Raw genomic sequence first — 57,671 nt, 5'->3', positions numbered from 1 at the left:
CGCGTTCGCGCGATTATGGATCGTTTGAAAATGCCCGAAGGTGAACCGATTGAAGCTGGTATCGTAAGTCGTTCAATTGAATCCGCGCAGCGTAAAGTTGAGGCACGTAACTTTGATATTCGTAAGCAATTGCTTGAATACGATGATGTAGCGAATGATCAACGTAAAGTGATTTACCAGCAACGTAATGAATTGCTGGAAGCGCATGATATGTCAGAAATGATTGCGTCCTTGCGTGATGGCATGTTCCACGATTTGGTACGTCAATATGTTCCTGCTGAAACAGTTGAAGAGCAATGGGATTTACCCGGCTTGCAGGCAGTGTTAGCGGCAGAATGGTCTTTGAATCTTGATTTAGTCAGCTTGTTAGAAACAGAAAAGAATTTGACTGATGAGGATATCTTAGAAAAAGTCGTAGCGGCTGCAAAAGCGGAATATGACGCTAAGTTGGAATTGGTTGGTAAAGACGCGTTCGCTGGATTTGAGCGCAGCGTGATGTTGCAAAGTATTGATAATCACTGGCGTGAACATTTGGCTGCTTTGGACCATTTGCGTCAAGGTATTCACTTGCGTGGTTACGCGCAAAAGAATCCTAAGCAAGAATATAAGCGCGAAGCGTTTGAATTGTTTGGTCAAATGTTGGATATGATCAAAAACGAAGTGGTGCGTATTGTTGTAACTGTTCGTATTCAATCTCGTGAAGAAATTGAAGCAGCTGAGCAGCAAATGGCGCAGTCTCAAATCGAGAATGTACATTACCAACATGCTGAATTTGATGCGAATGCTTCTCCCGAAGAAATGCTAGCACCAGCACCTGTCGCTGCAGATGAAAATGTGCCGATGGTTGATCATGGGTTCAAGATTGGGCGCAATGATCCTTGTCCATGTGGCAGCGGTAAGAAATATAAGCAATGCCACGGAAAATTGGTTTAAGACGAATTTTTTTAGCTGTATTGTGAAACAAAAAAGACGGGATTTCCCGTCTTTTTTTGTTTTCTTGAATTTGAATCTCAGTATGCTGAAAATGAAGGAGGCTTGGCATCTTGCTAGATTATTCGGTGGGGTTACAGATGCGTGTTGACGACGTAAGTCAGCAGTCCTTGAAAAGCCCGATGATGAAATTTTTGCGATGATTAAATACGTGTTGCTATTAGCTAAGCGTGTTTTTGAGCTTGATTAACTGCGCTTCCAAAGCATCAAAATCAGCGCTTTGGTAATCGCTAAACATCACTCTGCCTTGATTAACAATTTCAGGGAAAGATCTTTTGAATTCCGTGTCACCAGCGGGTGTCAATTTGACAAACAATTGACGTCGGTCTTCGCCACGCTCTCGCTGAACCAAACCTTTGCTTTCCAAGCGATCGAGTACGCCGGTCAGTGTTCCTTTGGTGATCAGAGTTTTCTCGCCTAATTCTTTGCAAGTCATTCCCTTGGTATTACCTAAGGTGGCGATAATATCAAATTGAGATTCGGTCAGACCTAGAGCCTTGACGCGTTTGGCTGAGGATTTCTCAAATAATTGCATGCACTCTGCCAAGAGACGAATGCTGCGTAAGTAACGTTTATCCATGATGATTGAGAAGATATGAAAGGCTGATTGGCTAGTGAAGCTGATTCAGCCTTCCAAGAGAGAAGTTTGTTGGACTTCGTCGGGCCTAGTCAGAATTAATTTGACTTAACAGCCTCAACTTGAATTGCCAACTTCACATCTGGAGAAAAACCCCAGTTGATTGCGTAGTTCATGCCGAAATCGCTACGCTTGAATTCTGCGCTCGCATCTGCACCGCAGATTTCTTTTTTCGTCATCGCATCTTGAATGCATTTGAATTTGTTGACGGTCAAATTGACTGGCTTAGTAACACCCAACATCGTCAACTCGCCTTCGACAGCAACCAAGGTGTCGCCATTGAATTTCATTGATTTGCCAACATAAGTGATGGTTGGGAACTGTGGCACGTTGAACATATCTTTATTTTTCGCATGTTCGTTCATTTTTGCATGACCAAAATCGATTGAGTTTGCATCGATCGTGATGTTCATGGTGCCAGTTTTGGCTGCACGATCTAAAGTAATCGTACCTTCTGTTTTTGTAAATTTACCGCGCCAGAAAGAAATACCTTTGTGATCCGCTTCAAAGCTAGGATAAGTGTGGGAAGAATCGATTTTGTATGTCTGTGCGAAACTTGGCGCTGCAACTGCAAACAAAGCGACTGCTAAGAAATGATCTAATTTCATGGTATTGCTCCTATAAATTAAGGGTTGGTGACTACTTTAAATTTGATGATGACTTCATCAGCGACCATACTGGTGTCTTTCCATTCACCTTCGCCGATATTAAATTGCAAGCGTTTGATGGGTAAGTTGCCTTCAAAACTAAGCGCCTTACCTTCACTCTTCACTTGCAATGGAAAACGTACCGCTTGGGTTTTACCTTTGATAGTTAAATTGCCGCTCACTTCGAGTTTGCCTGCACCCAAATTTTTCATTGAGGTTGAGACAAAATTCGCTTTGGCAAATTGCACGGCGTTAAACCATTCTTTCTTCAATACTTCTTGGTTGTACTCTGGGGCTGGTAGGTCGACACTATTCAAATCGATCTCTACTTTGGCAGAAGACAATTCAGGTTTTGCTGCGTTGTAATCAATTTGTGCCTGAAATTTTTTAAACCGTGCTTGAACTGGTACCTCCATTTGCTTAAACACAAAATGAACGGTGCTTTTACCTGCGTCAAGATTGAGATTCGCGGCCAGTAGTAGCGTAGAACTACAGAGTGCGGTGATAGCCAAAACAGATGCGCTAATCTTTTTTAGTGGGCGGGAGATCATGTTGATTCCTTGTTTGATTTGGTTGGTAACATGCGTTGTAAGACGCCATCTTTGTTGATGAATTGATGTTTGAGTGCAGCACCGATATGCAATAAGACGATCGCAAACAGACATTTCGTGAGGATTTCATGTGCTTCTTTTAAGCTGTCTTTCCATTCTGGATTGGGTGTAATTAATGCGGGCAATTCAAACAAACCTAAGTACACGACTGGAAAACCAGCTGCATACGAATACAAGTAGCCCGATAGAGGCACCGCAAACATCAAAAAGTACAAGCCAATATGCGCTGCATTCGCTGCTTGTTTCTCCCATGCTTGCATGCTATCGGGATAGCTAGGAGCGCCTTTGATTAACCGAACCAGCAGGCGTAAAGCGACGAATCCTAAAATCGTTACTCCCAGCCACTTATGCCAAGAATACAGCTTGAGCTTGGTGGGGCTAATCCTAAGATCAACCATGTAAGAGCCGAGAATAAATGCAGCGATGATCAATATTGCGATCAACCAATGCATGACAATGCTAATTGTTGGGTAGCGTTGCATACGAATTCCTAAATGTAAATTAGTTCGAAGTAGGACTAATATAGCAAAGAAAAAGAAAGTTTGCTTGATTTGATCAAAAAAAGATCAATTTCAGAGGAGACTTATTTAAGGTGGGGGAGTTTAGGAAGAAGATAGCTGGAAGTTTTAATGTGTTTCCAACTATCTTTTTTGATTTAATTTAAGTTGTATTCATTGAGTTCGCCTTTATCAACGAACTCTAACAAATTCAACTTAGATTGCAGCCGCCAATTTTGCCGCAATACCAGTGTAATTTGCTGGTGTCATTGCTAGTAATTGCTCTTTCGCTTCTTGCGGGATGTTTAAGCCGACAATAAATTCACGCAAGGCTTCTTTTGAGATTCCTTTGCCGCGCGTGAGTTCTTTCAGTTGTTCGTATGGATTTTCGATACCGTAACGACGCATGACTGTTTGCACAGGCTCAGCTAAGACTTCCCATGTGTTATCCAGATCTTCTGCCAAGCGAACTTGGTTGGTTTCTAATTTATTTAAACCACGCACACAGCTATCGTAGGCTAACAAAGTGTAACCGAGCGCAACGCCAATATTGCGTAAGACTGTTGAATCAGTCAGATCGCGCTGCCAGCGTGAGATTGGCAATTTTTCGGACAAGTGTTTGAGAAGCGCATTTGCGAGACCGAGGTTACCTTCGGAGTTTTCAAAATCAATAGGATTGACTTTATGCGGCATGGTTGAAGAGCCAATTTCTCCGGCTTTGGTTTTTTGCTTGAAGTAGCCAACAGAAATGTAACCCCAGATATCACGGTTTAAATCGAGCAAAATTGTATTTGCGCGAGCGAATGCGTCAAACATTTCTGCCATGTAATCGTGCGGTTCAATTTGAATCGTGTATGGGTTGTAGCTTAAGCCTAGACGATTTTCGATAACGTCTTTAGAAAAACTTTCCCAGTCATGTGAAGGATAGGCAGATAAGTGCGCATTGTAATTACCAACAGCACCATTCATTTTTCCTAATATTTCAACTTGAGCGATACGTTGCGCCGCACGTTGCAAACGCGCGACCACGTTTGCCATCTCTTTACCTAAGGTCGTTGGGCTTGCTGTTTGTCCATGTGTTCGCGAAAGCATGGGCACCTTGGCATTTTCGTGAGCGATTTCCTTCAAACGATCAATCAGCTTATGTAATGCTGGCAGCATGACGTTATCGCGCGCTGTTTTGAGCATCATGCCGTGTGAGGTATTGTTGATATCTTCAGAGGTGCATGCAAAATGAATAAATTCGGCAGCTGCCTTGAGTTCCGCCGTGATTTCAGGCGCAATCTGTAAATCACGCTTTGGTAGGTGATCGTAGCTAGCAGGTAAAGCTAAACCAACGGATTCTTTGAGCCAGTATTCCACTGCCTTAACGTCGTGATTAGTGACAGCTTCGATGGCTTTAATGCGCGCCGCATCTTCTTCTGAAAAATTGTTTGCGATTTGATTCAGTAATGCATTTGCTGCTTCTGAGAATGGTTTGATTTCAGCAAAACCCGCCAAAGACAAAGCTTGTAACCAAGAAATCTCCACTTTTACGCGGTGATGCATAAAACCAGCTTCTGATAAGGTAGAACGCAATGCATCAACTTTTGATGCGTAGCGTCCATCAAGGGGAGACAGGGCGGATAGAGTGGAGAGTGACATAGAATGACCAGAAAAGTAAGAACGAAGTAAAAAAACTTAGTAGCGAAGGTGCAAACGCACAGTAGAGGTGCCACAAATTATGTCGCGAATAGTTCCAGTTGAAATCAAGGGTAATAAGGAAGTCGCAATTAAATGCAAGGAAAGCGCGCTGAATTTGTTTTAATCTCTACCAAATAGCGAAATCAAAGGCCGTCATTTTAACATGGCCTATCGCTATTTCAGCATTTCACAATTGTTGAAGATCTGTTGGCAACAGTTGGTGTCTAGCTATTGAAGTGCGCAATGCTATAATTTCACCAAGTCAACATCTAGCGATGGTAAATTACATTGCTAATCGGTAATTCTAATTAATGTAACTTAATCTATTTTTCTTTTCAAAGTCTATGAAACTAATCGGCTCCCTTGCAAGTCCGTACGTGAGAAAAGTCCGCATCGTGATGGCGGAAAAGAAGTTGGATTATGCGTTGATACTCGAAAACGTATGGGCAAATGACACGACCATTCAGCAGTCAAATCCGCTCGGCAAAGTACCTTGTCTTTTGATGGAAGATGGTGGTGCGATGTTTGATTCACGCGTGATTGTTGAGTATCTTGATACCTTAACGCCAGTCGGCAAACTTATCCCCGCTCACGGCCGCGAACGTGCTGAAGTGAAAAATTGGGAAGCCTTGGCCGATGGTATTTTGGATGCCGCAGTATTAGTGCGCGTTGAACGCACCATGCGCGCGCCGGAAATCCAGAGCGAGGCATGGGTAAATCGGCAGATGGATAAAGTAAATGCCGGCTTAAAATCAATGTCACTTGGTTTAGGTGAATCAGCGTTTTGCGTAGGCAATCATTTAACTTTGGCAGATATTAGTGTCGCTTGTTGTTTAGGTTGGTTAAGTTTTCGCTTTCCATCAATTGCATGGCGTGACGAATATCCTAATCTGGCCAAGTTATTTGATAAATTATCTGAACGCCCTTCATTTAAAGATACGCTGCCAGAGTAATTGACTTTTTGACGCACAGATCTTGCCAATTCATTTGGCGTAAAAAAAGCATGTCATAAGGCATGCTTTTTTATGGTCAAAATCTGATATTTGGCTTAGCCACGTAGCGAGAAGTTAATACTTGCTGTCGCTAGTACCGTGGTCGCTTTACCATCTTCAAGATAAGGCTTAAACAGGGCACGTAGCAAGGCAATTTTTGCTGATTCATCTAGGCGCGCAAAGCCTGATGATTTCACAATCTCGACTTTTTCTGCACGGCCTTTGTCATTTACCAGTACTTGCATGACGACGCGACCTTCTTCGCCCATACGTCTTGCCATTGGCGGATAATCAGCTTGTGGCGCGTGAATATACTCAACCGCGCTCACATGCTTAGGTCCAGCTGGCTCCGATTTAGCGATGACGTTGGTTTGTGGTGCTGGGCTTGGAGGAGTTGGTGCGATAGTCTCGGCGGTTACTGGTGTCGCAGTGATCGCATTTTCAGTCACTTGTTGAACAGCGATTTGCGTTACAACAGGTGGCACTGTATTTGTCGGAGTTACTGCCTTTTCAATCTTCTTTGGTGGCGCAACTGGTTTTGGAAGTGCGCTAGGTACCATCATGACGATCGTTTCTTTTGGCGCGCTTTGGAAATGTTTTACTGGATTCAAAATAATCAAACTAAACACTAACACGTGGGATAATACAATGAAGCTACCCGTTGCGAAACGACGTGGAAGTTGTGGGGACTGCAGCGTATTCATATGCTCTGCCTTGCCAAATTAAGTTTAATAATCTAAATAAGAATAATTCGTATTTAGATTATGTATCAAAATCGAGGCCTGTGCAAGAAATTTGTGCAGTGCAGGATCATAAAGTTTGTGCTGGCTCAATAAATCAAAGCTTAGTGTCTTCGATTTAATGTGGCGGTGGAAATTCTCGGGAAGATTTTAGATTGTAGGAAGCTTGCGGTGGAGGCATTGATGCTGATTGTGATCTAGCTTTGATCTAGTCTGTGATCTCAATAGACCACGCACAGCATCAAGATACTCTTTTAATTATTGATTGCAGCACCCATAGGCTCACCAAGTCGAACAGCGCCAGCAGCTTGCCAATCCTGATTGAATTGCATACTACCTTTGCCGAACAGCATCACGACCGTTGAGCCGAGTAAAAATCGTCCCATTTCTTCACCTTTCTTTAGGTGAATATGCTGATCTGCATAATGCCATTCGCGCACATTTTTGCTGCGAGGTGGATTCACAATTCCATGCCAAGCAGTTTGCATGCTACCCACAATGGTTGCACCAACTAATACCAGTACAAATTCACCATAGGCAGAATCAAATACACAAACCACGCGTTCATTACGAGCGAATAAACCTGGGACGCCGCGCGCGGTGGTTGGATTGACCGAAAACAGTTCGCCGGGCACATAAATCATACGTGTTAAGCGACCGTCACATGGCATGTGAATGCGGTGGTAATCTCGGGGACTCAAGTAAATATTGGCAAACTGGCCGTCATGATATTTTTCGGCGAGACTGGCATCACCGCCAACTAGGGCGGTGGTAGAAAAATAATGCCCTTTTGCTTGAAAAATCTGCCCTGCGGCAATGTTGCCAAATTCGCTGATGGCGCCATCTACTGGGCACACATATTTTGCCGACGAGATGGGACGAGCATCAGTACGTAAAGGGCGTGTAAAAAACTCATTAAAACTAGCATAGCTTGCGGTATCAGGATTGGCCGCTTCTTGCATATTGACATTGTATTTCTTAACAAACCAATTGATTAATCGCGTTGTCCGCTTGCCACCACGATCATTCGCAACCAGTCCAGCGAAGGCAGTTAATAAATATTTAGGTAAAAAATATTGCGGGAGGACAGCTAAACGATCGGACACGGCAAACTCGTCAGTTAAATAAGGATTTGCGATTATAGCGGGTCATATTGAATAAACCGAAGTTTTCGTTTCTGGAATGGATAAATGACGCTGCGAATTTGGTGGTGCAAGAGCTCAATCTTGGGTATCGATAGCCAAAACGTTTGTGCTAGCATGTCATCACAATTTCATCTGATGTGCGCACTATGTTATTACTGGGACTTAGGCATAAGCTAAGAGGTATTTAGAAATAATCTATTGGATTTGAATGATTCATAGTGATAAGCTTCGTCCCAGTTGTGAAATTAAACCAAATTCGTTGATGTATGTATCGTTAAGACTTGAAAAAACATGCATCGGCAATAAATGTAAGACTCATCTCAATTTATCAGGAGAAATCAATGAAAACAGTTGGACAAAAACTCGATGCATTCAGCGTACCAGCAGCTAAGCCAGGTTTTAATCATCATGAAGAAAATGGTGTATCCGCTTTTGAAACTATCACTGAAGCGTCTTTCCCAGGTAAATGGAAAGTTATTTATTTCTATCCAAAAGATTTTACATTCGTCTGCCCAACTGAAATCGTTGAATTTGCTAAATTGGCAAACGACTTCTCCGACCGCGATGCAGTATTGATGGGTGGTTCTACCGATAACGAATTCTGCAAATTGGCATGGCGCCGTGAGCACAAAGATTTGGACAAATTGAATCACTATGCATTCGGTGATGCGACAGGTTCTTTGGTAGATATGTTGGGTGTTCGTGATGTCAACGCTGGCGTCGCTTTGCGTGCAACTTTCATTGTTGATCCAGACAATGTGATTCAACACGTTTCTGTCAATAACTTGAACGTAGGCCGCAATCCAACTGAAATCTTGCGTATTTTGGATGGTTTGCAAACGGATGAGTTGTGCCCATGCAACCGTTCAGTTGGCGGCTCTACTTTGTAATGATGTTTGCGGCTCGCCAATGCTTACCAATGATCGGTAAATTTTAGCGCTCGCAGTAGAATCAACCCGCTCCGGCGGGTTTTAAAAGCTCTAATTAATAGGTGAAAACTATGGAATTTCTTACTTCGATTAAAAATAGCATTCCTGACTATGCAAAAGATATTCGTTTGAATGTAGACAGCACAATTGCACGCTCTAGTTTAGAAGGTAACGATGCTGTAGGAGTCGCCTTGGCTGCGGCATTCGCGGCAAAGAGTAAGGTTTTAATTGATCTGATTAAAAATTCGGGTCACATCGCACCAGAAGAAGTACAAGCTGCATTGACTGCTGCTTCGTTGATGGGAATGAATAACGTGTGGTATCCGTATGTTGAAATGGCGGATGACGAGGATTTGAAGTCACAGGGCGCGCAATTGCGTATGAATGCCTATGCGACTAATGGTGGCGTGGATAAGCGTCGCTTTGAAATGTATGCACTGGCAGCGTCTATCGTTGGTAAATGCCACTTCTGCGTGAAGTCGCACTTTGACTTGTTGCGTAAAGAAGGTATGTCGACGACCCAATTACGTGATGTTGGCCGTATTGCTGCAGTGATTAATGCGGCATCGCAAGTGATTGCTGCTGAAACTGCATAAGTAGATACTTTTTTAGGAGGCTATTCAAATGAAATCAGATTTTGTAACCCTTGCGCTGCAGATCTTGGTCGATATGGGTAGTGCGAAATAAGTGATCTAGCATCGTATGTAAAAAGCCGCAGTTTGCGGCTTTTTCATTTTGTATTGATGATTTTTAATGTGTTTTCTATCGCTAGATAATATCCTTGTCACTTTTAATTCCCTCGCGTATCGTCAATTTTTTCAAACATAGTTTGCTCGATTTTTTTATATCTATAGTTCGATAAACTTGTGCCCCTTTTATGTTGGTTAAAGCATAGTAATTTCATGCACTGCATCTATCATCATTTTCATATCTCATTCTCATGCAAAACCGCGAAATATTTGAACAGTTGGCTCAAGCAATTTCTGCACCTGAGCGCGCTGCCTCAAGTCTGTTCAAAGAAGTAAATTTGCTGAGTGAAATGTTGGGAAAAGTTGGGTAGTGTTCATTCCATTTGAATGCCTCCTTTAAAAGTGGCGATGTTCTTTGTTTTAGTTATGCATTTGGTGAGCATCCTAGATTGCTCGTTGATGTGCAAAATGAATCATTTGTAATTCGTAAATGAATTTTTATAGAAGTTGAGTGTCTCACCCTTATGCTACTCAAAATCCATCACGCTGCCATTATTTGTTCAAACTATGAATGTTCTAAGCGGTTTTATGTCGAGACTTTAGGCTTGAGCGTCGTGGCCGAGCATTATCGTGCAGAGCGCCAATCTTATAAATTGGACTTGGCGCTTCCGGACGGTGGTCAGATTGAATTATTCTCGTTTACCAATGCGCCGGTACGACCGTCTTATCCGGAGGCGCAAGGCTTGCGCCATCTTGCATTTGTGGTCAGTGATATTGAAAAAAGTAGGGAGGATTTGCTTGCAAAGGGATTGCTTCCAGAACCAATTAGAGTGGATGAGTACACCAAGAAGCGTTTCTTTTTCTTCTCAGATCCTGATGGATTGCCATTAGAACTGTATGAACAATAAAGTGCAATTGCGCTTTGAAGCGCTACTTTGATGAACGGAGATTTTTAGTTAGAACAACAAAAGCAGTATTTTCAATTGAGGGAACGAGAATGCAACACCCGGACTTTGACGAATTTAAGCAATGTTACAGAGCAGCTCAGTACGAACACGCGTTGACACTGATTGATCGATTGATCACGAAATTTCCACAATCGGGTGCACTGCGATGGCATCAATTTAATTGCTTAGAAAAATTAGAGCGTTTTGCTGAAATTCCAGCTGTTCTAGAGGTTGTACAGCAGCGCATGCCAGATTATGTGCCTGCTTTACTTAAGCGTGTTGTGTATGCAGATTGTTATATAGATCAACAAGCTCCTTTACATGCCGATGATGATTATGCGCAAGATGCACAATCTGCTGATGTGCGCAAAGCGAGGGAGAAACGGGACGTAATTCAACGTGAGATTGAGCAGCGAAATATTTCAGATCTGCGTCGTATTATTGGTCTTGCTGATACCGTCAATGCGAGCACATCCTTGTCTGTCGCGCAGTTGGCGCAAGCCCAATTCTTGTTAGCAAATGCATTGGGTTATTCTGAATCGGGCCAAGTGAGTGAAGAGAACCTAGCTGAGGCTCATAGACTTATCGATCAAGCGATTCTGCTTTGCCCTCAACATCTTGAGTATCGTTTGGCACGTGCTGATGCTACGCGAAGTCGAGCTTTGGTCGTATCAGAAAATCAAAGTATAGACGCCGAGCCTAGCGCGGAAATAGTTAGTACGCTTTCTGGAGTGCGATATAAGCGAGCAGATTTGGAAGCTGCTGTTGAGGACTATCAATACTGCTGGGAGCGAGGGAAGTCAGCTGGTCATGCGATGAAACTAGCTAGTACATTGCATGATCTGGGGTGCTATGATCAGGCGTTGAATGTTTATGATAGTGCTTTGGCGCAGATGCCAGAAGATGCGCCACAGCGAGAGTACTTTATCGAGAGACGAAAGCTATCTGAGAATAAAGGCGCAGGAGAACGGGAACAGATGGCGCAATTGATGCTCAGTGGCTTGGACAATGGAGGAAAGGATCGTAGTCTACAAGATAGTATGGCGATGCAGGCTATGCTCGGTGCAGCACAAGCGATTCGAGATGGTGCTTCTGTTTCTGATGCTATCGCTGCACACATTAGCGATGACCCCGATACGATGCAAGCGATGAATATCGCACGGCAAATATTAAATGTCGCGCATGAACCGCCGCCAGAATTACTTGAGGTTGATGCAGGTGATTATCCTGCATATCAGCGAAAGTACTGTCAGAAAATCCAAAAGGCTGCTGATAGAATTGGCATGATCAAAATCGCTGACGCGGAAGCGATGGGATTATTCAACGTATTGGGACAGCATGTGATGTTGCGTTTGTTTCGGGATGAGTCTGGAGAAATTGGCTTAGCATCATTTACGATGAAACCAAAATGGCCAGGATTGATTGCATTTTTAGTGATGTTCTTGACAGGAAAATGGAAGCAACACCAGATGATAGAGTGCGTTACCACCTTTGATGACGGTGCAATGATTACGACACAACCGCAAAGCATTTCTCCGTTTGAGTATGGTGGGAAAATCATACAAAATAAATTGCCCCTCAACGTTGGCGTTGCAGAATTGGTAGTGGCACATCAACAAAGCATTGCTAATTACGTCAAGGCTAATCCAAGTGCACAAAGTATTCGTGTTAGTGATTTGGCTGGAGTTGAAGCGCGATGGGTTGCTGGGCAAGAGCTTAAGGCGGCATATCGTGAGTCAATTAATTACATCAGCGATCAAGAGTTAAGGGGGATGCTGGGTGCACACTATGAGCGGTTCGCCGAAAAAATACGTGAGCAGATCAAAGTGATGACAGCGTATTCTTGAACATCAACGCCCGTAACGATCAAATGCGCGAATCTTGCAGATCGTTCGGGCGTTGAATTAAGTGGCACTTGGTATAGTTGCTTTAGCCGGGGAGTTGTAGGCAACGACCAAATCTAGCATCTCGATAATTTTTTCACGAGTGATCGGTTTTTCAAAACTTGCATGGACTTTTAAGCCCTGAATGCGTGCAATTTTTTCAGCTAAATTGAGAATAGGCCCATTGTAATTTGCAAGCGCCCAATGTTGGTCAACTGGAGGAACTAAGTTGTGACCAGAAATAATTAAAATATCTGCTTGGCAGCCATCAAGTGCTAAATGACTTAATAACTCCATTCCACCCAACTGCGGCATACACAAATCGCAGATAATCAAGTTGGGACGCACTTGCGCTTGACGATATTTATTTAATCCTTCAAAACCATTTTTTGCCAATACGATAGAAGCTACGCCCAGATCACGTAAGGTGACTTTCATTACTTCTAAAAGAAACTCGTCGTCATCAACGAGAAGGACATGCAGGTTGCCATATGCTGTATTGGCGTCAGGATTTTGGCTCATCATGATTGGGGAGACTTTTTAATTGAATGCAAACAAGTATAGCGAAACTTATTTGGAAACGACAATGATTTCCTAAAGAGTAAGAGATTGATCATCACTTGTCGTCGCATCGATACATATTTTTTAGTCTTGCTTTGCTTAATTGGATGATGCGACGTAATTGTATGTCTCTTGCTATGATGGCAAACACGATGGCTGATGAGTTGGATATTGTGATGAAATCTAGTTCAAGTGTATATCAAAGTTTTGATCTGTTTAGTTTTGTTTTGCCAATTTATACAAATTTTCGGTCGTATATAAATTCGATTTCAACCCAATTTAGCTCTAGCATAAACACAATACACGCTTAATTCGTGTTTTGTTTAAATTACTTTTATGAGAAATTCACAAGATAAATTAAGTGCTCAGCCTTTCTTAGCGGCTGCTTACATCAAAGAAATTGGACGTGGTAAGGAAGGTGCACGCAATCTATCACGAGATGATGCGAGCCAACTTTATGCAGCGATTCTCGATCAACGTGTGAACGATTTGGAGTTGGGTGCCATCTTGATCGCTATGCGTATTAAAGGTGAATCAATTGAAGAAATTGCTGGTTTTCTTGATGCCGCAGAAGCCCATTTGCAAGTCCTAATCACACCAGAAAATTCTTCGTATGCACCGATCGTTATTCCCAGCTATAACGGTGCTCGTAAGCGACCAAATTTGACGCCCCTTCTTGCCATGCTATTAGCGCGTGAAGGTGTGCCAGTCTTGGTACATGGAATGCTTCATGATCCCGGACGAGTAACAAGTGCGGAGATTTTTGCTGAATTAGGTATCGAAGCTGCATCCAACGTCGCACAAGCGCAGCAAAATTTATCACAAACAAGTTTAGCCTTGGTGCCAATTGCGGTTTTGGCACCAGCGATGCATAGAATTCTCGAATTGCGCAAAATTCTTGGTTTGCGCAATTCGACACATACCTTAGTAAAAATCCTGCAACCATTTGCGGCGCAAGCGTTGCGTCTTACTTCTTATACGCATCCAGAATACCAAGTGATGTTGGATCGTTATTTTCGTGAATTGGCACCGCATCAGCGCGGCGCAGTTTTATTGATGCGAGGCACCGAAGGTGAGACAGTTGCTAGTACAGGGCGAGCCCAACAAATTGATTGTTATTGGAAAGGCGAGCATACGTTATTGCAAGAGACGACATCTCAATTGCTGGCTGAACCCGAAAATCTGCCGGTGAGTATTGATGCGCAGAGTACTGCTAAGTGGATCAAAGAAGTGCTTAATGGCAAACAAGCGGTTCCATTGAATATTGCAAAGCAAGTCGAGCATTGCATGCAGCTATCGAAGCAATTGCATCTAAATAAATAGAAAGCGGTGCGCCAGTTTTCCTTTACAATGCGCGCCTTATTTAATGTCCTGAATGTCTTATATCGAGAAATCCAAGATGGCTGATGAATTTACTTCCACATACGATGTAATTGTGATTGGCGCTGGTGCTGCTGGCATGATGTGCGCTGCGGTCGCTGGTCAGGGCGGTAAAAAAGTATTGGTACTCGATCATGCAGCTAAGTTGGCTGAGAAAATTCGTATTTCAGGAGGTGGTCGCTGTAATTTTACAAATTTGCATGCGACACCAGCTAATTTTTTGTCAGAAAATCCGCATTTTTGTAAGAGCGCTTTATCGCGTTATACGCCACAAGATTTTCTTAGTTTGGTGAAGCGCTACCATATTGCTTTTCACGAAAAGCACAAAGGACAATTATTTTGTGATGAATCTGCTGAAGACATTATTCGGATGTTAAAGGCTGAATGCGATCTTGGTCGGATTCAGTGGAGAATGTCTTGTGGTGTCGATGAAATACAGAAATCTGAACAAGGATTTATCGTACAGACGGCTCAGGGAAGGTTCCTCACAGCCAATGTCGTGATCGCGACTGGTGGCTTATCTATTCCAAAAATTGGTGCAACAGATTTCTCTTATCGTGTAGCGCGGCAATTTGGATTGAAAATTGTAGAGCCAAGGCCTGCATTGGTTCCACTGACTTTTGATGCGCCTGGTTGGGCAGCCTTTGTGCCGATGGCAGGCATTTCTTTAGAAGTCGATATCGAAACTGGAGAGAAGAAAAACAAAATTGTTTTCCGTGAAGACTTACTATTTACGCATCGTGGTTTGTCAGGCCCAGCAATTTTGCAAATATCTAGTTATTGGCAGCCTGGGCAGAGCATTCGAATTAATTTGCTGCCAGAGGTGGCGCTGGCAGATGAATTAATTGCCGCTAAAACTACTAGTAAAAAAACTTTAGCAAATTTTCTTGCTGCATACTTACCAGCAAGATTGGTTGATGGTTTGCTCGTTGCATATGAGTTTGATGGCAGCGTAAAAATTGCAGATATGCAGGACAAACGGCTACGCTTATTGAGTGAAAAAATTAGTCGCTGGGAATTATTGCCGAATGGTTCTGAAGGGTATCGAAAGGCAGAAGTGACCCGTGGCGGTGTGGATACACGTGAACTCTCGCAGCAAACTATGATGGTAAATAAGTGTCCCGGCCTTTACTTCATTGGAGAGGCGGTTGATGTAACTGGTTGGTTAGGGGGATTTAATTTTCAGTGGGCTTGGGCATCAGGGGTTGCTGCTGGGAAAGCAATTGCGGAAGCGCATTGCGCGTACTCCATTTAATACCTTACCCGATGCTTAACCTGAGCGATGCATGGCTCGAATGCGTTCATTGTTTTCATGATAAATTCTCGACGTTTTGCCACACTTTTTTGCATAAGTTTTCATCAGTTAGCTTCCCTATTTAAAAAAATCCTGTTATGATCTCGGTCTTCCTATAAATTTTTAACTGGTTCCGAACTTACATGACCACAATTCGCCTTAAAGAAAACGAGCCGTTCGAAGTCGCCATGCGTCGCTTCAAGCGCACCATCGAAAAGACCGGTCTGTTGACCGAATTGCGCGCTCGCGAGTTTTATGAAAAACCAACTGCAGAACGCAAGCGTCGTTTGGCAGCAGCTGTTAAACGTCACTACAAACGTATTCGTAGTCAGCAATTGCCTAAGAAGATGTATTAATCTTGTTTGGCATTGAGTCGGTTGCATAACAGCTTAATGTCTTACGGTATTTTTCAGCTTTAGGTTTGCATGCCCGCTCCGGTGTACCGCAGCGGGCTTTGTTATTTTCACCATTTCATTTATGCGGCATTGATTTTGCTGCGTAAAAGCATTATTCAAGAGGACGTCATGAGCTTAAAAGATCAAATTACCGAAGACATGAAAGCCGCAATGCGTGCTAAAGATTCTGCAAAATTAAGCGCTATTCGTTTGATCACTGCTGCGATGAAGCAAAAAGAAGTCGATGAGCGTGTAGAGTTGAATGACACTATGGTGTTAGCAATCATTGAAAAAATGATTAAACAGCGTAAAGATTCAATTAGTCAATTTGAAGCGGGTGGTCGTCAGGATTTGGCAGATATTGAAAAAGCTGAGATGGCGATTTTGTCTGCCTATATGCCCGCTGGATTGACTGAAGCAGAGATGCAAGCTGCGGTAAATGAGGCGGTTGCTGAAGTTGGTGCTACAGGTCCACAAGACATGGGCAAATTAATGGCAGTTTTAAAGCCAAAATTAGCTGGACGCGCGGATATGACAGTTGTGTCTGCAATGGTGAAGGCTGCGTTAGCTAAGTAATTTTTTGCTTGGTGTTGTTAGATTGCGGCTTCGGGACCAGTTTTTCCGAGGCCGTATTTGTTTTTATTCCATGAGATTGTTGGCGTGATTCCACAAAGTTTTATTCAGGATCTGCTTGCCCGTGTCGACATTGTTGATGTAGTCGGTAAGTACGTGCAATTGAAAAAAGGTGGCGCAAACTATATGGGTTTGTGCCCGTTTCATAACGAGAAATCTCCTAGTTTTACTGTTAGTCCGACCAAACAGTTTTATCACTGTTTTGGTTGTGGTGCTCATGGGACCTCTATCGGTTTTCTGATGGAGTATTCGGGCCTTAGTTTTGTTGATGCTGTTAAAGACTTGGCGCTGAATAATGGCATGATCGTGCCAGAAGATGATCGTATGCTGCCAGCCCAAAGGGCCGAGGTAACCGCCAAAAGTTTGGCGTTAAGTGAAGTCATGACGAAGGCGTGTGATTTTTATCGTCAACAATTACGTGGCGCTGATAGGGCAATTCAATATTTGAAGAAGCGCGGTGTTACAGGTGAAATCGCAGCGCGTTTTGGTTTGGGTTATTCACCGGATGCATGGGATAGTTTAAGAGCCGTATTTGCGGATTATGGCGCAAGCGCCTTGGCAGAGGCAGGTATGGTCATCGATAAAAGTGATGACGAGGGCGCTTATCGCAAGCGCTATGATCGCTTTCGTGACCGAATTATGTTCCCAATCCGTAATACGAAGGGGCAAGTGATTGGTTTTGGTGGACGCATATTGGATCAAGGTGAACCCAAATACTTGAATTCTCCTGAGACACCCTTATACCAAAAAGGCTTGGAGTTGTATGGCTTGTTCGAGGCGCGTCAAGCAATTCGGGATGCAGGCTATGTTTTGGTAACAGAAGGCTACATGGATGTGGTGGCCTTGGCGCAATTAGGTTTTCCGCAAGCGGTTGCGACTTTAGGAACGGCATGCACGCCGACTCATGTGCAAAAATTATTACGTCAAACTGACCATGTGATCTTTAGTTTTGATGGCGATAGCGCTGGACGACGTGCAGCGCGCCGGGCTTTGGATGCTTGTTTAGCGCACGTGAATGACAATAAGGTCATTAAGTTTTTATTTTTGCCAGTTGAGCATGATCCCGATAGTTTCGTGCGTGAATATGGCGCAGATGCATTTGCGAGCGAAGTGCAAAATGCCATGCCTTTGTCACAATTTCTGATCAAGGAAGTGAGTGCTGATAACGATTTGGCTACTGCTGAAGGGCGGGCAAGAACTCAGTTTGAGGCCAAGCCTTTATTGCAGCAAATGGCTCCGTCAGCCTTGCGTTTGCAGTTAGTCAGAAATTTGGCGCAAATTACCCAGTCGACTGCGGCTGAGATTGAAGCCTTATTTGAATTAAGTCAGCCAGTTGCACGTGTAAAAATCGCACCGCCCAAGAGTCGTCGCAGTGCGCCTGTTGGATTGGAACGACAAGTGATGCGGATTTTAGTCGCGCATCCTTCTTTAGCTGTCATGATGACTCCGGCAATGATGGATTGTGCTGCCAAAATTGCGCCAGATGGTGCTGATATGCTCAAGCAATTGGTGTCGCTTGCTCAACCTATGGGGGAGCAAGCCAATTTTGCAGCGCTGGCAGAAACCTTGCGTGCAACGAGTGCCGATTTTGATCCTTTGATTGCAGAAATCGCGGAGCAAACAGACTCTGAGATTGAGGTTGTCCGATTGGAGTTGGCGGGTGCTTTAAGGCAGATGAGGACACAAGTGCTCAAGCTAGAAATGGAGCAACTGGCGCAACGAGGTTTGCGAGAGGCTGCTGATGTTGCGCGTTACCGAGAAATCATGCAGTTGCAAGACGCAATTCGCCGTGAGGCCGAGGCGGAATCGTCGAATAGCGTACAGTAAATTATTTGTTGCACGATTCATGTTATTTTCGCAGCGCGAGTTAATGTAAGGAAACTAATTGAGCTGATATAAAATACTTGTTAATTGTATACTTTTGTGTGACATGGATGAGTCGGTTTTGATCTGCTTAGATTGATTAAAAGAGTGGCAAGTGGTATAGTTAAAGGCTTTCGATTCAAGGTCTTAGGTTGTTTTCATTCTTTGTCGCGGTCAGTTTTGTTTGTGACTGAACGTAGTCAAAGAATGTGTTGTTTAGGTGAGCGTATGCTCCTCCGAGTAACCCAAAACGCCGATGCTAAGAAATGTTGAATTTGATTTTTGTATGATTGTTCTGTTGCGTAATGTTGATTGGTAACAGTGCTTTATTTTTTAAATTTCAAATAGCTTTTCAGCTTCGGTTGGTTTGATTCAATGGCTAGTGCAATGAAGAAACCCGCGAAAAAACTGACATCCGTAGTTACGAAGAGTGCAACCAAAACCACTGCCACGAAAAAGTCGGCAAGTGTGTCAACAAAGGCGAGCGTTAAGCCCGCAGCAAAAACAGTCGTTAAGGCAACATCGAAAGTCCCAACCAAGCCAATCGCTAAGGCAGCAAAGCCAGCTGCTAAAACTGTAAAGCTTGTTGCTTCAGAGAAGGCAAAAGCGACACCAGCAAAAGCGATTAAGCCACGAAATAGTGCTGCTGCAACTAGCGCATCAGCTAATAAAAGCACTACAAAAAAAACAGCTGCAATCGCTACAAAAGCAAAGATAGCAGATAAAACTCCTTCGAAAGTCAGCAAGACAAGTGCAGCCAAAACGAAAGAGCAACTAACATCAGTGAAAACGACAAAAGTCGCTGACAAAAAAGTCCTTGCGAAAGGTGCTAAAGCGCCTAAAGTAGAGCAGAAGCCAGTAAAATTGGTTCAGAGCAAGATTTCAAGTAAAGATGTAAAATCGACGGTCAGTAAAAAGGAAGTTGAAGTGTCAAAAACACCTGCTACAAAAAAACAAGCTAAAGCGGAACCGAAGTTGAGCAAAGATGTCGAAAAAGCTGCAACAAAGCAAGTGAAGCAAACTGAAACACCGTCAGCCGCAACAAAGAAAGCCTCTGTGATTACTAAAGCATCTAACGCCAGTAGCAAAGCTGAAAAGACCGACAAAGTTGAAAAAGACGAAGCTAAGTCAGTCAAGAAATCAGCGAAAGCAGCCAAGTCTGAAAAAGCACCAGAAGTGCAAGAAATTAAGACTGGATCTGCACCTACCGTCAGTCAAACGACTGATGCTGCACTGCTGGCGAGCATCGATACTTCCAGTTATGTTTTACCTGGTGTGAAAGTACCGGGTCGTCGCGGTCGTAAGCCAAAAGAATATCAGCCTGAAAATGAAGAAATGGCAGCGCTCAATGCGGTTGAACGAGCTGAGATGAAAGCGCTCGACAAGGCAAAAGCGAAAGATCGTAAAGCCAAAGAAAAAGCACTTTTAAAAGATGCATTTTCTGCGGATCCTGAAGCGACTGCAGAAGAATTAGAACGTCGTCGCCAGCGTTTGAAAACCCTTATCAAAATGGGTAAAGATCGTGGCTATTTGACCTTCGCAGAAATCAATGACCACTTGCCTGAGAATGTTGTTGATCCAGAAGCGATCGAAGGCATTATTAGTACCTTTAATGACATGGGCGTAGCTGTTTATGAGCAAGCGCCTGATGCAGAAGCATTGCTGTTGTCCGATAACGTCGTCACTGTCGCCAGTGATGATGACGAAGTAGAAGCAGCGGCCGAAGCTGCGTTGTCAACGGTTGATTCCGATTTTGGTCGCACCACTGATCCAGTTCGCATGTATATGCGTGAGATGGGAACAGTTGAGTTGCTGACGCGCGAAGGTGAAATTGTTATCGCGAAAAAGATCGAAGAAGGTCTGAAAGACATGATTCAGGCGATCTCCGCATGTCCTACCACGATTGCAGAAATTCTAGCGCAAGCAGATCGTATCGCCAGTGATGAAATTAAAGTCGATGACATCGTTGACGGATTAGTTGATCCGAACGCAGAAACTGAAGAAGAAAAAGCGCCAGTTGTTGCAGCGGAAAGTGACGAAGACGACGAAGACGAAGAAGACGAGGACGAAGAGGAAGAAGAGGAAGAAGAAGGCGCTGCTGTTGCTGCTGGTATTTCAGCCGAACAATTGGAACAATTGAAGCGCGATTCATTGGCAAAATTTGCGACTATCTCTGAAAACTTCGACAAAATGCGTAAGGCCTTTGAAAAAGAAGGCTATAACTCCAAGAATTATATTAAGGCGCAAGAAGCGATCTCGAATGAATTGCTCGGCATTCGTTTTACCGCCAAAGTAGTGGAAAAATTGTGTGACACCCTGCGTGGTCAAGTCGATGAAGTGCGTCATGTTGAGAAGCAAATTTTAGATGTGGTGGTGAATCGTTGTGGTATGCCGCGTTCCCATTTCATTAAAGTGTTTCCAGGTAACGAAACCAATCTTGCTTGGATCGATGGTGAGGTCAATGCTGGTCATTCTTACAGCGCAATTTTGGGACGCAATGTGCCGACGGTGCAGCAATTGCAGCAAAAATTGATCGACTTACAAGCTCGTGTTGTGTTGCCATTGCCCGACTTACGTGGCATCAATAAAAAGATGTCTGCTGGCGAAATGAAAGCACGTAAAGCAAAACGCGAAATGACTGAAGCGAACTTGCGCTTGGTAATTTCTATCGCCAAAAAATATACGAACCGCGGATTGCAATTCTTGGATTTGATCCAAGAGGGTAATATTGGTTTGATGAAGGCGGTCGATAAGTTTGAATATCGCCGTGGCTACAAATTCTCGACTTATGCAACTTGGTGGATTCGCCAAGCGATTACACGCTCTATCGCAGATCAAGCACGCACAATTCGTATTCCTGTGCACATGATCGAAACCATCAATAAGATGAATCGCATCTCTCGTCAGATTTTGCAAGAAACAGGTGCAGAACCAGATCCAGCGACGCTCGCGATCAAGATGGAAATGCCAGAAGATAAGATTCGCAAGATTATGAAGATTGCGAAAGAACCGATTTCGATGGAAACGCCAATCGGGGATGACGATGACTCTCATTTGGGCGATTTTATCGAAGACAATCATACGCTCGCACCAGCCGACGCTGCGCTACACGCATCGATGCGTAATGTAGTCAAGGATGTGTTGGATTCATTGACCCCGCGCGAAGCAAAAGTTTTGCGTATGCGTTTCGGTGTTGAAATGTCGACAGACCATACCTTGGAAGAGGTCGGTAAACAATTTGATGTGACACGCGAGCGCATTCGCCAAATAGAAGCAAAAGCGCTGCGTAAGCTGCGTCATCCATCACGTTCTGATAAATTGAAGAGCTTCTTAGAAGGAAATTAAAACTTCTGTTCAACTCAGAGATGAGTCTTGAGTATTTTGGATAAAAGCCGTACGAAAATAAAAATCGTAGGGCTTTTTGTTTTCAGTTTCACTGCTCTGAGTTTCATTGTTTTGAATTTACGGCAATGACATTTACCTAGCCGATAAATACACTGTAAATACTGGATGAATACACCATCAAATCAAGCATTTCTCCAAGCTAAGCCTTGTGCCGACTATGCCGTATGTAATACAATGAGCCCTCTTTTTACGAGGCGAAGTTTGCTAAGTAAAATAGGGCCTCTAGCTCATGCTGGTTAGAGCAGCGGACTCATAATCCGTTGGTACCCGGTTCGACTCCGGGGAGGCCCACCAAGATTAATGTGTTCTGCAAAAAAGCCCTTACAAGAAAATTGTAAGGGCTTTTTGTTTTTACTTTGTGTATCAATGCTTATCTGACTTGGACAGTCCAGATTGCCTCATTGCATTTCGTTCTCGCATGGATAGCTTGTTTTGTTTAAGTGATATTGACTCGGATTGCACAGGCGCGAGAATTGTTGTGGAGATCTAGCATTTCTATTGCTTTGGGTGGCACCAATAAGGCATTGTCGACAAATTCGCCAGACGATAATGTCGCATAAAATTTTGCGCTTTCCATGTTGGCGATGAGGCAGGCTTCCCCTTGTACTTGGGGAGTATCGCGTAATTCGACTTCTTGTGCTGCAACGACTGTATTTAACATTGCTACACGTGCCTCAGCGATTGGGCCGCCGTCAAAAATATCGATGAATGAATCGACGTCGAAGCCTTCGTCGACTAGTATGCCAAAGGGAAGTTGCCCGTCAGGATGGAGTTGGCCCATTGCCCACTGCGCTTCTTCCGTCAATAACGAAACATATATCGGGGAGCGTGGCATTAGTTCTGCGATAAAGCTTTTTGTACGACCACGGGTGCGTTGTTCCGCTTCAGGAAATGGCATTTTGAAGAAACGCCCACCGAGAGCGTTCCAGAATGGGCTATTGCCAGCTTCGTCGCATAGTCCGGGATTTTCAGCAGCGATTCTCTCTGCGAACAAGTGCAGATAATTTCTAATGAAGAGTAAACGTCCGCGTGATAAGAGTTGCGGCGCGAGCGTATTGCCATACTCTGGTTCGATATAAAACGAGCTGAGTAAAGAGTGACCAGATAAGTCTTCGCATAAACGCAGTGTATGTTCACGATTGCTAATACCTAATTCGTCGCTTGCATGTATGGAGAATTCGTTGCGATAACAATAGAATCGACCGTCTGCTCCAGCACTCGTAACGATGCCGCTCGTACCAACCACACGACCCGCTTGTAAATCTTCGAGTACAAAGTGATAGATTTCATCGCCGCGACTTGGTTCGGCTCCAGCAAATGCTTTAAGCGAACGTTCAAGTCGTTCGGCTAGATGCGCGCGACCTGGCTTGAGTGTGTGGATGCCGAAGGTGCTCGCTTTTGAAAAGCGCTCGATCGCATCGAGATCATCCAGTGTTGCTGGGCGCAACAAGTAGTTCATATGATTCATTGAATGTCCTCTTCGGAATTTTTAGTCATGACTTGCGGCATGCTGTGGCGGGCGCGTTCTTCGCGCGGAGTATAACCAAAATAATTGCGATAAGTGGTGGAGAAGTGCGGTCCAGAAGTAAAGCCACAAGCTAGACCAACTTGTAATATCGACTGGGTTGTTTGTTTCAATTGACGACGTGCGTGTTTGAGTCGCAATTCCAAGTAATAGCGCGATGGAAAAGTATCTAAGTGCTGCCGAAATAGTCGCTCAAGTTGCCTGCGTGAGACACCAACTAATTGCGCGATATCCTCCGCTTGCAGTGGCTCCGCTAAATTCGCTGCCATCAATTCTAAAGCTTCTTTTAAGCGGGCTGAACCTAGTGCTGGTTGCGCTGATGCTGGAACTGGTTGTCGCTCGTCGCTGCCGCGTAGTCGTTCTAAACCGAGGCTAGCAGCCACTTCCGCTGCGAAGGTGTTGCCATGACGCTGTTCCAGCCAATGCAGAAGCAAATCCAGTACGGCTGCGCCTGCGCCAGCACTGATCCGATTTCGATCAATTTCAAATAAGCCTGGTGTAAATACGATGCTTGGATAACGCTTGACCGCGTCTGCCAAAATTTGCCAATGTATTGCAGCTCGATAACCATCGAGTAAACCGTGTTCGGCGAGTATCTGTGTGCCTGTGCCACAGCCACCAAGAATCGATTCGCTGGCATGGTGCGACGAACTTAAATATTGTTTTAAAAAATTTCCGGTGGTGTTAGCAATAGATGGTTCAACGCGTTCATCAGCGACTAGCATCAATAAATCAGCGCGCTGAAGTTGATCAATTGGATGCGCTGACAGCACAACGCCGCATTGTGTAATGACTTGTGTGCCGTCTGCCGCATATTGCTCGACCTGATAAAGTAGTTCGCCGCCCACTTCGTTCGCAGCAGCGAATAGGCTACGCACCGCGCCGAGTGCGAATAGAGAAAATCCAGGAAGTAAAATCAATGAAACAGAAAAAGGCGGCTGCATAATTGCTTTCGTGAGAGCGCTTGATTCTACATTCAACTACGAGATGATTCGCAATCGGGATGCATGAAGTTGACAACTATAAGCACAAAACTAAGCATCGAACTAAGCTGATAATAATGAACCGCGCCTTACCGCCTCACGACCAGCAACTTTGCTGAGTCGTGTACCAGGTGGTACGTAGCGACGATTTTCGCGAGCGAAATAAACGCCATCAACTGGGGACAATAATTGTTGTACGCTGCCACTGACTGGATCAATTAAATCTATCAGCGGATCGCCTGCTTTGACAACTTCGCCAAGTTCTCGCAAATACACCACAAGTCCGGCTGAGGGTGCCGCGATCGGCATACAGCCAGCTAGCGGCGTGGGCTCGCAGGCAGTTGGTACGTCCTGTGTTAAAGGCCCAGCTACGATGCCTTGCAGACGAAGGTAGTCGATCATCGCAGTTGCATCGCGTTCAGCAAGCGAGTGATTGACATCGGTAAAGCCGCGTAGCTCGACAGTAACGGCAAGGCAAGCCATAGGAATCGGAAATTCGTCGCCAACCAATGCAGCGATGTCCCACCATATACGTGAGCAAGCTTCATCAAAAGGATCATCGCCAGAGTTGGTTTCTAGCAGTGCCACATGTGCATTGAGTAAGCCTGCTAGTGGCGCGACGCGTGGCCATAATGGCGTACCTGTGTAGACATGTAATACGGACTCGCAATCGCAATGTAAATCGAGAACGACATCGGCATCTGCAGCGAGTCGCATCAATGCCAGGCGTTGTGCCGATAGTTCATCTACGGCGCTTTGTTCACTCAAACAAGCGCGAATGGCAGCTCGGATTAGCTGTTGATTGCTGATTGGATCCGCACTTAACTGTGATTTGACGCGTGCCAGCACACTCTCAGATAAATTATGAAATAGACGATTGAAATTCTGTCCTGTGCGTAAATCAAAACGACCTTGACTCGTTCCTAATAAGGTATTTGCGAGGCCGATCGGGTTGGCAGAGGGGACTAAGATCACCTCGCCGAGCAATTTTCCTTGCTGCTCTAATTCGATCAATTGATTTCTTAGGTGATGTGCGACCAACATGCCAGGTAATTCATCGGCATGTAGTGATGCTTGAATATAGGCTTTTGGGCCAGTTCCTGTTTTGCCGAAACGGATGTAGGAAAGCTCTCGGCTTGTGCCTGCGGCGGGAGAAGGGAGAGAAATTGAGTTAGGTTCCATGAGCGTTTTCAGTTCCCAGTTAAATAATCAGCAGCTAAGCTAGCGAGAGTACGCACGCCAGTCAGCAAGGCAGCTTCGTCCGGATTGAAGCGAGGTGAATGGTTGGGGGCCCAGTCTATCGCTGCTTTTTCTGGAGGATTGACTCCTAGAAAAAACAGCATAGTGGGAACACGTTGTCCGTAAAATGAAAAATCTTCTGAGGTCGTCGTTGGTGGAATATCGGATAGCAATGCGGTGCCAACCACGCGACGCAGACTAGGCAGCATTTTAGCGGTTAGCGCGGGATCATTCCAAGTCACCGGATAGCCAGCATCAATACTGACTTCGGCACTGGCACCAGAAGCGAGAGCGAGGTTTTCTGCGGTACGTTTTACTTGTGCCAGAATTTGTTCTCGCATGCGTGGATCAAAGGTGCGAATGGTGCCACTCATTTTGACTTCGCTAGGTACGATGTTTGCTCTTTGACCGCCTTGTATCGTTCCTATAGTAATCACCGCTGGTGCGACAGTGAGGTTAGTTTGTCTGCTGACGATTGATTGCAGACCCAAGACAATTTGCGACGCCACCACCACTGGATCAACACCGTTCCATGGTAACGCCCCATGTGTTTGACGGCCTTTAACTACGATATCAAATGTATCGCTGCCCGCCATCAAGCCACGTGCACGTAATGAGAGCGTTCCAGTTGGCTCCGGTGTGATACCCACGTGTAAGCCAAACATCGCGTCCACTTTTGGGTTTTCTAAGACACCCGCTTTTACCATACGCTCTGCGCCATTTGGCGCATTTGGGACACCTTCTTCCGCTGGTTGGAACACCAGTTTTATCGTGCCAGAAAGTTGTCCGCGTATATCAGAGAGAACACGAGCCGCACCTAGCAACATGGCGACGTGCATGTCGTGACCACAAGCATGCATGAGAGCGACTTCGGTATTGCCTTGCTTCACACGCTGTTTCGATGCAAACGCTAAACCGGTTTCTTCGCTGACCGGCAATCCATCCATGTCGGCACGCAAGGCAACGACGGGACCAGGTCGCCCCGTTTTGAGTAAACCAATCACACCAGTACCAGCGATGCCACGACTTACCTCGTAGCCCATGCGTGTTAGTTCAGCGGCGACAAGAGCTGCGGTACGATGTTCTTGAAATGCGAGTTCTGGATGCGCATGTAAATCGCGTCGCCAATGAATCACCTCGGGTAAGACACGTGCAGCGGCAGCGTCTAAGCTGGCATGGTCGAAGGAACGCTGCTGCGCCTGCAAGTTGATACTTGGTACAAGTAGTGCACTCGAGAGCAGGATAGGCGCAAGATGTCGCAATGGATACATAGTCATTTCCATGATTGATAGAGCGGCGTTGTCATACGGATTGGTCGCACATCGAGTCGCGCATTAAATACGGAGTAATCTTTACCGTCAATACCTGTACTCTCCCAAGCGCGCGTGCGTTCATCGCGACGTAAGACAAATTCAAAACCTAAATCAGGAGCAGGATCATCCTTGGCTGTAATCAGGCTAAAGGCGAAACCAATCACGTGTTCACGATTGCCATCGACGAGTTGCGATAAGGCGCGTTGAATCGCGTTTTCTCCCAAAATATCAGGGAAATCGAGGCGTGGATTTTCGAGTTCAGGAACAAATCCCGCTTGTCGAAATTTCAGTTCACCTCTCGCTAATTTGGCTGGAAAAACTTTGATTTGTGCGTTGGCCAAATCATAGTGATCGCCATTATCCAAGTACGAGATACGAATATTGCTCACATTGATTGGACCAGCTTGTACTGTTGCATCGCGTAGATCGATCAATAAAGCACCTGTGGCGCCGACAATTTCTACGTCATTGCCGCGAATAATTGCAGCTGTATTTTCATCGATACCCAAACCAATTTTGTAACCTTTTGCGAGCATGGCAGCGAGCAAACGTCCTATTCTTCCACGTTTGAGGAAGTGTTGATCAATGAAGATTTCTTCGCCTGCAAATCCCAATCCACGTTCGACTTCTTTGCCGTCTCTTAACAAACCTTTCATCACCAATAATGGATTGAGCGCATCACGAAACATAACTTGACTCATGATCGCTGCGCCAGCGCTTGTGCCGACGACCACGCCACCGCGCGCTTGCAATTCTCTGACTGCTTGCAACACAGGTGAGGCGACGCCATTTGGATTGAGTACGTCGGCATAACGTTCTTGCGCTCCACCAGTAAAGTACACCGCATTCGCTGCCCGAATTTTTGCCACATTGTCTGGATCAGCTGCAGCGCGACGTGCTGATTCAAGATTTTCTCCTGGCCATTGCGGGGCGATTTTGAGTAACTCGACTTGTGCGCCACGACGTCTGAGTTCATGCGCGGCATTTTCACCGGTCGCTACTGGATTGCCGGAAGAGGTTGGAATGACGACAAATTTCGCTCCTTTACCACCAGCAAGATCAACTAAGCGTTGTCGCAATTCATTGTTGTCACCACGTACCGCGCCGCCCATAGGCACGACGATTCCGGGTATTGGTTGAAATGAAGTTTTTGTAGCGTTACCGTCAGCGTGTGCAAAATTGATTGCCAAATTTGCTGCAAGCAGCGTCAGTATGAATATGGATTTCAAAAAATAGCCCTTTCGCTAAAGTCTCATGGAACGGATGTTGCCACTGATTCGTTGCGTTCAGATCATGTCAGTTAAAAGTTTGCGCACATTCGTAAATGCATGTCGCACTGTCGGAAGTTTGCAACACTTTAATGGGAACAACATTGCATGAATGCGACACCAGCTTCTCACAGAGCGACTCAAGTTAATATGAGATGGTTCAAGATGATGAACTGTGCATACACTCAAATCGTTACAAAAAAATACGCCAAAGCACACGAACGCATATAAACGCACTCAAGAGTAGGTAAGAGTAGGTAAGTGCAGTGCTGGTGATTGAATCTAAGTTTTTAAATAGCTTTTTAAATACGTATTAAGAATTCGTTTGAAAGACGCGTTTGAAAAATACGTTTGAAAAATATGTTTAAAAACAAAGTCAAAAGAAGTTAGAAAAATAGTTTGAATATAAATTTGTGTTTGAGATTGATACACCCATTTTTGAGGACTTATCGCATGAAACCAGCTAGCCAGCCCGCAGCGATGCTATTTCGCCGCTCCCGATGCACCCATGCAGTGTTACTTGCACTGAGCGTTTTAAGTTTGAATGTCACTGCGCAAACTTTGCAGCGCGTTGAAGTGACAGGTTCGAGTATTAAACGCATTGAAGGTGAAACCGCATTGGCGATTGAAACCATTAAGCGTGAAGATATTGATAAGACCGGCGTAACGACTGCCGCTGAATTATTGCAAAAAATATCGGCGAATGTGGGTGGTCTGACTGACGGCACCAGTGTTAGTGACGTGATGGGTGGGCAGCGTGGTTTTAATGGTGCCAATCTTCGTGGCCTTGGTGTTTCTAGTACCTTGGTATTGTTGAATGGTCGCCGACTCGCCAATTTCGCGAGCCCAGGTGATAGTTCTGGTGTGGATCTCAATAGCATTCCCGCTGGCGCGATTCAACGTGTTGAGGTCTTGAAAGATGGTGCATCTGCTATTTATGGTACAGATGCGATGGGCGGTGTGATTAATTTCATTACCCGCAAAGATTATCAAGGTGCTGATGTTAACGTCTATGCCTTAGATACTGCCGAAGGTGGCGGTAGTAAAAAAACCGCGTCTATTTCTGGAGGTTTTGGTGATCTAGGCAAAGACCGATTCAATGTATTTGGTGCGATAGATGTACAGCGTATGGAGCGACTCGCTAGTTCTGATCGCAAGTTTATGCAGGAATACAGTTTGCCAGATCGCTTATCTCCGCAGTTGTCGAGCACTTCCTTCCCTGCCAATGTGGATTTAACTTCGGCGCAACTCGCGACTTTGAATAATTCTTCTTACTTGTTTGGCTCAGGTCCAGGCGGTAAGTGGTTACCTTCTCCAGGCCGTCGTGTGAGTTTCGGTAAGGCAGCCTGCGTGAATGGTAGTCCAAACGTCGTGCGTCCTTTGGGGCCAGGTGGTACTGAGGGCTGTTCATTTAATTACATGGGTGATTCTGAAGTTTATCCTAAAGGAGAAAAACAAAGTTTTATCGGTCGTGCCACTTTCTTGGTATCCGATGAGCATCAAGTTTTCTTCGAAGCATTGAAGAGTAAAGCAGTCACTGCGTACGCAGCATCGCCTGCCACTTCTGGCAGTATTAATGGCACTACCACGGGCATCTTTTTACCAAAAGATTTGCAAACGAAAACGGGTATCACGACACCTGTGAATTTCCGTTTCCGTTTAACTGATGCTGGTCGACGCACCACCGAGGTGACCAGTGAGAGTTCACGTATTGTCCTAGGTGCCAATGGACGTATCGGTGCTTGGGATTACGATACCGCCTACAACCATAGTGTCAATGAAGCGACTGATTTGGATATCGATGGCTGGGTCTCGCGCACTAAATTACTCGATGGTATTGCAAAAGGATTGTATAACCCATTCGTTGCAGCTACCGATGATTCTGGTAAGAAGTTTATGAATTCCATCAAGATTTCTGGCGCTGCGCGTATCTCTAAAGGTACTAGCGATAGCGTTGATGGCAAATTGACGCGCTCTTTGATGTCTATGGCGGGTGGTGATGCGATGCTCGCGGTTGGTGCGGAATTGCGCCGTGAAAAGACAGAGTTTTCTTCTACTGCGGCACTGAAGTCGAATGACGTACAAGGTGATCGATCCAGCTCGGACGAGTTGTTGGAAGACTCCTCAAATCAACGCGATATTGCGGGCATTTATGCAGAAGTTAGTGCGCCTTTCACCAAAGAATGGGAAGGACAATTTGCCTTACGTTATGATCGTTATAAAGGTGTGAAAGATCCACGATCTGCATTGACTACACCTAATCTTGATACGACCAATCCTAAGATCGCGTTGAGCTATCGTCCAAGTAAAGCAATGTTAGGTCGTGCTTCTTTTGGCACAGGTTTCCGTGCGCCGTCGATTTCTGAAATGTTCTTACCAGTTCGTTCCGGCACGATTGCAAGCTTCGTCAAAGATCCGGTGTCAGGCGAGATTGCACAGTTTGATCTTGATCGCTACGCGAATCCTTTACTCAAACCAGAAAAATCGAAACAATTCTCGATCGGTTTGGTGTTAGAACCAAACCAAAATTGGAACGGTAGTATTGATTACTGGATGATTCGTAAGACTGACATTATTTCGGAAATTGGTGAGCAGACTGTGTTTGATAATCCAGTCTACTACAACAATCCGAATATCGTTGTGCGTGATTCCGATGGCGCGGTTTCCTATTTACAGTTTAAGAAAGAGAACCGTGGCAAGCTGAATACTTCCGGCTTTGATTTAGCGCTCAATTGGCGCGGCGATGCCACCTCGATTGGTCGCTTCAGCGCGAATCTAGGTGCAACTTATTTGACCGAATATAAGTTCCAATCCGATCCAAGTTCACCATTGACGAACGGCCTCGGTGTGTTCCGCGATGATAAGGCAGTGCAACGTTGGCGTCATAAGCTCAATTTTGATTGGGCATATGAACAACTGAATCTGACTTTGGGTCACACGTATTTCGCAAGCTATCGTGATCAAAATATTCCGGGCTTGGCTGATCCAGGTTGGAATGATCGTGATGTCGAAGCGTATTCCTTATGGGATTTAACCGGTAGTTATGCGTTCACTAAAAATCTGAAATTGCGTGCTGGCGTCATCAATTTATTAGATACCCCGCCACCATTTACCAACCAGTCACGTTATTTCCAAGTGACTTGGGACCCGACTTATGGTGATCCACGTGGACGTTCTATCTTCGTGAATTTGCAGTACAAATTCAAGTAAATCGTAGCACCCTCCTGTTCTTGACGCCCCACTCAGGTGGGGCTTTTTTATACGAGGGAAAAGTAGTAGATCACAGCAATTAGAATTATTAGCAGGAGCTAAACCCATGAGTAATAAGCGAAGTACATTCAAAGTTCCAAACACACTCATCATCTTACTGTTCGGTGCGCTGATTTTGGCGCTAATCGTTCCTTGGGTTCCCGCAGGTTACTTTGAAAAGGGGATGCCAATATCGCTAGATTCTTATCGCGTCGCAGAGCACAACATCAGTATTGCTGTGTTTGGTACAGGCAAAGAAATTGGTTTTCTGAATGCGCCATTTGAAGGCATGACCTCAGGTAGTCGCAGTGGTTCTGCAATTGGTGTGATTGCATTTATTTTATTGGTTGGTGGCGCTTTTGGTGTGATCAATGCGACGGGTGCGGTTGACCGTGGCTTGCTGCGTTTAATTGCCATCACTGGGCATCATCCACGTTTGTTGTTGGGCTCTTTATTCGCTGCATTCGCTACTGGCGGCGCGGTATTTGGCATGGGCGAAGAGACTATCGCCTTTCTTGCATTGTTATTGCCTTTGATTTTGCGTTTAGGTTACCCACCTGAAGTCGGTGTCATGATTACCTATGTGGCTAGTCAAATTGGATTTGGCACCTCGTGGATGAATCCGTTTGGTGTCGCTTTAGCACAAGGCATTGCCAATGTCCCGCTATTGTCTGGTGCGCCTTTGCGTATTGTGATGTTTCTGATTTTTGTGAGTACCGGTATTGTATTTACGCTCTGGTATGCGCAGCGCCATCGCACCGCTGCTGATCTCGGTGAAGATGGCAAGATTGTGATTCCTGTCGATGCACCACCGCTCGCGCTCGCTGATCGAGTGATCTTGTTGGGAATTGTCGCAACCATTGTTTGGATCGTTTGGGGTGTGGTCACCGCAGGTTATTTTATTCCAGAAATTGCCACACAATTTTTTACGTTATGCGTATTTTCAGCCATCGTTGCGATATTGAGTAAACGTCTCACGGCCGATGCAGCAGCGGAATCATTTGTCGCCGGTGCGCAGCAATTGATGTCGGCCGTGTTGGTGATTTCGTTGGCGAAAGGAATAGAGTATTTATTAGGCGGTGCGAACCCACATGCTCCTTCAGTTTTGAATACCTTTTTACATAGCATGGGAACAATGCTAGAAACTTGGCCTGCACAGATGGCGGCCCAAGGGATGTTGGTGGTGCAAACAATGTTCACTTTTGTGATTCATTCTGGTAGTGCGCAAGCGGCGATCAATATGCCTTTGATGTCTGGATTATCTGACTTAGTTGGTGTGACGCGGCAGACTGCCGTGTTGGCTTATCAGCTCGGCAATGCGATGGCAAATATGAGTGTGCCAACGGGTGCAATTTTAATGGCATCATTAGGTGTTGCTGGTGTGCCGTGGACACGTTGGTTTGGCATTATCTGGCGCTTTCAATTGCTGATCTTGCTGATGTCGATGGCGATGGTCGCGATTGCGGTAGCGATTGGCTATTCTTGAGGAATTGAAGTATGGACCAACAATTTTTGCATTGCGCAGTACCACTATCGCCCGCGGTTGATGCACGTATTCCTGTCTTGCATAAAATCGATTTGATTGTGGTGCGCTTGCCATTTGTAAAGCCATTTGCCACCAGTGTGCATACTTGGGCAGTGAAAGAGGCCTTGTTATTACGGCTTGAATCGGATGGCGTGGTGGGGTGGGGAGAATGTGTAGCGGATCCAGATCCGTTTTATGCCAGTGAAACTACGCAAACCGTGCGCCACATTTTTAAAGACTTTTTATTGCCGCTATTGAAGCCGGGTATTACGATCGGGGAATTGCTAGCAAGCTGGAGTCCGGTGCGTGGTCACGGCATGGCGAAGGCGATGGTAGAAAATGCATTGCTCGATTTAATTGCACGTCAACAGAATCGCCCATTGCATGCATTGTTGGGGTTATCGGCGCGTCGGATTCAGTCTGGTATTAGTCTAGGGATTCAGGAATCGATTCCGGCTTTACTCGATGCGGTAGCTGATGCAATGCGTCGCCCCTATCATCGTGTCAAATTGAAGATCATGCAGGGTAAAGATGTCGCTTGGGTGCGCGCTGTGCGCGAGGCTTTTCCTGATTTGTGCTTGATGGCGGATGCCAATGGTGATTATCGATTGGAGCATGCGCCTATACTGCGAGAGCTAGATGCATTCAATTTGACCATGATAGAACAGCCCCTGTCTTACAGCGATATCGTTCAGCACTCGGTATTGCAAGCTAGTTTAGCCACGCCTTTATGTTTGGATGAATCAATTCATGATCTCGACGATGCACGCTCAGCGCTTGCCTTGAAGGCCTGTGGTGTAATCAATATTAAGCAAGGTAGAGTCGGCGGCATGATCGAATCGCTCCGAGCCGCAGCGTTGTGTCAGCACGCAGGCGTTGACGTTTGGTCGGGGGGCATGGATGAGACCGGTATCGGTAGGGCATTCAATTTGCAATTGCAAACCGCTAGTGGATTTACTTTGCCAGGCGACACATCAGAAACCACACGTTACTTTAGCGAAGACATCGTTGATCAAGCTGTGGTGTTAGCAGACGATGGATTTATTGCGTTACCTGAAGGGCCGGGAATTGGTGTTACGGTACTAGAAGAGCGTGTTGCACGTTATACCTTGGAGCGGGAATCTATTCGTTAACTGTGCCGTGACGATGTAGTGATTATTTATGGGAGCGATCTATCGTCTTTGGTCTACTCTGTTATGTAGAAAGTTTTGAATTTGTTTTGTGATATTTTTGGCTAGGAGTTTTTGCTAGCATCTATCGAAAATATCGAAAAATAGTTCTACACAGGCATGGTGTTATAATGTGCGCTGTAAATTTTCTTCCATGCCTTACTCTTTGCTGACGCAACATCACAATTTTCTTCCTTTGATGCAGTGTTAGACCCACGGGAGGCACACTATGCATAACATGACCGAAACCTCTGTTCCAACAGTAGCTGAATTGGCTGCTGATACTCTTCGATTTGATTCTTTTGGGCTAGCACCAGAAATTCTGCGCGCACTAAACGATCAAGGTTATGTGCATCCAACGCCAATTCAAGCGCAAGCAATTCCCGTAGTTTTGCAGGGTCGTGATGTGATGGGTGCGGCGCAGACAGGCACAGGAAAAACGGCGGGATTCTCGCTGCCGATTATTCAATTGTTGATGGCACACGCCAATACCAGTGCCTCGCCAGCGCGTCATCCAGTACGCGCATTAATTTTAACGCCTACACGTGAGTTAGCTGATCAGGTTGCAGAAAATGTGAAGGCGTATTCGCGTCACACGCCTCTACGCGCGACAGTCGTATTTGGTGGTGTGGATATGGCACCGCAAACCGCCATTTTGCGTAATGGCGTAGAGATCGTCATCGCTACACCTGGTCGCTTGTTAGATCATGTGGCACAAAAATCGGTGAATCTATCGCAAACCCAGATTTTGATTATGGATGAAGCCGATCGCATGTTGGATATGGGGTTTCTGCCAGACTTACAGCGCATCATTAATTTGCTGCCAAAGCAGCGTCAGAATTTGATGTTTTCTGCGACCTTCTCTCCAGAAATCAAGAAACTATCTGCCAGCTTCTTGAATAATCCGGTGACGATCGAAGTAGCGCGTAGTAACGCCACCTCAGAAAACGTGACGCAGGTGTTGTACAAAGTAGAGGAAGATGAAAAACGTGATGCGGTTGCGTTCATTATTCGCGAACGCGGATTGAAGCAAGTGATCGTATTTTCAAATACCAAGATCGGCGCTTCACGTGTGGCAGTACATTTGGTTAAGCAAGGCATTAAAGCGACCGCGATTCACGGTGATAAATCGCAACAAGAACGGATGGCAGCCTTAGAAGCATTTAAACGTGGCGAGGTAGAAATTTTGGTTGCTACCGACGTTGCCGCACGTGGCTTAGATATTTCTGAAATGCCATGCGTGATTAATTTTGATTTGCCGTACAACGCAGAAGACTATGTCCATCGAATTGGTCGCACTGGTCGCGCTGGCGCAAAGGGCGATGCAATTTCTTTGCATACCGATAAAGATGAACGTTTATTGGTGGATATCGAAAAACTGATCAAGCAAAAAATCGTGCGCTTACAACTCGCCGGATTTATCGCTACTTCTTTGCATTCTGAACGTAAATCATCAAGTTTTTCTGATCGCCAAGAACGTAGTCCACGTTCAACTGATCGCGCAACTGAGCGTCCGGTACGAACATATCAAGCACCGCGCGAGAAAGTCGATCCTTGGTTTTTAAAGCCGTATGAACCAAGCACCAGTGCTGCATCGACCAAGCCTGTCTTGAATAAAGCTACTAACGAAGTCGCCAAGCCGCAAAAGCGAGCTGCTTTATTAGGTGGTTTTGCGAGTTCTTTGAAAGCAAATTAATTCGCTGCGATACATAGCAAACTGAATAAGTTCGTTTTTGAGTTCGCTTATAAATTCGTTTTTAAGTTGGTTTATTGCTAGACGAAAAGTCCGCAAATAAATTAGCTGATTGTGATTCATCACTCGCTGTTATTCGAGTCAATTTAAAACAAAGAAAGCAGAAAACCAAATGTGTTTTCTGCTTTTTTTATTTCTTGCTAGAGAGAGCTTTTAGCCCTTGAATTGCGCTGTTGATGCCGACAACGGTGATTATCTTATCCCCATCTTATTCGCCCACAAGACCGTTGCTGTTGACCAAAAGTCGGCGATGTTTGCTGGGGGCGTGCTGAATTCTAAATTCAAAAAAACGGCTGCCGGAATGAGAGCATCCTGCAATACATCGTTATTCCCTAGATCGAATCCCAAAGCACCTGTTTGCTTGGACAATTTCTCTCCTAGCGCATTCGTGACCACCGGCACGTGTAAATAGCGTGGCGTCGGATAGCCAAGCAATTGTTGTAGATAGATTTGCCGTGCGCTAGAGTCGAGTAAATCCGCGCCGCGTACGATATCGGTAAATCCTTGTAACGCGTCATCGACCACGACAGCCAGTTGATAAGCCCAAAATCCGTCAGCGCGTTTTAAAACAAAATCGCCAACCGCAGTGCTTAAATTTTGTTTTTGTCGACCAAGCAAACGATCTTCAAATTCGATGTTGGCAGCAGCACCGTCAGGTACGCGCAAACGAAAGGCGCGTGCGACCTTGTTATTTGTGATCCCCGAGCGGCAGGTACCAGGATAGATTTGTGAATCCGATAAACCAGCTCGTATGCGCGAATCAGCGATTTCTTTGCGTGAACAACTACAAGCAAATACATGTGCAGCTAATTGTTCTAGCGCGGCTTGATAGTAGGTGCTGCGTTGGCTTTGCCACACAACTTCTTCATCCCAATCCATACCGCAGCGACGTAAGGTTTGCAATATTGCGTGGTCTGCTCCAGCAAGATTGCGGTCAAAATCAACATCTTCAATGCGAACCAGCCAACACCCATGATGTGCTTTGGCATCAAGATAGCTCGCCATTGCAGCGACCAAGGAACCGAGATGGAGAGGGCCAGTTGGTGAGGGAGCAAAACGACCGCGATAGAGAGACATGTTATGAATGAATATTGCGTTCAATTGATGCAGAGATGATTTGGCGAATTGATTCAGCTAAAACATCATGCAAATCATCAGCGAAGTCATGGAGAAAAAATTGATCTCAATTCTTTCTCATTAACACTGCACGATGACTGAAAAGTGGTAACTGCCACCAAGCTTACAGTCAATCGCGCGTTTGATGCTTTTATTTACTTATACCAGCACTGCCGCTAGCACTAATGTTGTCGTTGGCTTCATCAAGATCATCGCGAGATTGCTTTTTGCAATGCGGGCAGGATTTTCCAGCAATGTACCAAGGTGATAACTGTTCACGCGGTGTGACTACTGCACGGCATGCATAACATTGTGTGGTATCGGTTGCTTCGAGTTTAGGATTTAAGGCTGTACGGTAGTCGAACACAAAGCAGTCGCCGTGATAATGATCTCCGCCGACTTCCTCAAAATATTTCAAGATGCCGCCTTCAAGTTGATACACGCTTTCAAAGCCGACGTTTTGCATATGAATTGCCGCTTTTTCACAGCGTATGCCACCCGTGCAAAAAGTCACTACGGTTTTGTCGTTTAATGCATCACGATTAGCCTCGATCACTGCTGGAAATTCGGTAAATTTAGTAATACGGTAATCGATCGTGTTGTTGAAGCTACCGACATCAACCTCAAAATCATTGCGCGTATCGACCATGACAATCGGTTTGCCGTTATCGTCGTGACCTTGATCTAACCAACGCTTTAATGTCTTTGCCTCAACCGATGGTGCGCGACCTTCCTCTGGTTTGATCAGTGGCATGCGCATGGTGATAATTTCTGGTTTCAGCTTGACCAATAACTTGGTAAACGGTTGGCGATCGGAAAAACTTTCTTTCGCAACGATGTCGGCAAAGCGAGGATCTTGATGTAGCCAATCCATATACGCATCAATTTCATGGCGCAGGCCTGCCAAAAACATATTGATGCCCTCTGGTGTGAGCAATACCGTACCTTTTAAATTCAGTTCTTTGCATTTATCGATAAAGATTTGTCGCTTTTCAGCCGTATCGTTGAATGTAATAAATTTGTAGGCAGAAATGTTGACGTAGGGCGTGGCAGATGATTGCATGAATAGGGAAATAAAAATTGAAGTAAGTCATTGATTTGGCAGCATTATATGATGAAACCCTAGTCTGCGTCTTAGGCAACTTAGGTCGCTGACCGAATTGCTGCTATCGATAGTGCAGAATTGTTCGCTCAAGTTTCGTAGCTACTTTCGCTTTAAGGCGACAATTACATGTCAATGATGAATTTTTAATTTGTAAAAAACTTACTTAACATGTAAAAAACGCTATTTCGGTAAGCTCAATTCACTGCATTGATGGTAAAGTTAAAAATTGACACATAACAACAATAAATAAAACAATAAATCGCATATCGATAAAATGAATTCAGTACACAGCATTGGCGAAAGTAAGTATCAGCAAGATTTGATGACGATGGAATCCTTTCGTCATTATGAAATTCGTCGAAGAATAGATGAGGATAGCGTTTCGCCAGTGTTTGAAGCTTGGGACACCAAGTTACATCGCGTCGTTGCAATTAAGCGTTTGAGCGATCTTGGCGGCGAGTTCGACGCCATGTTAAATCGCGCAAGAAAAGTCGCCGCCCTTACTCACTCTGCCTTTGTCAAAATTCATGCCTTAGAAGAGGTTGATCGTAGTATTTATATCGTCATGGAGATGGTGCAGGGGCAAGCACTATCTCAATGGATATCAGAGAACCAAGGTCGTGAGAATCTCGCTTTAATTCATATTAAGCAAATTGCCGCTGCTTTAGAAGAAGCGCAGGAGGCTGGTTTGGTGCATGGCGATTTGCAACCAGCTAATCTGATCGTTGACGCAACCGGAAAAATTCGAATTTTAAATTTAGGTTTTGCGACCTATTTTGACCCGCAAGCGGTAAACAATATTGCTGAGATTGATCCCTATGGCAGTATCGCTTATCTCGCGCCTGAACGTTTCGCCGAACACGCTGCTAGCGTCGCGAGTGATGTGTTCGCGGTCGGAACGATTTTGTATCAGATGCTCAACGGCACGACACCCTTTGTTAATTTGCGCGGCTTGAGTTTGGTAGCGGCACAAGCGCAAACACGTTCCGAACAATGGGCATGGCCGTCCTCGATTTCTCCCGCTGTTTATCAATTGATTTTGGCGATGACTAAGCGCGAAGTCAGTGATCGACTGCAATGGGCGCAAGTTCAACAGGAATGCCAAAAGTTGGTTGACCAAGAGTCGCCTTCCAGTAGTTTCAGTCAATCAAAGATGCAGGCGCTACAAGCGCAACTCGATGCAGCCAATCGTCGCCGTCGTTGGCGCTATGGCATGCTAGTGGCCGCGTTGCTGTGTGTGGGTGGTGTGACGGTTTGGAAAATACAACCTAATTGGACGCAAGTCGTTAAAGTGCTGACGCCATACTCCGAGTCGCTAGAGTTGGAGCGTGGAATGCAAGCATTGACGATGTACGATAGGCCAGGCAAGTTAGATGAAGCGACCAAACACTTTAATACAGTGCTGGAGCGAGATGCGAATAATGCGCGTGCAGCGGCGGGGCTATCGATTGTTTACAGCTATCGTCTACGCAGCAATAATCGAGATGATGTGTGGCGCGGTCGAGCTTTGGCAAGTGCTCAACAAGCGATTAATTTGAATCCTGATTTAGCTATTACCCAAATCGCTTATGCACTGGCGTTAGACCCACATCGCCAATTTGATATGGCCATGGCTGCAGTGCAAAAAGCGAAAAAAATAGAGCCGAATAATTTATTGGCTTGGCAAACTGAGGTACGTACCTATTTGATCGCGCGTCAATTCGATGCAACTATAAAACATGCAGATTCCGCTTTAAAGTTATTTCCGAATGATTGGTTAATTTCCAATTTGAAGGGAGTCGCTTATATGAATCAAGCGAAATATCAAATGGCCGAAGCTATATTTAGAAAAAATGTTGAACAGCATCCTGATGTGATGCTCTCTTATAATTTTTTAGCTATGGTGTTGCAATATCAGGGGCGTGTTGATGATGCTTTGCAGGTATTGCAGCAAGGTTTGCAGCTACGTCCAGATGTTATTTTATATGCGCGTCTGGGTGAAATTAGGTTTGACCAAGGGAACTATGCGGCAGCCGCCGATGCAATGGAAAAAGCAATCCTTGGGAATCCGCAAAACTATGATAATTGGATTGGCCTCGCTAATGCGTTGATTCAGGTACCTGATAAAAAGGTGGATGCTAGAAGAGCATACGAGAAGGCACAGAAATTGCTGGAGGCTAAGCTAGAGCAGCGTCCAAGTGACGGATGGCTGATGGTCACAATTGCACGAATTCATGCACGAGTTGGTGAGGAAAAAGAGTCACTTGCCATGCTGAATAAAGCATTAGCACTTGCACCAAATAATCCTGATGTACATTTTCAAGCAGCTTGTGCGTACGAATTAATGGGGTTGCGAAATAGTGCGTTAGCAGAAATCGATAAGGCGAAGCAACTAGGCTTTAGCGAGGCAAAAATTCGTAGTGAGCCTGTTTTGAAAGAGCTGCTTAAAACAATGTAATACATGGAATTTAAAGGTAATGACCACAAACAAATACGCGCAATGTCGCTTTATTGGATATGCAATTCCAACTGGACCTAGTCAGGATAAATTAATTTTGTCGAAATATTTGGTGGGCAATTATCTTGGTGCGACAGATATCGTGCAAGATTTGAGCGCGCGTATTGCAATCTTAAAAAATGCGGTTGATACCGCTAAGCAGGCATTGCCGGCCGGTGAAGACACGCAACTCGTGAATAATATTTTCATGGCACCCGAGTTTTATTTTCATGGACCTTTGGGACCTTATGTTTATCGACATACCGACGAAGATCCGGCTGAGCTCGCTTTGAAAATGTTGGCAAAGACTTTCAATCCTCAGGAATATCCTAATTGGACTTTCGTTTTTGGTACGATGATCAGCGCCAAAGTTGCCAATATCGATGCGGTATTTCAGTCACCAGCGGTAAAAATGCGCAAGCGTTTGGTAGAAAGTTTGGCATTAAATGCAGAAGCTGAATTTGGCAATGCACGTAGTGTTACCGAGCAAATTTTGAGCGATACCATCATTGATTTGCGGGCGAATCCTGCTGTTCAAGTACGTGACCGCGCCTTGGTGTTCAGTAACTTGGGTTTGCAATTGTCAGGTCAATCTCAAACACATCAATCATTAACCACCGAGAAGTATTTTCTATCTCCGATTGATTTCGTTTTGTTTGAAACTAATAATCAAGACGTGATTACTGAGGAAATGGTGGCTTATCCACATATTGATTTGTCTGATGGTGATGTCAAAAAGCACGTGTATGATAGTTACGCGATTTTTAATCAAAATTTTGGACAGAATAATGTTCTATCGTCGATCAACTACGGTATTGAAATTTGTCTCGATCACGATGATGCTCGGCTCAGAAAAAACATGAATCGAGAGAATCTGCCCGCAAATAATACCGAGCTACAAATTCAACTAGTGCCTTCTAGTGGCTCTGTGATCATGCAGCAATGTGTGGTTGTAGGGAAAAATGGATTCGTCTTTAATGTTGACGGCTGGTGCGCTCTCGATAACAGTGTCACACCACAAGCCGATAATGTTGCTGGGGTGCAGTCGGTCTATACCAACTATACGTTGACGCAAAATGGTACCCAGTACAGTGCACATACACAGTTGGCACAAGTCAAGAATCCTGCGCAGGGTTGTGATCCGAATAAATATCCAGCGGATTTTCAATTTCTGAGCGCTGAAAACGTGATTAGTTTGAATGTCCCCGAGCCAATTCTAGACGTAGGAAGTTTTAGCGAATATTTTGCTGGTGGCTATGGCTCAATACAAATTTATGGTGGAAATACTCCTTATGATTTGTTCTCTGAAGAGATCGACAACAGTGTTAAATAGCACTATGGTCTTTTGATTCAATTACAAGCGGAGCAGTAGTAGCTGTGGGTTGGTAGAAGTAGTAATGTCGACGAAGATATATCTTTTTTTTGGTCATTAAAAGGAAAAATGAAATGAATGTAGTGGAAAATCAAAGCGCATCGTTAGCAATGATAGGTTCTCAAATTTACGATCTTGGACCAACGTCTTCAGAATGCACTCAAACTTGTGAAACTGGACCAACGTCTTCAGAATGCACTCAAACTTGTGAAACTGGACCAACGTCTTCGGAGTGCACTCAAACTTGTGAAACTGGACCAACGTCTTCGGAGTGCACTCAAACTTGTGACACTGGGCCAGAGTCGTCGGCATGTACTCAAACCTGTGATACAGGACCAGAGTCGTCGGCATGTACTCAAACCTGTGATACAGGACCAGAGTCGTCGGCATGTACTCAAACTTGTGCTACTGGGCCAGAGTCGTCGGCATGCACTCAAACTTGTGACACTGGGCCAGAGTCCTCGGCATGCACTCAAACTTGTGGTTCAAAGCTTATGTCCTCGCGTCAAAACTTTGTCGCACCTCCGCAGGGACAGTATCAGCCTCAAGCGTATCAATCAGCTCCAGCATTTCTCTGTTAATTAAAATGTGATGATCTGTTTGGTAAGCTTGTTGTTTAAGGCCTAAGCTGTCCTTGCTTGAAATTTGGTAAAACCCGAAGTGATTAAAGCTTCGGGTTTTCTATTTTTCGTGTGCTTATCGTGTGTTGATTCCTATTTTAATGAACCTATGTTTTTAACTGCAGCCAATCTAGCTCATTATTTAACCGCTCGAGGTTTTGTTTCTGTCAGCGATGTCGTCGATGGACAGTTCAGGGTGATAGAGGCGGGTCAGCACAATCGCAATTTCAAAGTTTTGTGTGGTACCCGTGGCGGGATTTTTGTAAAGCAAATTCAAGCGATCGATAAGTTGGCACAAAGTTCGCTATTAAAAGAGGCTCAGGTTTATCGATTGGCGCAAAAATTTCCTGATTGGGCGGCCTCCGTACCATCTTTGTTGGACTACGATCAAACTAGACATAGCCTCATTTTTGAGCTGATACCCGATAGTCAAAATTTGCGTGAGTTCTATTATCAACAGCGTATTTTCCCCACCTCGCTTGCTTGCTTATTGGCAGAAGCGCTTAGTTATTATCATCGCCTTTCTTTTGATGAGAATGTATTGGATGCAGACATTCCTGGCTTGCAAAAGAAAGTACCTTGGATCTTCACCTACTACAAAAAATCGTATTTTTCACCAGGCTCCTTGAGTGCAGGTGCTGTGCAGTTTGCTGATTTTCTTCGTAGTAAGCCTGTTCTCATTGGGCATCTGGATAGATTATTTGAAACATGGCATTTTGAAACCTTGATTCACGCTGATCTAAAGTGGGATAACTGTTTGCTGTATCACGACGCTGGTCAGCCAAAATTGAAATTGATTGATTGGGAACTTGTCGAATTTGGTGATAGGCGTTGGGATGTTGGTTCGGTATTCCAAGCCTATCTGTCGCATTGGATCATGCGTCACTATCGAGATCAGTCGCAACAACGCGAACAACTTTTGCAAGACACCATCGATAACATGCCATTCATGTTCGCAAGTATTCAAGCTTTCTGGCAAGCATATTGCGATCAAATGCAAATTGCCGTACAAGACCGTTCATCGCTTTTATTGCGGTGCTTGGAATTTTCTGCTATCAGAATGTTGTGTACCGCATTTGAATCTCTGTACGGCTTAGCGCAGGTGAGTCAGCACGCACAAGCTTTGGTGGAGTTAAGTCAAGAGATTCTGGATGCACCGGAACAAGCGGCAAGGAATCTGTTTGGGTTTGTGGAGGAGTGTTGATGAGTCAGAACACGGAGTCAAACAATGTAACAAAATCAGCACACCCATTGCGCACGCAGTTAGACAAGATTTGTCAAAGCGTTCAGATCGAAGCCGTAGATACTTTCACTATCGCGGGCACGCGGTTTGTTACAACGGTGCCTTCGGAAAGTTCGGTTGATGACGCATCACCAGATCATGTTACCGCCCTTTCTGTTGCATGCTTGATTGAGAAATTGACGGGACAACTTTATGAGCGTTGTTATGTGCGATCTTTAGATTGTGATGCATACGTTGCGAGCGACGAATTTCGTGAAGATTTTCGTGAGCGACTAATCGACAAAAATTTAGGCGACGAAAATTTAACCGACGAAAATTTAACTGCGTCATTTCATAATGCGAATGATAATAAAGATGGCTGGGACCCCGGTTGGCAAATTTATCAAACGGGTAGTGATGGTCGACTATTTGTGCAAAAAGGGGATCGTAGCCGTGCAGTGTTGGCGGGTGAATACAGCACCTACAAATGGCCGGGTGTCGCGCCGGTCGCTGGTGATTTTGTTAGCGTACGTATGTTTGCCGGGAGTACGGATGTACAACCTAGTTTTTTCTTTGCGTTTGGACGGACTTTGTCAGATCAGTTTGATGAATATGCAATTGTGCGTTTTTATTTTCATGTGAGTGCCCAACAAGCGCCTAATTTGATGGCGCAAGTCACCGCTAATCTGAATCGTTATCAGATTCCATTTAAATTTAAGGCCTTGATACAGGCAAAGTTGTACACGCGTAGAGACGCAGCGGTTTTGTACGTCGCTCGACGTTATTATCCGGTTGTAGCAATGCTATTGATCGATATGCAGCGCGACGGAGCTATTTGTTTAAAAGAAGGTAATCCCTTATTTACCCGAACCCTGAGTCCCGGTATCGGGATGGCAGAAGATCCGAAAGCTGGAGTGAGCTTTGGAATGCATCGATGTAATTTGTTAGCAAAAGGATTCGTCAAGGCTTGGCAATTGGGATTGCAAGATTGCAGAACCAAAATGCAGGCGATCGAGGATGAGTTTGTAGCAAATCAACTAAGTTTAGATTTCGCTTACTTGAACCCCGGTTCTACAAATTTCTTTGAGGCGCAATTATTTGATAAAGAAACACAATGGTAGAAATTACTCAATCCAGTCCAACAAACAATCCTTTGTATCTAGAGATCGCGAATCGTCTTGGCAATCTGCTGTGTCGGGACGCGGTGTGGGATCAGGCTCGTTGCAATTGGTTAGGATGGGCGCAAGAGATGCACGGGCAGCGGTTGAATCCTGTGTACAAGGCTTTTGGTGCGGATGTATATGCAGGCACTAGCGGTATCGCATTATTTCTTGCAGAGCTTTACCAATTTACGCATGATCGACAACAACTGCGCACGATTGAAGCAGCGGTAAATCAAGCATGCTCGATTTATGCTCGCATACCGACTAATGCTAAGCATGGATTTTATGCCGGGATATCCGGAATCGGATTTGCGCTGATACGGATTGGCGAACTACTGCAACGTGATGCGTTGATTGAGCGAGGATTTTCGCTATTGCTTGATTTGCGCAAAGTTCCTCTTGATCTAAAGAATATTGATGTCATTTCTGGCAGTGCTGGAGCAATTCCGGCTTTGCTATATCTTGCTAAAAAATATCAGCGTGAAGAACTGACTGAGTTTGCGCAATTGCACGGACGCCATTTATTGCAACTTGCGGAACATGGTGAGCATGGTTGTTCATGGTCTACTATCGGCACTGAGGTACAGTCCAATTTGACTGGACATTCACATGGTACGGCAGGAATCGCCACTGCTTTGTTGGAATTGTATAGCGTGACCAAGGATAAGGAATACTTAAATACCGTGCGCGCAGCATGGCAATACGAGCGTCATTGGTTTGATCAAGATCAGTCTAATTGGGCCGATTTACGACGATTTGCACAAGCGGGAAATGTGGCAGGATCGGATCAAAAAAAATCCACTTGCAGTATGGCTTGGTGTCATGGTGCGCCGGGAATAGGATTGTCGCGCCTTAGAAATCGACAATTATTGATGCAAATGAGCGATGTAGATACAAGCGATCTTGTCGCTATAGAACAAGATCTTGAAGCCGCTTTGCAATCGAGTGCTACGGCACTGATGCAAGCTTGGCTGCCAGGTAAACTGAATTATTCTTTGTGCCATGGAGCGGCGGGAAATGCTGATTTAATGATCATGGCAGCGCAAGAATTAAATCGCCCAACATTGATGACGGTGGCAGAAAAAGTCGCACAGGACGGCCACCATTTCTATATTAAGCAAGGCTTACCGTGGCCTTGTGGAAATGCAGGCGTTGGAGAATCGCCAGGGCTTATGCTAGGAACTGCAGGGATCGGTCATTTTTATTTGCGGATGTATGATGTGAAATCCGTACGATCAATTTTGTTGATTGGCGCAGATTGAAACGCCTATCATTCAGATTGATACATAAGATTGATACATAAGATTGATACAAATGTGAAATCGGTGATTTCAGTATCTGCCTCCTATCAGTTGGCAAAGTTGGCAAATAAGTTAAATGTCTGTCATAAGCATTGCCAGCTTCTAACCGAGACAATAAAACATCCTTAGTTGAACGCTAGGGTGTTGTTCTCGGTGTCTGCTTGCGTCTTTCTGTGGTGAAATTAGTTTAGAATACGGATTGCCGTCTTTTCAACTGGATTTAGTCACCGCATCTCATGTCAGCAAGTAAAGACAATGTCAAACAACCTGAACAATTACTACACTATCAACTAGGTAAGAGCCTAGGTGAGGGTGGGTTTGGGCATGTCTATCAAGCATGGGATACCAAGTTACATCGGCAAGTGGCGATTAAGTATTTGAAGAACATCGCAGCTGGTGTTGATTTGATGAAGGAGGCGCGTTTAGCGGCTTCACTCCAGCATGCCGCTTTCGTAAAAATTCACGCGTTAGAACAGACCGACGATTGCCAAGCCATTGTGATGGAATTGGTGCCAGGACGCACTTTACGTCAGGTCTTGGAAACACAGACACCGAGTATCTCGCATGTGGTCGATATTGTTTTACAAGTCGCACAAGCGATGCATGAAGCGCACCTAGCTGGTTTGATCCATGGCGATTTAAAGCCATCAAATCTGATGCAAGAGCCAAGCGGCGTGGTGCGTATCTTAGATTTTGGTCTTGCTATTCAAGCAGATCGCGATGTCACAACTTCCTTGGTGCAATCTGATCCACAAGGCACGATTGCCTACATGGCGCCCGAAGTGCTAACTGGCGCGAGCTTGAAGCCCAGTTCAGATATTTATGCTTTGGGTGTGATCTTATATGAGCTATTAACAGGCTCTAGACCTTTTTCACATTTGTCTGGTTTAGCATTGGCAGCGGCATTGATTCAATCGAACTCAGATCAGTGGCCTTGGCCAGATCATTTGCCGCAAGTGCTGCGCTTATTGGTGCGGGCGATGACAACGCGCCAAGTCGAACAGCGTATCAGTAGTATGCAAGAAGTTGCCTATCAATGCGCGCAGATTGCAGCGATTGATGCACCGTCTTTAAATTCAGGCACATTCAATTTAGCGGCACTGAATCTCACTTTATTGAATGTGCCTGAACAAACAAAAGCTGCGTTTAGTTGGCGTCAGTTAGTACAGAAATGGCGTTTTGTTTTTGCCGCGCTATTAACTTCTGCGGTATTAGTTGGTGTTTGGTATTCGCAACCATATTGGTCACAAATGCGTTCGGCGATCGCACCGTATTCTGAAGCGCGCGAAATGCAATTGGGTTTAGAGGCATTTACGAATTACGATCGCCTCGAAATGCTCGATAAAGCAGAGCAGCATTTCTCTCGCATACTCGAAAACACGCCGCAACATGCAGCTGCAGCGGCAAGCCTATCTTTGATTTATAGCTATCGCTATTTGTACGATGAAGAAAATCCATATTGGTTAGCGAAAGCAGAAAGTAATGCGCAAGTCGCTTTGAAATCGAATGACTTCCTTGCCTTGAGTCATATTGCAAACGCGCGGGTGATGGGACTTCAAGATAAGTTTGCCCTTGCCCTAGCTGAGATTGATCGAGCAATTGCCTTAGATCCTAGTAGCGCATTAGCCTTAGGTGTGAAGACTGATTTGTTCATACGTGCGCACCGATTGGATGAGGCTTTGACGATGGTCAAAGCGGCGATGTTGCGCTATCCAGCAGAGCGGACCTTTGCCGATCAGTTAGGACAAATTTATTTTCAAAAAGCGGATTTTAAATCTGCAGAAGTTGCGTACGGATTAAGTTTGCAAATTAAGCCTGACGGCAGTGCTGCTTACTTAGGATTATCAGAAACCTTCACGATGCAGAATCGTGCAGAAGATAGTTTGCAAGTCCTGCAATCGGGACTAAAAAATCGGCCTGGTGCAGAATTATTTAAAGCACTTGGTAATCATTATTTTGCAAGTGGTGACTACGTTGGTGCGGCGAGTGCCTATGAAAATGCGGTCAGTGTAGATAAAGGAAATCCGGCTGATTATTTAGCTTGGGCAAAGTTGGGTGATACGATGTCTTGGTTGCCTGGCAAATCGGATGTGGCGAAGACGGCTTACAGTAAAGCGCGTAATCTTTTGCAACCAAGACTGAAAGATGATCCGAACAATGTAGATCTTTTGTCACGCATGGGCTTGTATACAGCGAAACTGGGTGAGAATGCTGATGCTTTAATGTACGTACAAAAAGCCTTAGCAATCGCTCCAGAGAATGCAGAGGTACAATTGCGCGCTGGGGTTAGTTTCGAGATGATCGATATGCGTACCCAAGCTTTAGCGGCGATCTCCAAGGCGAAAGAGCTAGGAATATCGCTTAAGTTAATTGAATCTGAACCAGAGCTAATTGCTTTACGTCGTGATCCAAAGTATCTGCGATAGTTAACTCACTAAGCTAACTTCACTAAGCTAACTTCGCCAAGCCGATAACATAGCTAGCACATTCAAAGTATTCATCGCCCCGAGGCTTGTATCGCTGCGTTTGCAGTTTTGAACTGTAGCTTAAATATGCTGCGCTTTATCTACGGCGACTTTCTGAATCTAATTTCAACCTATTGTAGAAGGAGTTGAGTTCGCGATGTCCGTTCCTGAGACCTCATTAGAATTTAATATTGTGATGCAAGTGCGCGATTACGAATGTGATCAAGGCGGGGTTGTAAATAACGCGGTTTATTTCAATTATTGTGAGCATGCAAGGCACGAATTTTTAAAGACTTTAGGTATTGATTTTGCCGAATTTGCACGACGTCGCATTAACTTTGTTGTAGTTCGCTCGGAACTTGATTACAAAGCATCATTGGTGAGTGGTGATGTATTTTCAGTGAGCGTGCGTTTTGAGCGTGTATCGCGCTTGCGATTTATGTTTCATCAAACAATTCATCGTCAATCAGATGATAAACGTATTTGTGAGGCTAAAGTATTTGCCGCGATTGTTGATGAAAATGGTCGACCCTGCATGCCAGATGAGATCGCAAAGATCGTTGGGCCAGTGCCGACCAAGTAGAAAAGAGCAATTGGATTGCGGCGCTGTTGATTTGTTGATGATGCTTACTCGATCATCACACAATAATCGGCCGCAGATGCCTACAAATATTTAAATCTATTTGAACTTGAATTAAGCAATCCAACCAAGCCCTTTTAAATGTCGACGTAATGCTTCGCTAGGTGTTTTCAACCTCGCCGCACAATCTTCAACATGATTATTCACTGCATCGAGATGCACGCGAATTTCCTCGGCGGGAATTTGCTCAACGCGACGAATCTGTGAATTAGCCTCAATTAATTTGTACATCGACGGGCGAGAGATACCTAAATCATCGGCAGCATATTGGATAGTCCAACCATGTCTATGCATGGCGTCGATCACGTCTTGCTCGGTGAGGTCGCGTAATTTTTTACGTTCGATGTGCGCATTGTCCGCTGAGGCAACTGGTGTCTTCACGACGGGTATTGGCGCATCACTGATGGCCTTACGCAATTCGGCACTAGCCGGTGGAATTGCTTTAGGCGCTTCAATGAACTTGCTTAACTGCGGATATTCACCCAACTGCAATGAGAGTAGTGCGCGTTTTAATACATTGCTTAATTGGCGAATGTTTCCTGGCCAATCAAAATTCAACATTTCACCAATCAAACTCGGCGGTATTAAACTCAAATTGATTGAGGGGAAGTCTTCGCGTTTTGAGAGGTGAGCGATCAACAAGCCAATATCTTCACGTCGCTGACGTAAAGGTGGAATTCGAATAATAAAGCTTTCTAATCGGCGTACTAGGGCGTGGTTGAAATTGGTGTGATACAGGTCTTGATCTGTTGCCGTGATTAGGCGAGCGGTAGAGCGCGCATCGCGTGTAGCACCGAGTGGTCGGTATTCGCCATTTTCTAATACGCGTAAAAGCATAGGTTGTACGGTGGCAGGTGTATTGCCAATCTCGTCTAAAAATAAGCTGGAATTTTGTGCTTCACTGAAATAGCCATCGCGAGTATTTTGAGCGCCAGTGTAGGCACCTTTTGCCGCGCCAAATAGATCTGCTGCAGCCAGTGATTCATTTAAGGCGGCCATATTGACCGAAACCATTTTCGCGGCGCTACGCTTGCTGAGCTGATGAATCGCTTGTGCGGCGACTTCTTTACCTGTACCGGTTTCGCCAAGCAGTAACACAGCATTATCATTGGTTGCCGCTAATCGAATTAAATCTCTGGTTGAAATCGCGTTGCTGCCAACACCGATAAAACCATTTACTGGATTTAATTTGGGTAGGCAGCGCATCCAATGTAAGCAAATATAAATTGCACGTCCTAGTCCAACGATGACGCCAGCATCCACTTGTTCTGGACTGAGATAGCTTGGTGTACGAATTTCTTCCCCATTCACTTCAACCACCATACGACTATTCGGCGGGCAAATCGTGATGCCATCGCTGGTATCTCGCACAATTCTTAGTGGATCGCGTGACACGCCACCGTGACCGATGGGTAGTGCATCACCCGTAATGTGACGAAATACTGGGGTGAAACGACTCAATTCAATCACTTCTGCTTCGGTGCCGCCAATAAACTGCTCACCAATTCTTGCGCTATCCGTATGCCAAGCGATCGTGAGACTGAGTAGCGGTTTGCTATTGGCTGCTGCAAATGCAATGGGTGAGGTTAGTGTGTAGTCGGCGTTAGACATAGTGGCTTAACGAAGATCGCGATTAATAAGTTTAGCTTGCAATTTACATGTAAAAAATTTTTTACATGTAGCCTTAATTTTCTTTAGTTTTGTTGGGAACAAGTTAAAAAACACGTCAATTTAGCGTGATTCATTTTTAATTTGGTAATTGAATTTTTCAATCTTAACCTTGATCGCACAAATTATGTAGCGGCATTCTAGCGGCATCGTAAGTTTATTTCATGTCTTTCCTGTAAAAACGACAAATTTTTACGCTTTAAGTGGCTGGCATGTGAATTGCTACTGTCGACTTACGTCACAAAAGACATGCTACCAAGCATCGATTTACTAGCAGTTAATAACTTCAAGACCAACGAATTTATGGAAGCACACAATTTTAGCTCAATCGACGAATCGCAAAAATCCATGCAGACGCAGTACGCCGATGTGTTGATTATTGGCGGTGGGCCATCGGGCTGTGCGGCTGGGCTTGCTTTGTTAAAGCGTGGTGATATTGATGTGATGATGATAGAGCGTGATGATTTCACTGAACATCGATATGGTGAGTCTTTGTCGTCTGGTGTGCGTTCGACGCTAGAATATTTAGACCTATGGCAAGATTTTGCACAAGCACAAAATTTGGCGCCATTTACTTGTCAGGTCACTTGGGGTAGTGAGTTTCAACGTCGCCTTGGCTACATGTTTACACCACATGGCACGGGCTGGAATCTGGATCGTTTGAACTTTGAGCAAATGATGATGCGCGCATTCGTTAAGCGCGGTGGGCGTTTGCAATGTCATCGTCAAGTCATTACTTGCGAACCGCAGTCGGATCGAGGCTGGCGTGTGATTGTGAAGTCACAAGACCAACAAATGCACATGATCGTTTGTAAATACATCATTGATGCTTCTGGGCGGCGCGGTGTAATGCGAACCAATTTGAATTTAGCATTGAAGGTTCATGATCGTTTGATCGGTATTACTCGCATTGGGCAATTGCCCGCAGATAGCTCACCGCAGATTGAAAATCAGGTCGAGGCTTGTGAATATGGTTGGTGGCATTCTTCACCGATGCCAGATCGGCGGGTTTCTATTAGTTTGATGACCGACCCTGATATCGCCCACAAAATGCAGATCTGCCATCCAGACGTGTGGTCAGATTTATTGAAGAAAACGCCGTTCTTGGGTGCGTTAGTTAAGAGGGCGGGTGTGGAATTTGCTGAAAAGCCGCGTTCTTTCCCTTGTTTTTCTTCCTATTTGGAACAAGCCGGTGGCAAGGATTGGGTCGCAGTTGGCGACGCGGTTGCATCCTATGATCCGATTTCATCCTCTGGAATGCCGCGTGCTTTAGCTAGTGGCATTCACGGGGCCTTCATTGCGGTGGATAGTTTGTTCTCCAGTGGTGAATTGCTGAAGACTTACGCAGGAGCGATTAATCAGGATTTCAAACAGTATTTGCAAACGCAGTGGCAATACTATCAGCGCGAAACACGTTGGCCTTTAGCCACTTTTTGGGCGCGTCGTCGTGCCGTCATTGCTATTTCAAAAGAGGCGACGATCCATGCCACACATTTTTTTGAGCAGAGATTAGCGCCAAATCCTACCCATTTAAAGGCCAGCGAATTGCAGGATTTATGGCTGTTATGTGAATTGGGTAAATCGGTACGATGCTTAATTCAAGAATTTTCTCAACAGCACTTATATTTGCCCGAGCAAAAAATCTTACTTGGCCTGCAAGAACTGATTGAAACAGGCTACATAGAAATCGCCAATGAAGACGAAGAAGATCGCGTCTTTTTCAATACAGAACGACTTTATTTTGATTGATATCCAGCACGATTGATTTGAATTGGTTTGAGTTTTTTTGCCAAGTATCCGGCGCTCAGCGTTCAGTGCTAAGTGCATAAAATTAATTTTTTGGTAATTTAAACATATTCCTAGTCTAAGAAAAGAAGGAATAACCCAATCTTGGGCCAAAGTCACTTAGACAAACTTGTTGGGGCTGACATAGGTTTGTCTTCCAAGCATGCCTCAACACGGTAAAATAGCGGGATGAATACAGAACTCGCACTCCCTCAAACATCTTCCCCAGAAACTTCATCGACCGCCTCTGGCGCGGCATCTGCTTTTCCGCAGTTTGTGCACTTGCGCATGCATTCCGAATATTCGATCGTTGACGGTTTGGTCAGAATTGATGATGTCGTGAAAGCGGCAGTTAAAGACAAACAAGCTGCCTTAGCATTGACCGATTTAGGTAATTTGTTTGGTTTAGTTAAATTTTATAAGGCAACGCGCGGTAAAGGAATTAAACCTGTTGCTGGATGTGATGTTTGGATTACCAACGAAAATGACCGCGATAAACCATCGCGCTTGTTGCTACTGGTGAAATCACGTCATGGTTATTTGCGCTTGTGTGAACTATTGGCGCGTGCTTGGTTGGAAAATCAGCACCGTGGTCGTGCCGAAATTAAATTTGAATGGCTACAAGAACTGTTTGAGAAAGACCAAGAGCAAGGTCTCATTGCATTATCGGGAGCGCATTTTGGTGATGTAGGTATCGCCATCGATAATGGCAATCTTGAATTAGCAGAACGTCACGCCCAACGTTGGGCAAGTATCTTCCCGAATCATTTCTATATAGAGATTCAACGTGCGGGTCAGCCGAACATGGAGGCGCACGTCAAGCAAGCCGTGAAACTTGCACAGCGTTTGAGCTTGCCGGTGGTGGCGACACACCCGATTCAGTTTTTGAATAAAGAAGATTTCACCGCACATGAAGCACGTACTTGTATCGCCGAAGGCGAGATGCTGGCGAACGGCAGACGTGCCCGCAAATTTAATGATCAGCAATGCTTTAAGTCGCGTGAAGAAATGTTGGCTTTGTTTGCCGACATTCCTGGGGCATTAGCCAATTCCGTCGAGATTGCTAAACGTTGTAATTTGAAATTAGAGCTTGGTAAACCGAAGTTGCCAGATTTTCCAACGCCAGAAGGCATGACCATTAATGATTTTTTGGTTTATGAAGCCAAGCGAGGTTTGGAGTATCGATTAGAAAATTTATTTCCGAATCCAGAAAAGCGCGAACAAAATCGCGAGCGCTATGAGGCTCGGCTGAAGTTTGAAACCGACACCATTATTAAAATGGGTTTCCCCGGTTACTTCTTGATTGTTGCTGACTTTATTCAATGGGCGAAAAATAATGGTGTACCCGTCGGCCCTGGTCGTGGTTCTGGTGCGGGTTCCTTGGTCGCGTATGCGCTATTGATTACCGATCTAGATCCGCTGCAATACAATTTGCTGTTCGAACGTTTCTTGAATCCAGAACGCGTTTCTATGCCCGACTTCGATATTGACTTCTGTCAGGAAGGTCGTGATCGCGTCATTCAATACGTGAAAGACCGTTACGGAAAAGAAGCTGTGTCACAGATTGCCACCTTCGGAACAATGGCGGCTAAAGGCGCGATTCGAGACGTTGGTCGTGTGCTCGATTTTGGTTATATGTTTTGTGATGGTGTCTCGAAACTCATCCCATTTAAACCAGGCAAACAAGTCACGATTGCCGAAGCCATCGTCGAAGAACCTTTACTCGCTGAACGTCAAGAAAACGAAGAAGAAGTGAAAACCCTGCTTGACTTAGCGCAGCAAGTCGAAGGTATTACGCGTAACATCGGTATGCATGCTGGAGGTGTATTGATTGCACCTGGCAAGCTCACGGATTTTTGTCCACTCTACACACAGGGTGGCGATTCTGGCGTAGTCTCGCAATACGATAAAGATGACGTCGAAGCCGTCGGTCTGGTGAAGTTCGACTTTTTGGGTTTGACCACTTTAACGATTTTGGATCGTGCAGTGCGCTATATCAAAATGCTCGATCCAGCGATGGCGGATTTCGATTTATCTAAATTGCCGCTCGACGATAGAGCTTCTTACGAACTTCTCACCAAAGCAAAAACCGTCGCTGTGTTCCAGCTTGAAAGCCGCGGCATGCAAGGCATGTTGAAAGACGCACGTCCCGATCGCTTTGAAGACATTATCGCGTTGGTGGCTTTGTATCGCCCGGGTCCTATGGATTTGATTCCTGACTTCTGTAAGCGTAAGCACGGTGAAAAATTTGATTACCCCGATCCGCGTACTGAAGGCATTTTGTCCGAGACCTACGGCATTATGGTGTATCAGGAACAGGTTATGCAGATGGCGCAGGTGGTTGGTGGTTACTCACTCGGTGGTGCGGATTTATTGCGTCGTGCGATGGGTAAAAAGAAAGCCGAAGAGATGGCAGAGCATCGCCAAATTTTCCGTGATGGTGCTGCCAAAGATGGCTTGCCACAAGAAAAAGCCGACGAAATTTTTGACTTGATGGAAAAATTTGCTGGCTATGGTTTTAATAAATCCCATGCTGCCGCTTACGCGCTTTTGTCTTACCACACGGCGTATTTGAAAGCTCATCATCCCGCCGCGTTTATGGCAGCCAATATGTCGCTGGCGATGGACGATACCGATAAGGTCAAGATTTTGGTTGAAGATGCAATTGATGTCTGCAAGCTGAAAATGTTGGCACCGGATATTAATCTATCTGATTATCGCTTTATGCCAGTGGGAGAAGCAGGTAAGAAAGCGACCCAAATCCGATATGGTTTGGGCGCCGTCAAAGGTTCTGGACAGAACGCGATTGAAAGTATTGTTAACGCGCGCAAAAATGGTGGGCCATTTACCGATTTATTCGATTTCTGTAAGCGCGTCGATAAGCGTCAAGTCAATCGTCGCACGATTGAATCCTTGATACGCGCCGGTGCGATGGATTGTTTAAAACAAGATCGTGCCGTGTTGTTAGCGACGGTAGATTTTGCGCTCGAAGTTGCAGAACAAGCCGAAGCCTCAGCCAATCAAGTCAGCTTGTTTGGTGACGATGACGACATGATTCCACCACCGGAATACGTAAAAGCGGAACACTGGTCTGATCGCCAGCGTTTGCTAGAAGAAAAACAAGCGCTCGGTTTCTATTTGTCTGGACATTTGTTCGATGCGTATGCGCCAGAGGTACGACAATTTATCAAAACGACTTTGGCAAAAGTTGAGCCTTCACGCGATCTACGTTTGATCGGCGGTGTGATTGCAGGTTTGCGTACACAAATGACGCAACGTGGTCGTCTATTGATCGTTACTTTGGACGATGGTACTGCGGTGGTCGAAGTGACCGTGTATGGCGAATTAGCGGAAGAATTCAAAGGAATATTTAAAGAGGATGAATTCCTCGCGGTGATGGGTAAAGTGTCGGAAGATCGCTTTAATGGCGGCCTGCGGATTACGGCTGAAAAAGTGATGGATATTGGTCGCGCCCGTGTGCAATTCTCGCAAGGTTTGCGAATTAAGCTCGATGCCAGTGCGGATACCAAGAAGCTGGCAGAAATTCTGCAAGCACATTTGAATAGTGAAGGCTGTCCGGTGTTGATCGATTATGCGAATCAAACAGCGGCGGCGGAATTGTATTTATCGGATGCTTGGCGAGTGAATCCTGATGATCAGTTACGCAAAAAGCTTGGCGATTGGTTGCACGCATCCAATGTCAAAATTGAATATGCTTAATTTAGTGATTTAAGTGATTGGATAAGCCAAACATGACCGCTACCATTCCTGTACACAATGCGCAAACAGACTGGCAACAAACTTTGCCACAGCAAATCTTGTCTTGGCTGCCAGTGACTTTGTTTTTTCAAGTTGGCTTGATGTATGCGGGTTTGGTTTTATTTTTACTTAGCTGGGCGTTTTCTGGCGATTGGAAAAATAAAATTAGCCAAATTAGGTCATCTGCTTTGTTTGTGCCGGTGTTGGCATTGAGCGTAGTTTCTATCTTGATTGGCTTGATTCATCCACGTCCTGAAGGCGAATTTGCAGCCGCATTCTCGCACTATCAAAGTTACTGGTTACTTTTTCCTATGCTGAGCTTGCGCGGCGGCGCTTGGCAAAACCAAGCCGTAAAGAACTTCTTTTTCGGCGCGATACTCGCAGCTACGTTGTTTTATTTGAATGCATTAGGCGCTTTGCCAGCGATTAAACTGTTTAAGAGTTATGTCGTGTATGAAGGCAATAAGTCGATTTTGTTGGGCTTGCTATTAGCGATCGCGGCGGCGTGGATGTTGCATGAATGGCGTTTGCGTAAGAATCAACATGTCTGGCGCGCACTTGCTTTTATTTATGTGCTGCTCGCCTTGGTCTTATGTGCAAAATCGCGCACTGCTAGTTTGTTATTTATTTTGCTGTGTGGCGTACTTGTTTGTCGCAATTTTCGTTTTCGATGGTGGCAAGTGCTTGCGTCTGGTGCGGTATTGACGGCACTAATTTTTGCAATCAACTACATCGCACACTTACCCTCACCAGTCACTTGCTTGGCAAAACAAATGCACGATGTGCATCAGATGCATGGTGCAGAAATTATGAAGAATCGCGCCATTTGTACTGTGCATCAGGTTCGTGATTTTGGCCAGACTAAACAAGTGAGTGAGGATGGCATGCGTCTTGAGCTCTATATGAACACTTGGCAAATGATTACAGCAAGTCCTTGGATAGGGCACGGCATAGGCAATTGGCTACCGATGTATCAGCAAAAAGCGCAAGGGCAAATTAGCGAAAAGATGACGACGCCGCATAACGATTATTTG

The 57,671-nt window shown here is 45.0% G+C and carries 43 protein-coding genes and 1 tRNA gene (2 of these 44 running past the window's edge); 27 read left to right on the top strand and 17 right to left on the bottom strand.

Annotation, left to right across the window (positions count from 1 at the left end):
• Positions 1-933: the end of a preprotein translocase subunit SecA gene (secA, locus tag KDM92_RS07580; RefSeq protein ID WP_212683768.1), read on the top strand. Its footprint begins 1,830 nt before the window's first position; 933 of the gene's 2,763 nt are visible here — the last part of the coding sequence; the start codon falls outside the window, past its left edge; the stop codon is at positions 931-933.
• Between the two features lie 217 nt (positions 934-1,150).
• Here secA and KDM92_RS07575 read toward each other — a convergent pair whose 3' ends face one another.
• The 5 genes from KDM92_RS07575 to purB form a co-directional block, all read right to left on the bottom strand.
• Positions 1,151-1,570 (bottom strand): MarR family winged helix-turn-helix transcriptional regulator, encoded by a 420-nt coding sequence (locus KDM92_RS07575; RefSeq protein WP_212683767.1) that lies wholly within the window; start codon positions 1,568-1,570, stop codon positions 1,151-1,153.
• 95 nt (positions 1,571-1,665) lie between these two features.
• Complete coding sequence (locus KDM92_RS07570; protein WP_212683766.1) at positions 1,666-2,235, bottom strand: YceI family protein; 570 nt, start codon at positions 2,233-2,235, stop codon at positions 1,666-1,668.
• A 17-nt stretch (positions 2,236-2,252) separates the two neighbouring features.
• Positions 2,253-2,825, bottom strand: a complete 573-nt coding sequence (locus tag KDM92_RS07565) for a YceI family protein (RefSeq protein WP_212683765.1) — start codon at positions 2,823-2,825, stop codon at positions 2,253-2,255.
• A complete protein-coding gene (locus tag KDM92_RS07560) occupies positions 2,822-3,367 on the bottom strand; it encodes a cytochrome b (RefSeq protein ID WP_212683764.1) in 546 nt (181 codons plus the stop codon). Before KDM92_RS07560 ends, KDM92_RS07565 begins: the two co-directional genes overlap by 4 nt.
• Positions 3,368-3,598: 231 nt before the next feature.
• Positions 3,599-5,026 (bottom strand): adenylosuccinate lyase, encoded by a 1,428-nt coding sequence (purB, locus tag KDM92_RS07555; RefSeq protein WP_212683763.1) that lies wholly within the window; start codon positions 5,024-5,026, stop codon positions 3,599-3,601.
• Between the two features lie 383 nt (positions 5,027-5,409).
• Between purB and KDM92_RS07550 the strand changes: the two genes are divergently transcribed.
• Positions 5,410-6,018: a glutathione S-transferase N-terminal domain-containing protein gene (locus tag KDM92_RS07550; protein ID WP_212683762.1), complete on the top strand. Its 609-nt coding sequence runs from the start codon at positions 5,410-5,412 to the stop codon at positions 6,016-6,018.
• Positions 6,019-6,113: 95 nt separating this feature from the next.
• Here the strand turns inward: KDM92_RS07550 and KDM92_RS07545 are convergent, their stop codons facing one another.
• Both KDM92_RS07545 and asd read right to left on the bottom strand, forming a co-directional pair.
• Positions 6,114-6,761 carry an energy transducer TonB gene (locus KDM92_RS07545; RefSeq protein WP_189346033.1) on the bottom strand — a complete coding sequence of 216 codons (648 nt, stop codon included), beginning with the start codon at positions 6,759-6,761 and terminating at the stop codon, positions 6,114-6,116.
• A gap of 290 nt (positions 6,762-7,051) precedes the next feature.
• A complete protein-coding gene (gene asd, locus KDM92_RS07540) occupies positions 7,052-7,903 on the bottom strand; it encodes an archaetidylserine decarboxylase (protein ID WP_212683761.1) in 852 nt (283 codons plus the stop codon).
• Between the two features lie 380 nt (positions 7,904-8,283).
• On the opposite strand from asd, the gene KDM92_RS07535 reads away from it, so the two are divergent.
• The 4 genes from KDM92_RS07535 (at position 8,284) to KDM92_RS07520 (ending at position 12,354) form a co-directional block, all read left to right on the top strand.
• Positions 8,284-8,832 carry a peroxiredoxin gene (locus tag KDM92_RS07535; RefSeq protein WP_189346031.1) on the top strand — a complete coding sequence of 183 codons (549 nt, stop codon included), beginning with the start codon at positions 8,284-8,286 and terminating at the stop codon, positions 8,830-8,832.
• 110 nt (positions 8,833-8,942) lie between these two features.
• On the top strand, positions 8,943-9,467 hold the full coding sequence (locus KDM92_RS07530) for a carboxymuconolactone decarboxylase family protein (RefSeq protein WP_212683760.1): 525 nt from the start codon (positions 8,943-8,945) through the stop codon (positions 9,465-9,467).
• Positions 9,468-10,084: 617 nt separating this feature from the next.
• Complete coding sequence (gloA2, locus tag KDM92_RS07525; protein ID WP_212683759.1) at positions 10,085-10,468, top strand: SMU1112c/YaeR family gloxylase I-like metalloprotein; 384 nt, start codon at positions 10,085-10,087, stop codon at positions 10,466-10,468.
• Between the two features lie 89 nt (positions 10,469-10,557).
• Complete coding sequence (locus KDM92_RS07520) at positions 10,558-12,354, top strand: tetratricopeptide repeat protein (RefSeq protein WP_212683758.1); 1,797 nt, start codon at positions 10,558-10,560, stop codon at positions 12,352-12,354.
• 57 nt (positions 12,355-12,411) lie between these two features.
• Here the strand turns inward: KDM92_RS07520 and KDM92_RS07515 are convergent, their stop codons facing one another.
• Complete coding sequence (locus KDM92_RS07515) at positions 12,412-12,915, bottom strand: response regulator (protein ID WP_212683757.1); 504 nt, start codon at positions 12,913-12,915, stop codon at positions 12,412-12,414.
• A gap of 372 nt (positions 12,916-13,287) precedes the next feature.
• Between KDM92_RS07515 and ybiB the strand changes: the two genes are divergently transcribed.
• The 5 genes from ybiB (at position 13,288) to dnaG (ending at position 18,480) form a co-directional block, all read left to right on the top strand.
• Entirely contained in the window at positions 13,288-14,274 is a 987-nt protein-coding gene (gene ybiB, locus KDM92_RS07510; protein WP_212683756.1) for a DNA-binding protein YbiB, read from the top strand.
• Positions 14,275-14,350: 76 nt separating this feature from the next.
• Positions 14,351-15,586, top strand: coding sequence for a BaiN/RdsA family NAD(P)/FAD-dependent oxidoreductase (locus KDM92_RS07505; RefSeq protein ID WP_212683755.1), 1,236 nt, complete (start codon positions 14,351-14,353; stop codon positions 15,584-15,586).
• Positions 15,587-15,768: 182 nt separating this feature from the next.
• Complete coding sequence (rpsU, locus tag KDM92_RS07500) at positions 15,769-15,981, top strand: 30S ribosomal protein S21 (RefSeq protein WP_186891961.1); 213 nt, start codon at positions 15,769-15,771, stop codon at positions 15,979-15,981.
• Between the two features lie 168 nt (positions 15,982-16,149).
• Complete coding sequence (locus KDM92_RS07495; protein WP_212683754.1) at positions 16,150-16,596, top strand: GatB/YqeY domain-containing protein; 447 nt, start codon at positions 16,150-16,152, stop codon at positions 16,594-16,596.
• Positions 16,597-16,680: 84 nt separating this feature from the next.
• Positions 16,681-18,480, top strand: coding sequence for a DNA primase (dnaG, locus tag KDM92_RS07490; RefSeq protein ID WP_212683793.1), 1,800 nt, complete (start codon positions 16,681-16,683; stop codon positions 18,478-18,480).
• A 362-nt stretch (positions 18,481-18,842) separates the two neighbouring features.
• Here dnaG and KDM92_RS07485 read toward each other — a convergent pair whose 3' ends face one another.
• Entirely contained in the window at positions 18,843-19,262 is a 420-nt protein-coding gene (locus tag KDM92_RS07485) for a hypothetical protein (protein WP_212683753.1), read from the bottom strand.
• A gap of 430 nt (positions 19,263-19,692) precedes the next feature.
• On the opposite strand from KDM92_RS07485, the gene rpoD reads away from it, so the two are divergent.
• Both rpoD and KDM92_RS07475 read left to right on the top strand, forming a co-directional pair.
• Entirely contained in the window at positions 19,693-21,861 is a 2,169-nt protein-coding gene (gene rpoD / locus KDM92_RS07480) for an RNA polymerase sigma factor RpoD (protein ID WP_438947461.1), read from the top strand.
• A gap of 276 nt (positions 21,862-22,137) precedes the next feature.
• Positions 22,138-22,215: transfer RNA gene (locus KDM92_RS07475), tRNA-Ile, on the top strand.
• Positions 22,216-22,357: 142 nt separating this feature from the next.
• Here the strand turns inward: KDM92_RS07475 and KDM92_RS07470 are convergent.
• The 5 genes from KDM92_RS07470 to KDM92_RS07450 form a co-directional block, all read right to left on the bottom strand.
• Positions 22,358-23,389 (bottom strand): arginine N-succinyltransferase, encoded by a 1,032-nt coding sequence (locus KDM92_RS07470; protein ID WP_212683752.1) that lies wholly within the window; start codon positions 23,387-23,389, stop codon positions 22,358-22,360.
• Positions 23,386-24,390, bottom strand: a complete 1,005-nt coding sequence (locus tag KDM92_RS07465) for a GlxA family transcriptional regulator (RefSeq protein ID WP_212683751.1) — start codon at positions 24,388-24,390, stop codon at positions 23,386-23,388. The genes KDM92_RS07470 and KDM92_RS07465 overlap by 4 nt, the downstream gene beginning before the upstream one ends.
• 102 nt (positions 24,391-24,492) lie before the next feature.
• A complete protein-coding gene (locus KDM92_RS07460; protein WP_212683750.1) occupies positions 24,493-25,611 on the bottom strand; it encodes a succinylglutamate desuccinylase/aspartoacylase family protein in 1,119 nt (372 codons plus the stop codon).
• Positions 25,612-25,619: 8 nt separating this feature from the next.
• A complete protein-coding gene (locus tag KDM92_RS07455; RefSeq protein WP_230408217.1) occupies positions 25,620-26,939 on the bottom strand; it encodes a M20 metallopeptidase family protein in 1,320 nt (439 codons plus the stop codon).
• Positions 26,940-26,941: 2 nt separating this feature from the next.
• The gene (locus tag KDM92_RS07450; RefSeq protein WP_212683748.1) at positions 26,942-28,171 is read right to left on the bottom strand and encodes a cyanophycinase; all 1,230 of its coding nucleotides are present in this window, start codon (positions 28,169-28,171) and stop codon (positions 26,942-26,944) included.
• A 531-nt stretch (positions 28,172-28,702) separates the two neighbouring features.
• Here KDM92_RS07450 and KDM92_RS07445 point away from each other — a divergent pair.
• The 4 genes from KDM92_RS07445 (at position 28,703) to KDM92_RS07430 (ending at position 35,888) form a co-directional block, all read left to right on the top strand.
• Complete coding sequence (locus KDM92_RS07445) at positions 28,703-31,459, top strand: TonB-dependent receptor (RefSeq protein WP_212683747.1); 2,757 nt, start codon at positions 28,703-28,705, stop codon at positions 31,457-31,459.
• Positions 31,460-31,565: 106 nt separating this feature from the next.
• Entirely contained in the window at positions 31,566-32,984 is a 1,419-nt protein-coding gene (locus KDM92_RS07440; RefSeq protein WP_212683746.1) for a transporter permease, read from the top strand.
• Positions 32,985-32,995: 11 nt separating this feature from the next.
• The gene (gene menC / locus KDM92_RS07435; protein WP_212683745.1) at positions 32,996-34,156 is read left to right on the top strand and encodes an o-succinylbenzoate synthase; all 1,161 of its coding nucleotides are present in this window, start codon (positions 32,996-32,998) and stop codon (positions 34,154-34,156) included.
• A 274-nt stretch (positions 34,157-34,430) separates the two neighbouring features.
• A complete protein-coding gene (locus tag KDM92_RS07430; protein WP_212683791.1) occupies positions 34,431-35,888 on the top strand; it encodes a DEAD/DEAH box helicase in 1,458 nt (485 codons plus the stop codon).
• A gap of 249 nt (positions 35,889-36,137) precedes the next feature.
• Here KDM92_RS07430 and gluQRS read toward each other — a convergent pair whose 3' ends face one another.
• Together gluQRS and KDM92_RS07420 are read right to left on the bottom strand one after the other, a co-directional pair.
• Positions 36,138-37,022 (bottom strand): tRNA glutamyl-Q(34) synthetase GluQRS, encoded by an 885-nt coding sequence (gluQRS, locus tag KDM92_RS07425; RefSeq protein WP_212683744.1) that lies wholly within the window; start codon positions 37,020-37,022, stop codon positions 36,138-36,140.
• A 190-nt stretch (positions 37,023-37,212) separates the two neighbouring features.
• Complete coding sequence (locus tag KDM92_RS07420; RefSeq protein WP_212683743.1) at positions 37,213-38,124, bottom strand: sulfurtransferase; 912 nt, start codon at positions 38,122-38,124, stop codon at positions 37,213-37,215.
• A 316-nt stretch (positions 38,125-38,440) separates the two neighbouring features.
• On the opposite strand from KDM92_RS07420, the gene KDM92_RS07415 reads away from it, so the two are divergent.
• From KDM92_RS07415 to KDM92_RS07385, 7 genes are all read left to right on the top strand, one after another.
• Entirely contained in the window at positions 38,441-40,603 is a 2,163-nt protein-coding gene (locus tag KDM92_RS07415; RefSeq protein WP_212683742.1) for a serine/threonine-protein kinase, read from the top strand.
• A gap of 19 nt (positions 40,604-40,622) precedes the next feature.
• Positions 40,623-41,975 carry a hypothetical protein gene (locus KDM92_RS07410; protein WP_212683741.1) on the top strand — a complete coding sequence of 451 codons (1,353 nt, stop codon included), beginning with the start codon at positions 40,623-40,625 and terminating at the stop codon, positions 41,973-41,975.
• A gap of 768 nt (positions 41,976-42,743) precedes the next feature.
• Positions 42,744-43,838, top strand: a complete 1,095-nt coding sequence (locus tag KDM92_RS07405) for a phosphotransferase family protein (RefSeq protein ID WP_212683740.1) — start codon at positions 42,744-42,746, stop codon at positions 43,836-43,838.
• Positions 43,838-44,977, top strand: a complete 1,140-nt coding sequence (locus KDM92_RS07400) for a T3SS effector HopA1 family protein (protein ID WP_212683739.1) — start codon at positions 43,838-43,840, stop codon at positions 44,975-44,977. The genes KDM92_RS07405 and KDM92_RS07400 overlap by 1 nt, the downstream gene beginning before the upstream one ends.
• Complete coding sequence (locus KDM92_RS07395) at positions 44,971-46,281, top strand: lanthionine synthetase LanC family protein (protein ID WP_212683738.1); 1,311 nt, start codon at positions 44,971-44,973, stop codon at positions 46,279-46,281. Before KDM92_RS07400 ends, KDM92_RS07395 begins: the two co-directional genes overlap by 7 nt.
• Before the next feature lie 275 nt (positions 46,282-46,556).
• A complete protein-coding gene (locus KDM92_RS07390) occupies positions 46,557-48,746 on the top strand; it encodes a serine/threonine-protein kinase (protein WP_212683737.1) in 2,190 nt (729 codons plus the stop codon).
• Between the two features lie 196 nt (positions 48,747-48,942).
• On the top strand, positions 48,943-49,368 hold the full coding sequence (locus KDM92_RS07385) for an acyl-CoA thioesterase (protein WP_212683736.1): 426 nt from the start codon (positions 48,943-48,945) through the stop codon (positions 49,366-49,368).
• Between the two features lie 111 nt (positions 49,369-49,479).
• Here the strand turns inward: KDM92_RS07385 and KDM92_RS07380 are convergent, their stop codons facing one another.
• Positions 49,480-51,036, bottom strand: coding sequence for a sigma 54-interacting transcriptional regulator (locus KDM92_RS07380; protein WP_212683735.1), 1,557 nt, complete (start codon positions 51,034-51,036; stop codon positions 49,480-49,482).
• A gap of 360 nt (positions 51,037-51,396) precedes the next feature.
• On the opposite strand from KDM92_RS07380, the gene KDM92_RS07375 reads away from it, so the two are divergent.
• The 3 genes from KDM92_RS07375 to KDM92_RS07365 all read left to right on the top strand — a co-directional run.
• Complete coding sequence (locus tag KDM92_RS07375; protein WP_212683734.1) at positions 51,397-52,842, top strand: NAD(P)/FAD-dependent oxidoreductase; 1,446 nt, start codon at positions 51,397-51,399, stop codon at positions 52,840-52,842.
• Positions 52,843-53,166: 324 nt separating this feature from the next.
• Positions 53,167-56,598, top strand: coding sequence for a DNA polymerase III subunit alpha (gene dnaE, locus KDM92_RS07370; RefSeq protein WP_230408232.1), 3,432 nt, complete (start codon positions 53,167-53,169; stop codon positions 56,596-56,598).
• 32 nt (positions 56,599-56,630) lie between these two features.
• On the top strand, positions 56,631-57,671 hold the 5' portion of the coding sequence (locus KDM92_RS07365) for an O-antigen ligase family protein (protein ID WP_212683732.1). It continues 252 nt past the right edge of the window; only the first 1,041 of its 1,293 coding nucleotides appear in the window; the start codon lies at positions 56,631-56,633; its stop codon lies beyond the right edge, outside the window.

The sequence above is a fragment of the Affinundibacterium baiyunense genome (assembly GCF_018139645.1).
Taxonomy (GTDB): domain Bacteria; phylum Pseudomonadota; class Gammaproteobacteria; order Burkholderiales; family Burkholderiaceae_D; genus Undibacterium; species Undibacterium baiyunense.
The sequence above is the reverse complement of the archived record's forward strand: the minus strand, read 5'-3'. Positions and strand labels throughout refer to the sequence as shown.

Coding starts and splice junctions, on each gene's coding strand:
- KDM92_RS07505 (WP_212683755.1), top strand. CDS start 14,351: ATGGCTGATGAATTTACTTCCACATACGATGTAATTGTGATTGGCGCT.
- KDM92_RS07385 (WP_212683736.1), top strand. CDS start 48,943: ATGTCCGTTCCTGAGACCTCATTAGAATTTAATATTGTGATGCAAGTG.
- KDM92_RS07455 (WP_230408217.1), bottom strand. CDS start 26,939: ATGTATCCATTGCGACATCTTGCGCCTATCCTGCTCTCGAGTGCACTA.
- KDM92_RS07575 (WP_212683767.1), bottom strand. CDS start 1,570: ATGGATAAACGTTACTTACGCAGCATTCGTCTCTTGGCAGAGTGCATG.
- KDM92_RS07375 (WP_212683734.1), top strand. CDS start 51,397: ATGGAAGCACACAATTTTAGCTCAATCGACGAATCGCAAAAATCCATG.
- KDM92_RS07410 (WP_212683741.1), top strand. CDS start 40,623: ATGACCACAAACAAATACGCGCAATGTCGCTTTATTGGATATGCAATT.
- KDM92_RS07390 (WP_212683737.1), top strand. CDS start 46,557: ATGTCAGCAAGTAAAGACAATGTCAAACAACCTGAACAATTACTACAC.
- menC (WP_212683745.1), top strand. CDS start 32,996: ATGGACCAACAATTTTTGCATTGCGCAGTACCACTATCGCCCGCGGTT.
- ybiB (WP_212683756.1), top strand. CDS start 13,288: ATGAGAAATTCACAAGATAAATTAAGTGCTCAGCCTTTCTTAGCGGCT.
- KDM92_RS07440 (WP_212683746.1), top strand. CDS start 31,566: ATGAGTAATAAGCGAAGTACATTCAAAGTTCCAAACACACTCATCATC.
- KDM92_RS07395 (WP_212683738.1), top strand. CDS start 44,971: ATGGTAGAAATTACTCAATCCAGTCCAACAAACAATCCTTTGTATCTA.
- purB (WP_212683763.1), bottom strand. CDS start 5,026: ATGTCACTCTCCACTCTATCCGCCCTGTCTCCCCTTGATGGACGCTAC.
- KDM92_RS07445 (WP_212683747.1), top strand. CDS start 28,703: ATGAAACCAGCTAGCCAGCCCGCAGCGATGCTATTTCGCCGCTCCCGA.
- KDM92_RS07400 (WP_212683739.1), top strand. CDS start 43,838: ATGAGTCAGAACACGGAGTCAAACAATGTAACAAAATCAGCACACCCA.
- gloA2 (WP_212683759.1), top strand. CDS start 10,085: ATGCTACTCAAAATCCATCACGCTGCCATTATTTGTTCAAACTATGAA.
- KDM92_RS07560 (WP_212683764.1), bottom strand. CDS start 3,367: ATGCAACGCTACCCAACAATTAGCATTGTCATGCATTGGTTGATCGCA.
- KDM92_RS07570 (WP_212683766.1), bottom strand. CDS start 2,235: ATGAAATTAGATCATTTCTTAGCAGTCGCTTTGTTTGCAGTTGCAGCG.
- KDM92_RS07460 (WP_212683750.1), bottom strand. CDS start 25,611: ATGGAACCTAACTCAATTTCTCTCCCTTCTCCCGCCGCAGGCACAAGC.
- KDM92_RS07530 (WP_212683760.1), top strand. CDS start 8,943: ATGGAATTTCTTACTTCGATTAAAAATAGCATTCCTGACTATGCAAAA.
- KDM92_RS07420 (WP_212683743.1), bottom strand. CDS start 38,124: ATGCAATCATCTGCCACGCCCTACGTCAACATTTCTGCCTACAAATTT.
- KDM92_RS07565 (WP_212683765.1), bottom strand. CDS start 2,825: ATGATCTCCCGCCCACTAAAAAAGATTAGCGCATCTGTTTTGGCTATC.
- KDM92_RS07515 (WP_212683757.1), bottom strand. CDS start 12,915: ATGATGAGCCAAAATCCTGACGCCAATACAGCATATGGCAACCTGCAT.
- KDM92_RS07405 (WP_212683740.1), top strand. CDS start 42,744: ATGTTTTTAACTGCAGCCAATCTAGCTCATTATTTAACCGCTCGAGGT.
- rpsU (WP_186891961.1), top strand. CDS start 15,769: ATGACCACAATTCGCCTTAAAGAAAACGAGCCGTTCGAAGTCGCCATG.
- KDM92_RS07495 (WP_212683754.1), top strand. CDS start 16,150: ATGAGCTTAAAAGATCAAATTACCGAAGACATGAAAGCCGCAATGCGT.
- KDM92_RS07550 (WP_212683762.1), top strand. CDS start 5,410: ATGAAACTAATCGGCTCCCTTGCAAGTCCGTACGTGAGAAAAGTCCGC.
- KDM92_RS07545 (WP_189346033.1), bottom strand. CDS start 6,761: ATGAATACGCTGCAGTCCCCACAACTTCCACGTCGTTTCGCAACGGGT.
- KDM92_RS07470 (WP_212683752.1), bottom strand. CDS start 23,389: ATGAATCATATGAACTACTTGTTGCGCCCAGCAACACTGGATGATCTC.
- gluQRS (WP_212683744.1), bottom strand. CDS start 37,022: ATGTCTCTCTATCGCGGTCGTTTTGCTCCCTCACCAACTGGCCCTCTC.
- dnaE (WP_230408232.1), top strand. CDS start 53,167: ATGCATTCCGAATATTCGATCGTTGACGGTTTGGTCAGAATTGATGAT.
- KDM92_RS07520 (WP_212683758.1), top strand. CDS start 10,558: ATGCAACACCCGGACTTTGACGAATTTAAGCAATGTTACAGAGCAGCT.
- KDM92_RS07465 (WP_212683751.1), bottom strand. CDS start 24,390: ATGCAGCCGCCTTTTTCTGTTTCATTGATTTTACTTCCTGGATTTTCT.
- KDM92_RS07430 (WP_212683791.1), top strand. CDS start 34,431: ATGACCGAAACCTCTGTTCCAACAGTAGCTGAATTGGCTGCTGATACT.
- KDM92_RS07415 (WP_212683742.1), top strand. CDS start 38,441: ATGAATTCAGTACACAGCATTGGCGAAAGTAAGTATCAGCAAGATTTG.
- KDM92_RS07535 (WP_189346031.1), top strand. CDS start 8,284: ATGAAAACAGTTGGACAAAAACTCGATGCATTCAGCGTACCAGCAGCT.
- KDM92_RS07380 (WP_212683735.1), bottom strand. CDS start 51,036: ATGTCTAACGCCGACTACACACTAACCTCACCCATTGCATTTGCAGCA.